The sequence below is a fragment of the Micromonospora sp. NPDC004551 genome (assembly GCF_040609975.1).
GTDB lineage: Bacteria > Actinomycetota > Actinomycetes > Mycobacteriales > Micromonosporaceae > Micromonospora.
Genome location: NZ_JBEXLM010000023.1, coordinates 56967 through 113238 on the forward strand (window position 1 = coordinate 56967; position 56272 = coordinate 113238).

At 72.9% G+C, this 56272-nt stretch carries 54 protein-coding genes and 1 pseudogene (2 of these 55 only partly in view); 16 read left to right on the plus strand and 39 right to left on the minus strand.

What is annotated here, in order from left to right; genetic code table 11:
• From efeU to ABZW14_RS24430, 13 genes are all read right to left on the minus strand, one after another.
• On the minus strand, positions 1–769 hold the 5' portion of the coding sequence (gene efeU / locus ABZW14_RS24370; protein ID WP_355350618.1) for an iron uptake transporter permease EfeU. 110 nt of this gene lie to the left of the window's left edge; the window shows 769 of its 879 coding nt (coding positions 1–769); it begins with the start codon at positions 767–769; the stop codon falls past the left edge of the window.
• A 212-nt stretch (positions 770–981) separates the two neighbouring features.
• Entirely contained in the window at positions 982–2481 is a 1500-nt protein-coding gene (gene ahcY / locus ABZW14_RS24375) for an adenosylhomocysteinase (protein WP_355350620.1), read from the minus strand.
• A gap of 298 nt (positions 2482–2779) precedes the next feature.
• Positions 2780–3931, minus strand: a complete 1152-nt coding sequence (gene manA / locus ABZW14_RS24380) for a mannose-6-phosphate isomerase, class I (protein WP_355350622.1) — start codon at positions 3929–3931, stop codon at positions 2780–2782.
• Between the two features lie 2 nt (positions 3932–3933).
• Positions 3934–4947 carry a cation diffusion facilitator family transporter gene (locus ABZW14_RS24385; RefSeq protein WP_355350624.1) on the minus strand — a complete coding sequence of 338 codons (1014 nt, stop codon included), beginning with the start codon at positions 4945–4947 and terminating at the stop codon, positions 3934–3936.
• 28 nt (positions 4948–4975) lie between these two features.
• On the minus strand, positions 4976–6172 hold the full coding sequence (locus ABZW14_RS24390) for an SIS domain-containing protein (protein WP_355350626.1): 1197 nt from the start codon (positions 6170–6172) through the stop codon (positions 4976–4978).
• Positions 6169–6381 (minus strand): Trm112 family protein, encoded by a 213-nt coding sequence (locus tag ABZW14_RS24395; RefSeq protein WP_355350628.1) that lies wholly within the window; start codon positions 6379–6381, stop codon positions 6169–6171. Before ABZW14_RS24395 ends, ABZW14_RS24390 begins: the two co-directional genes overlap by 4 nt.
• Before the next feature lie 430 nt (positions 6382–6811).
• Complete coding sequence (locus ABZW14_RS24400) at positions 6812–7795, minus strand: hypothetical protein (protein ID WP_355350630.1); 984 nt, start codon at positions 7793–7795, stop codon at positions 6812–6814.
• Between the two features lie 355 nt (positions 7796–8150).
• Positions 8151–8879, minus strand: a complete 729-nt coding sequence (gene nfi / locus ABZW14_RS24405; RefSeq protein WP_355350632.1) for a deoxyribonuclease V — start codon at positions 8877–8879, stop codon at positions 8151–8153.
• Complete coding sequence (locus ABZW14_RS24410) at positions 8876–9154, minus strand: hypothetical protein (RefSeq protein ID WP_355350634.1); 279 nt, start codon at positions 9152–9154, stop codon at positions 8876–8878. Before ABZW14_RS24410 ends, nfi begins: the two co-directional genes overlap by 4 nt.
• A gap of 75 nt (positions 9155–9229) precedes the next feature.
• The gene (locus tag ABZW14_RS24415; RefSeq protein ID WP_355350636.1) at positions 9230–9676 is read right to left on the minus strand and encodes a hypothetical protein; all 447 of its coding nucleotides are present in this window, start codon (positions 9674–9676) and stop codon (positions 9230–9232) included.
• Positions 9673–13968 carry a toxin glutamine deamidase domain-containing protein gene (locus ABZW14_RS24420; protein WP_355350737.1) on the minus strand — a complete coding sequence of 1432 codons (4296 nt, stop codon included), beginning with the start codon at positions 13966–13968 and terminating at the stop codon, positions 9673–9675. Before ABZW14_RS24420 ends, ABZW14_RS24415 begins: the two co-directional genes overlap by 4 nt.
• A 24-nt stretch (positions 13969–13992) precedes the next feature.
• Positions 13993–14349 carry a hypothetical protein gene (locus ABZW14_RS24425; protein ID WP_355350638.1) on the minus strand — a complete coding sequence of 119 codons (357 nt, stop codon included), beginning with the start codon at positions 14347–14349 and terminating at the stop codon, positions 13993–13995.
• A gap of 5 nt (positions 14350–14354) precedes the next feature.
• Positions 14355–14774, minus strand: a complete 420-nt coding sequence (locus ABZW14_RS24430) for a YbaB/EbfC family nucleoid-associated protein (protein ID WP_355350640.1) — start codon at positions 14772–14774, stop codon at positions 14355–14357.
• Positions 14775–14847: 73 nt separating this feature from the next.
• Between ABZW14_RS24430 and ABZW14_RS24435 the strand changes: the two genes are divergently transcribed.
• A complete protein-coding gene (locus ABZW14_RS24435; protein ID WP_355350642.1) occupies positions 14848–16074 on the plus strand; it encodes an SUKH-3 domain-containing protein in 1227 nt (408 codons plus the stop codon).
• A gap of 6 nt (positions 16075–16080) precedes the next feature.
• Here ABZW14_RS24435 and ABZW14_RS24440 read toward each other — a convergent pair whose 3' ends face one another.
• The gene (locus tag ABZW14_RS24440; protein ID WP_355350644.1) at positions 16081–17520 is read right to left on the minus strand and encodes an aldehyde dehydrogenase family protein; all 1440 of its coding nucleotides are present in this window, start codon (positions 17518–17520) and stop codon (positions 16081–16083) included.
• Positions 17521–17661: 141 nt separating this feature from the next.
• Between ABZW14_RS24440 and ABZW14_RS24445 the strand changes: the two genes are divergently transcribed.
• Together ABZW14_RS24445 and gabT are read left to right on the plus strand one after the other, a co-directional pair.
• A complete protein-coding gene (locus ABZW14_RS24445; RefSeq protein WP_355350646.1) occupies positions 17662–19098 on the plus strand; it encodes a gamma-aminobutyraldehyde dehydrogenase in 1437 nt (478 codons plus the stop codon).
• A 3-nt stretch (positions 19099–19101) separates the two neighbouring features.
• On the plus strand, positions 19102–20370 hold the full coding sequence (gene gabT, locus ABZW14_RS24450) for a 4-aminobutyrate--2-oxoglutarate transaminase (protein ID WP_355350648.1): 1269 nt from the start codon (positions 19102–19104) through the stop codon (positions 20368–20370).
• Between the two features lie 103 nt (positions 20371–20473).
• On the opposite strand, the gene ABZW14_RS24455 is transcribed toward gabT, so the two are convergent.
• Complete coding sequence (locus tag ABZW14_RS24455) at positions 20474–20908, minus strand: hypothetical protein (protein WP_355350650.1); 435 nt, start codon at positions 20906–20908, stop codon at positions 20474–20476.
• Between the two features lie 99 nt (positions 20909–21007).
• On the opposite strand from ABZW14_RS24455, the gene ABZW14_RS24460 reads away from it, so the two are divergent.
• From ABZW14_RS24460 to ABZW14_RS24470, 3 genes are read left to right on the plus strand one after another with little or no spacing between them, the layout of a single operon-like run.
• Complete coding sequence (locus ABZW14_RS24460) at positions 21008–21424, plus strand: GntR family transcriptional regulator (protein WP_355350652.1); 417 nt, start codon at positions 21008–21010, stop codon at positions 21422–21424.
• 11 nt (positions 21425–21435) lie between these two features.
• The gene (locus ABZW14_RS24465) at positions 21436–22326 is read left to right on the plus strand and encodes an ABC transporter ATP-binding protein (protein WP_355350739.1); all 891 of its coding nucleotides are present in this window, start codon (positions 21436–21438) and stop codon (positions 22324–22326) included.
• The gene (locus ABZW14_RS24470) at positions 22323–23312 is read left to right on the plus strand and encodes an ABC transporter permease subunit (RefSeq protein WP_355350654.1); all 990 of its coding nucleotides are present in this window, start codon (positions 22323–22325) and stop codon (positions 23310–23312) included. The genes ABZW14_RS24465 and ABZW14_RS24470 overlap by 4 nt, the downstream gene beginning before the upstream one ends.
• 60 nt (positions 23313–23372) lie before the next feature.
• Here ABZW14_RS24470 and ABZW14_RS24475 read toward each other — a convergent pair whose 3' ends face one another.
• From ABZW14_RS24475 to ABZW14_RS24505, 7 genes are all read right to left on the minus strand, one after another.
• Positions 23373–24056 (minus strand): hypothetical protein, encoded by a 684-nt coding sequence (locus ABZW14_RS24475; RefSeq protein WP_355350656.1) that lies wholly within the window; start codon positions 24054–24056, stop codon positions 23373–23375.
• Positions 24057–24136: 80 nt separating this feature from the next.
• On the minus strand, positions 24137–24772 hold the full coding sequence (locus ABZW14_RS24480) for a M15 family metallopeptidase (RefSeq protein WP_355350658.1): 636 nt from the start codon (positions 24770–24772) through the stop codon (positions 24137–24139).
• Positions 24769–25902, minus strand: coding sequence for a D-alanine--D-alanine ligase family protein (locus ABZW14_RS24485; RefSeq protein ID WP_355350660.1), 1134 nt, complete (start codon positions 25900–25902; stop codon positions 24769–24771). The genes ABZW14_RS24480 and ABZW14_RS24485 overlap by 4 nt, the downstream gene beginning before the upstream one ends.
• Positions 25899–28037, minus strand: a complete 2139-nt coding sequence (locus ABZW14_RS24490; protein ID WP_355350662.1) for a pyridoxal-phosphate dependent enzyme — start codon at positions 28035–28037, stop codon at positions 25899–25901. The genes ABZW14_RS24485 and ABZW14_RS24490 overlap by 4 nt, the downstream gene beginning before the upstream one ends.
• Before the next feature lie 99 nt (positions 28038–28136).
• Positions 28137–29189, minus strand: coding sequence for a HAMP domain-containing sensor histidine kinase (locus tag ABZW14_RS24495; protein WP_355350664.1), 1053 nt, complete (start codon positions 29187–29189; stop codon positions 28137–28139).
• Positions 29186–29851: a response regulator transcription factor gene (locus tag ABZW14_RS24500; protein ID WP_355350666.1), complete on the minus strand. Its 666-nt coding sequence runs from the start codon at positions 29849–29851 to the stop codon at positions 29186–29188. Before ABZW14_RS24500 ends, ABZW14_RS24495 begins: the two co-directional genes overlap by 4 nt.
• A 181-nt stretch (positions 29852–30032) precedes the next feature.
• Entirely contained in the window at positions 30033–30893 is an 861-nt protein-coding gene (locus ABZW14_RS24505; protein ID WP_355350668.1) for a hypothetical protein, read from the minus strand.
• 129 nt (positions 30894–31022) lie between these two features.
• On the opposite strand from ABZW14_RS24505, the gene ABZW14_RS24510 reads away from it, so the two are divergent.
• From ABZW14_RS24510 to ABZW14_RS24525, 4 genes are all read left to right on the plus strand, one after another.
• Positions 31023–32306 (plus strand): GAF domain-containing protein, encoded by a 1284-nt coding sequence (locus ABZW14_RS24510; protein ID WP_355350670.1) that lies wholly within the window; start codon positions 31023–31025, stop codon positions 32304–32306.
• Positions 32307–32345: 39 nt separating this feature from the next.
• Positions 32346–33851 (plus strand): aldehyde dehydrogenase, encoded by a 1506-nt coding sequence (gene adh / locus ABZW14_RS24515; RefSeq protein ID WP_355350672.1) that lies wholly within the window; start codon positions 32346–32348, stop codon positions 33849–33851.
• Entirely contained in the window at positions 33851–34198 is a 348-nt protein-coding gene (locus ABZW14_RS24520; protein WP_355350674.1) for a DUF779 domain-containing protein, read from the plus strand. The genes adh and ABZW14_RS24520 overlap by 1 nt, the downstream gene beginning before the upstream one ends.
• A gap of 100 nt (positions 34199–34298) precedes the next feature.
• Entirely contained in the window at positions 34299–34742 is a 444-nt protein-coding gene (locus ABZW14_RS24525; RefSeq protein ID WP_355350676.1) for a hypothetical protein, read from the plus strand.
• A gap of 3 nt (positions 34743–34745) precedes the next feature.
• Here the strand turns inward: ABZW14_RS24525 and ABZW14_RS24530 are convergent, their stop codons facing one another.
• From ABZW14_RS24530 to ABZW14_RS24575, 10 genes and pseudogenes are all read right to left on the minus strand, one after another.
• Positions 34746–35057: a helix-turn-helix domain-containing protein gene (locus ABZW14_RS24530; RefSeq protein ID WP_355350678.1), complete on the minus strand. Its 312-nt coding sequence runs from the start codon at positions 35055–35057 to the stop codon at positions 34746–34748.
• On the minus strand, positions 35054–35212 hold the full coding sequence (locus tag ABZW14_RS24535; protein ID WP_355350680.1) for a type II toxin-antitoxin system RelE/ParE family toxin: 159 nt from the start codon (positions 35210–35212) through the stop codon (positions 35054–35056). The genes ABZW14_RS24530 and ABZW14_RS24535 overlap by 4 nt, the downstream gene beginning before the upstream one ends.
• Positions 35213–35268: 56 nt before the next feature.
• Positions 35269–35445 (minus strand): annotated as a pseudogene (locus ABZW14_RS24540) (hypothetical protein); the annotation flags it as partial.
• A gap of 37 nt (positions 35446–35482) precedes the next feature.
• A complete protein-coding gene (speB, locus tag ABZW14_RS24545) occupies positions 35483–36496 on the minus strand; it encodes an agmatinase (protein ID WP_355350682.1) in 1014 nt (337 codons plus the stop codon).
• Entirely contained in the window at positions 36493–37695 is a 1203-nt protein-coding gene (locus ABZW14_RS24550) for a saccharopine dehydrogenase C-terminal domain-containing protein (protein ID WP_355350683.1), read from the minus strand. Before ABZW14_RS24550 ends, speB begins: the two co-directional genes overlap by 4 nt.
• Positions 37695–39116, minus strand: a complete 1422-nt coding sequence (locus tag ABZW14_RS24555) for an FAD-dependent oxidoreductase (protein ID WP_355350685.1) — start codon at positions 39114–39116, stop codon at positions 37695–37697. Before ABZW14_RS24555 ends, ABZW14_RS24550 begins: the two co-directional genes overlap by 1 nt.
• A complete protein-coding gene (locus ABZW14_RS24560; protein ID WP_355350687.1) occupies positions 39113–39955 on the minus strand; it encodes an ABC transporter permease in 843 nt (280 codons plus the stop codon). The genes ABZW14_RS24555 and ABZW14_RS24560 overlap by 4 nt, the downstream gene beginning before the upstream one ends.
• The gene (locus ABZW14_RS24565; RefSeq protein ID WP_355350689.1) at positions 39952–40863 is read right to left on the minus strand and encodes an ABC transporter permease; all 912 of its coding nucleotides are present in this window, start codon (positions 40861–40863) and stop codon (positions 39952–39954) included. The genes ABZW14_RS24560 and ABZW14_RS24565 overlap by 4 nt, the downstream gene beginning before the upstream one ends.
• Positions 40860–42029 carry an ABC transporter ATP-binding protein gene (locus ABZW14_RS24570; protein WP_355350691.1) on the minus strand — a complete coding sequence of 390 codons (1170 nt, stop codon included), beginning with the start codon at positions 42027–42029 and terminating at the stop codon, positions 40860–40862. The genes ABZW14_RS24565 and ABZW14_RS24570 overlap by 4 nt, the downstream gene beginning before the upstream one ends.
• 5 nt (positions 42030–42034) lie before the next feature.
• Positions 42035–43219 carry a spermidine/putrescine ABC transporter substrate-binding protein gene (locus ABZW14_RS24575; RefSeq protein WP_355350693.1) on the minus strand — a complete coding sequence of 395 codons (1185 nt, stop codon included), beginning with the start codon at positions 43217–43219 and terminating at the stop codon, positions 42035–42037.
• A 208-nt stretch (positions 43220–43427) separates the two neighbouring features.
• Here ABZW14_RS24575 and ABZW14_RS24580 point away from each other — a divergent pair, with 208 nt between their 5' ends.
• The 4 genes from ABZW14_RS24580 (at position 43428) to ABZW14_RS24595 (ending at position 47530) form a co-directional block, all read left to right on the plus strand.
• The gene (locus tag ABZW14_RS24580) at positions 43428–43940 is read left to right on the plus strand and encodes an Lrp/AsnC family transcriptional regulator (protein WP_154230074.1); all 513 of its coding nucleotides are present in this window, start codon (positions 43428–43430) and stop codon (positions 43938–43940) included.
• Between the two features lie 148 nt (positions 43941–44088).
• The gene (locus ABZW14_RS24585; RefSeq protein ID WP_355350695.1) at positions 44089–45435 is read left to right on the plus strand and encodes an aspartate aminotransferase family protein; all 1347 of its coding nucleotides are present in this window, start codon (positions 44089–44091) and stop codon (positions 45433–45435) included.
• Positions 45420–46154, plus strand: a complete 735-nt coding sequence (locus ABZW14_RS24590; protein ID WP_355350697.1) for a pyridoxamine 5'-phosphate oxidase family protein — start codon at positions 45420–45422, stop codon at positions 46152–46154. The genes ABZW14_RS24585 and ABZW14_RS24590 overlap by 16 nt, the downstream gene beginning before the upstream one ends.
• On the plus strand, positions 46154–47530 hold the full coding sequence (locus ABZW14_RS24595) for an FAD-dependent oxidoreductase (protein ID WP_355350698.1): 1377 nt from the start codon (positions 46154–46156) through the stop codon (positions 47528–47530). Before ABZW14_RS24590 ends, ABZW14_RS24595 begins: the two co-directional genes overlap by 1 nt.
• Positions 47531–47646: 116 nt before the next feature.
• Here the strand turns inward: ABZW14_RS24595 and ABZW14_RS24600 are convergent, their stop codons facing one another.
• The gene (locus ABZW14_RS24600) at positions 47647–48015 is read right to left on the minus strand and encodes a DUF3499 domain-containing protein (protein WP_355350700.1); all 369 of its coding nucleotides are present in this window, start codon (positions 48013–48015) and stop codon (positions 47647–47649) included.
• Between the two features lie 154 nt (positions 48016–48169).
• Here ABZW14_RS24600 and ABZW14_RS24605 point away from each other — a divergent pair, with 154 nt between their 5' ends.
• Positions 48170–48619: a metallopeptidase family protein gene (locus ABZW14_RS24605; protein ID WP_091260118.1), complete on the plus strand. Its 450-nt coding sequence runs from the start codon at positions 48170–48172 to the stop codon at positions 48617–48619.
• Between the two features lie 113 nt (positions 48620–48732).
• Here ABZW14_RS24605 and ABZW14_RS24610 read toward each other — a convergent pair whose 3' ends face one another.
• The 6 genes from ABZW14_RS24610 to ABZW14_RS24635 all read right to left on the minus strand — a co-directional run bounded on the left by ABZW14_RS24610 (position 48733) and on the right by ABZW14_RS24635 (position 55284).
• Positions 48733–48993 (minus strand): WhiB family transcriptional regulator, encoded by a 261-nt coding sequence (locus ABZW14_RS24610; RefSeq protein ID WP_013284161.1) that lies wholly within the window; start codon positions 48991–48993, stop codon positions 48733–48735.
• A 494-nt stretch (positions 48994–49487) separates the two neighbouring features.
• Positions 49488–49829: a phospholipase gene (locus ABZW14_RS24615; RefSeq protein ID WP_355350702.1), complete on the minus strand. Its 342-nt coding sequence runs from the start codon at positions 49827–49829 to the stop codon at positions 49488–49490.
• Between the two features lie 14 nt (positions 49830–49843).
• Positions 49844–51241: a DUF4331 domain-containing protein gene (locus tag ABZW14_RS24620; RefSeq protein WP_355350704.1), complete on the minus strand. Its 1398-nt coding sequence runs from the start codon at positions 51239–51241 to the stop codon at positions 49844–49846.
• An 89-nt stretch (positions 51242–51330) separates the two neighbouring features.
• Positions 51331–51609 carry a hypothetical protein gene (locus ABZW14_RS24625; RefSeq protein WP_355325005.1) on the minus strand — a complete coding sequence of 93 codons (279 nt, stop codon included), beginning with the start codon at positions 51607–51609 and terminating at the stop codon, positions 51331–51333.
• 154 nt (positions 51610–51763) lie between these two features.
• A complete protein-coding gene (locus ABZW14_RS24630; RefSeq protein WP_355350706.1) occupies positions 51764–54271 on the minus strand; it encodes a bifunctional FO biosynthesis protein CofGH in 2508 nt (835 codons plus the stop codon).
• A 77-nt stretch (positions 54272–54348) separates the two neighbouring features.
• The gene (locus ABZW14_RS24635) at positions 54349–55284 is read right to left on the minus strand and encodes a hypothetical protein (RefSeq protein WP_355350708.1); all 936 of its coding nucleotides are present in this window, start codon (positions 55282–55284) and stop codon (positions 54349–54351) included.
• A gap of 99 nt (positions 55285–55383) precedes the next feature.
• Here ABZW14_RS24635 and cofD point away from each other — a divergent pair, with 99 nt between their 5' ends.
• Positions 55384–56272, plus strand: the 5' portion of a protein-coding gene (gene cofD, locus ABZW14_RS24640) for a 2-phospho-L-lactate transferase (RefSeq protein WP_355350710.1). It continues 113 nt past the right edge of the window; the window shows 889 of its 1002 coding nt (coding positions 1–889); its start codon is at positions 55384–55386; the stop codon falls past the right edge of the window.

Here is a 56272-nt window from a genome sequence, read left to right on the forward strand (position 1 = left end):
CGTACGCCACCCAGGCGACCATCTCCAGCACGCTCGGCGTAGGCGTGATGTTGAACATGCCGCTGAGCAGGGCCGCGTACCAGGTGCTCGGGTCGAGCGCCCCGGAGATGTCGAAGGCGTGCTGGTTCAGGCCGGGCAGCACACCGGCCTCCTGGAAGTCGTGCACGCCGTACTTGAAGATGCCGGCGGCGACGAGGATCAGCAACGCGCCGGTCCAGGTGAAGAACTTGCTGAGGTTGAGCTTGACGGCGCTGCGGTAGAGCAGGAAGCCGAGCACCACGGCGGTGAGGATGCCACCGACGAGGGCGAACATCGCGTCGCGGACGGTGTCGCCGGCCGTGCTCTTCGCGGCGGAGTAGAAGATCAGTGCGGTCTCCAGGCCCTCCCGGATCACCGCGAGGAACGCCATGCCGGCCACCGCGAACGCGCCGACCGCGAGCGCCTCGGTGAGCTTGCCCCGCAACTCCCCGGCGATGCTCCGGGCCGCCTTTCGCATCCAGAAGATCATCCAGGTGACGAAGACTACGGCGGCCACCGAGGTGACGGCGTCGAAGAGTTCCCGCGACTCCGAGGTCTGGAGCAGCGAGGTCGAGGTGTACTCGATCAGCCAGCCGAACAGCACCGACAGCGCGATGGCGGCGCCGACCCCGAGCCACACCTGCGGCAGCCGGTTGCGGCGATTCGACTTCACCAGGAAGGCGACGAGGATGCTGACCACCAGGGTCGCTTCCAGGCCCTCCCGCAGGCCGATCAGGTACGTGGCGAACATCGGTACTCCGTAGTCGGTAAGGCACGCCTCAGTTAACTTAGGGCAGCCATACCTTCCTCCTGATCGGGGCGGCCGTCAAGTCGTTCATGGCCATGTCACCCGAACCGTCCGCAGCCCGACACGCGCAGGCCACCGCCACTTCCGCCCGCGTACGCGAAGGGGACCGGGACGGCCGCGTGGCGGCCGGCACCGGTCCCCTCCGGGCGTGGGACTCAGTAGCGGTAGTGCTCCGGCTTGAACGGGCCCTCCTGGGAGACGCCCAGGTAGGCGGCCTGCTCCCTGGTGAGGGTGCTCAGCTTCGCGCCGAGCGCGTCCAGGTGCAGCCGGGCGACCTTCTCGTCCAGGTGCTTGGGGAGCACGTACACGCCGACCGGGTACTCGTCGGTCTTGGTGTAGAGCTCGATCTGGGCGATGGTCTGGTTGGCGAACGAGTTCGACATCACGAAGCTCGGGTGGCCGGTGGCGTTGCCCAGGTTCAGCAGCCGACCCTCGGACAGCACGATGATGGCGTGGCCGTCCTCGAAGCGCCACACGTCGACCTGCGGCTTGATGTTCTCCCGCGTCACGTCGGAGCGCTTCGCCAGACCGGCCATGTCGATCTCGTTGTCGAAGTGGCCGATGTTGCCCACGATGGCCTGGTGCTTCATCCGGGCCATCTGCTCGTGGGTGATGACGTTGAAGCAGCCGGTCGCCGTGATGAAGATGTCCGCCTGCTCGACCACGTCGTCCAGGGTGGCCACCTGGTAGCCGTCCATCGCCGCCTGGAGGGCGCAGATCGGGTCCACCTCGGTCACCACGACCCGGGCGCCCTGGCCGCGCAGCGACTCGGCGCAGCCCTTGCCCACGTCGCCGTAGCCCATGACGACGGCCATCTTGCCGCCGATCAGCACGTCGGTGGCCCGGTTGATGCCGTCGATGAGCGAGTGGCGGCAGCCGTACTTGTTGTCGAACTTGCTCTTGGTCACCGAGTCGTTGACGTTGATGGCCGGGAAGAGCAGCGTGCCGGCGCGGTGCATCTCGTAGAGCCGGTGCACGCCGGTGGTGGTCTCCTCGGTCACGCCCTTGATGCCGGCGGCGATCCGGGTCCAGCGCTGGCCGTCCTCGGCGAGCGAGCGGTGCAGCAGCTGGAGGATGACCGCGTACTCCTCGGAGTCGGCGGACTCGACCGGCGGCACGACGCCGGCCTTCTCGAACTCGGCGCCCTTGTGCACGAGCAGGGTGGCGTCGCCGCCGTCGTCGAGGATCATGTTCGGGCCCTGCCCGTCGGGCCAGGTGAGCACCTGCTCGGTGCACCACCAGTACTCCTCCAGGCTCTCGCCCTTCCAGGCGTAGACCGGCACGCCGGCCGGGGCCTCGGGGGTGCCCTCCGGGCCGACGACGATCGCGGCCGCGGCGTGGTCCTGGGTGGAGAAGATGTTGCAGGACGCCCAGCGGACCTGCGCGCCGAGCGCGACAAGGGTCTCGATCAGGACGGCGGTCTGGATGGTCATGTGCAGCGAGCCGGTGATGCGGGCGCCGGCGAGCGGCTGGGCCTCGGCGAACTCGCGGCGGATCGCCATCAGCCCGGGCATCTCGTGCTCGGCGAGCCGGATCTCCTTGCGCCCGAACGCGGCGAGCGACAGATCCGCCACCTTGTAGTCGCCCTCGGCGAGGGTGCTCGGCCGGGCTCCGGACGACGCGCCGCTGGGGACCGCCGGGAGGGTGCTGGTCATGGAAGCTCCTGTCGAAGGAAGTGCTGCGCAGCCTTCCACCTTACGCGCGTGGGCCTCCGCTCCCGTGCCCGGTTGGCCGACGAGCGGTGGTCCGGTCGGCGGACAGCGCACGGGGCGGTCGGTCGTGAACGGACTCTCCGCTCACGGCCCGGCCGCCCCGTGCATCCCCCCGGTTTGGTTCCCCCGCGCGTTACCGGACCTTCGTCGCGACAACGCTGCGTACCCATAGAGTCACACCACGTCATGGCCGCGTCAAGCTATTACGGGAAAGTCGGACTTGAGAGTTGCGCCGGTGGGTTCAGCGCGCCCCGGCGGTGGCGACGAACGCCTCGCCGTCGCCGCCGAGCACCAGCGGACCGCCCGCCGCGGCGCCGATCGCCGCCTGACCGGCCGCCAGGGTGACCATCGCCACCCCGTCGTCCACGGTGAGCTCACCGGCGCGGCAGAGCACCACCCGCGGGCCGGGCAACGCCAGCCGCGCCTCCGGGCCCCCGGGCGTCACCTCCACCCGGTGCAGGGCGAAGTCCTCCACCGGCACCGGCCACGTCACCACCCCGGGCGCCACCGGCTCCGGCCGGACCACCGGCTCGTCGAGCACCTCGAAGCGCAGCACCCGCAGCAGCTCGTCCACGTCCACGCGCTTCGGGGTGAGCCCACCGCGCAGCACGTTGTCGCTCGCCGCCATGATCTCCACGCCCGTACCCCGCAGGTAGGCGTGCAGGTTGCCGGCCGGCATCCAGATCGCCTCGCCCGGCGCCAGCCGGACGTGGTGCAGCAGCAACGCCACCACCACGCCCGGATCCGCCGGGTAGTCGACCGCCAGCGCCCGAGCCAGCTCCGCGTCCGGCCCGGCGGCCTGCGCCGCCAGCACGTCCGCCACCAGCCCGGCGCGCTCCGCCGCCGGCCAGCTCAACAGCAGGCGTACGGCCTCCCGCAGCCCCTCCGGCCCGGTGCGCAGCGCCCCCACCACCGGCTCCAGCGCGGGTACGCCGAACGACGCGATCGCCGCCGCCGACTCGGCCGGGTCGCGGAACCCGCACAGCGCCTCGAACTCCGACAGCGCGACCAGCAGCTCCGGCTTGTGGTACGGGTCGACGTAGTTGACCCGGCCCGTGTCCGCGGCGTACCCGGCCCGGGCCTGCTCGGCGTCCGGATGAGCCTGGAGGCTCAGCGGGGCGTCCGCCGCCAGCACCTTCAGCAGGAACGGCAGCCGGGTGCCGAACCGGCCGACCAGGTGCTCGCCCAGCCAGTGCGCCGGCTCGGCGACCAGCAGGTCGGTGAGGTCGACCGCGCCGCCGGCCCGGTCCACCGTGGCCGGGGCGCCCGGGTGGGCACCCAGCCACAGCTCGGCCTCCGGCCCGGCGCTCGGCACCGCACGCCCCTGCAACTCGGCGATCGCGGTGCGGGAACCCCAGGCGTAGTCCCGGATCCGGCCCTGCAACAGCTCCACGGTCAGCTCCCGGAACGTCCGGCGGTCTCGTCGGGGCCGGTTTCTCCATCCGGCTGCGGGACGGCGGTGGGCGCGGCCTGTCCGGTGCCCGCCCGGTCCGCGGCCGCGCTGTAGATGTCCGGCTCCAGGTAGATGACCCGGGCGATCGGCACCGCGGCGCGGATCCGCGCCTCGACGGCGTTGATGCCCCGGGCCACCTCCTCGGCGGTCTCGCAGGCCGGCACCCCGATCTTCGCGGCCACCATCAGCTCCTCCGGGCCCAGGTAGAGCGTCTTCATGTGGATGATGCGCTCGACCTCCGGCCCCTCGGTCACGGCCCGCTCGATTTTCGCCAGATCGTGGCGTTCCGCGCCCTCACCGAGCAGCAGGCTCTTGGTCTCGATGGCCAGCGTGACCGCGATGACCACCAGCAGCACGCCGATCATCCCGGTGCCGGCCGCGTCCCAGATGCCGTTGCCCGTGGCCAGCGTCATCCCCACGCCGAACAGCGCGAAAACCAGGCCGACCAGCGCGCCGAAGTCCTCCAGCAGCACCACCGGCAGCTCCGGAGCCTTGGCCCGGCGGATGAAACGCACCCAGGACTGGCTGCCCCGGATGTGGTTGGACTCCTTGATGGCCGTCCGGAACGAGAAGCCCTCCATGACGATCGCGATCACCAGGACCGCCACCGGGACCCACTGCCAGCTGGTGATCGGCTCCGGATGCTGAGCCTTGTGGTACGCCTCGTACAGCGCGAAGAGGCCACCGAGGCTGAACAGCACGATCGCCACGATGAACGCGTAGATGTAGCGCTCCCGGCCGTAGCCGAACGGGTGTTCCGGGGTGGCCTCGCGCTTGGCCCGCCGGCCGCCGAGCAGCAGCAGGCCCTGGTTGCCCGAGTCGGCGACCGAGTGGATCGACTCGGCCAGCATCGACGAGGAGCCGGTCAGCAGGAACGCGATGAACTTGGTGACGGCGATGCCGACGTTGGCCGCCAGGGCCGCGACGATCGCCCGGGTCCCACCGTTTGCGCTCATGCCTCTCCCCGCCCGATGCCGCACGTGCTCACTGGTTCGCCAGCTCCTTCATCTCGGTGATGGCCGGCACGGCCATCGGATCCAGTCCGTGTGCCAGGGCGAGGTAGACCGAGGCGAAGTCCGGAACCGCCATCAGCGAGGCGAGCCGCTCCAGCGCGGAACCGCCCTCCGCGGTCACCACGTCGCAGCGCACCCCGCGCCGCTCGGCGAGGGTCTGCACCGCGTCCGCACGGCGCTCCTCAACGGCCAGCGGCTCGTCGGTGTCGTCCTCGGCGTTCAGGCCGCCGTCGCGCAGCAGCACCAGCCGCAGCCGGGTGGCGTCGCCGTCGGTCTCCTCCGGGTCGGCGAAGATGTCCCGCTCCCCCTCGACCAGGCCGCCGAAGACGCCGTCGAGCAGGCCGACCCGCCCCCGGCCCGCCTCGCCCAGCGCCCCCGTGACCACCGGGTAGCGGGCGTTGGCAGAGAGCGTGTCACCGAAGCGGCGAGCCGCCACGGTGGCCAGCGGCGACGAGCCCCACACGATCGGGATCGAACCGGACAGGCCCAGGGCCAGCGACTTCGCCGGGTTGACGAAGGACTCGGCGGTGGGCCGGCACCGGTCGGCGTCGGCGTCCAGCCGGGCCGCGGTCTCGGCCAGGTCCGCCTCGTTCACCTTCACCAGCCCGAGCGTACGGGCGGCGAGCAGGACCGGCACGGTGAGCGCCCAGAGGCTCGCCCGGGCCGGCGCGCGCCGGGGCACCGGGATGAACGGCGCGCGGGCCCGCTCGGCCACCGACTGGAGCTGCGAGTCCGGGGCACCGACGGCGACCAGGCGGGCGCCCCGCCGGTGGGCGGCCTCGGCGGCGCCCAGCGCCTCGGGGCTGCGGCCGGAGGCGCTCACCGCGATGACCACGTCCGCCGCGCCGACCCACCCCGGCACACCGGCGCTGCGGTGCGGGATGACCGGCACGGGGCAGCGCGGCCCGGCCACCGTGGCCAGCACGTCGCCGGTCCGCCCGGCGGTGCCGATACCCGCGATGACCACCGCCCGAGGACGGCCCTCGTCGGCGAGCACGGTCAGGTTCGCCTCGGCGGCCAGCGCCGCCGACTCACGGACCTGGGCACCCGCGGCGGCGGTGAACCGCAGCATCCCGCCCGGGTCCTGCTCGGCCAGCCGGTCCGGATCGTCCAGCAGTGACTCGTCCGCGTGCCGGTGCCCGCTGACCCCGGCCGTACCCTCCATCATCGCGGCGACCCGGAGCCGCCGCGTGCGTCATCCGCCGCAGGGCCCCCGCGCGCCTCGTCGAGGAGCAGCACCGGGACGTCGTCCCGCACCTCGAAGATCCGACCGCACTCGGTGCAGGTCAGCGTCTGGGCCTGCGCGTCGTAGTCGAGCGGTGCGTGGTGCGTGTCCGGGCAGGCGAGGATCTCCAGCAACTGCGGGTCCAGGGCCACGGCGCGGCTCCTTCCACGTATGTGGTCTCACCGGTCGGCGGTGCCGTCCGGCGCACGCGATCTTATCGGCGAACCGGCGCGGGCACCGCGCCACATCTCGGCACCCGGCAACCGGCGTGCGGCGGCCATATCAGGTCGCCGTCACCCAGGGTCACCGTAACCCCCGGCAACGGCCGCGTTCCGGCTCAGCGGAGGAGCACCGTGATGGCGGCGCGAGTCCCGGCCGAGCGGGGCAGCAGGGGCGAGGCGGGCTCCGCGAGGCGGCGCGGGCTCCGGCCCAGCTCGGAGCGCGGGCGTGTCGACGCAGGTTCCGGCTCAGCGCGGCAGCACGGGTGCGCTGTGTCGGTTCCGGCTCAGCAGGGCAGCGTCAGCGTGGGGTCGCGGGTTCGGGCTCAGCGGGCGGCGTGGGTGTGGGGTCGCGGGTTCCGGTTCAGCGGGGCACGCGGGGCAGCACGGTGGTGGCGTCGCCACCCGCGGCGGCCGGTGGCTCGCCGTCCGGCCCGTCGGTCGTGGCCGCGGGGGCGCCGTAGACGTTCCCGGTCGGCCGCGGCGCCGGGGCGGGCGGCTGCTGCCCGTACACCTGACCGGCGGGCGCGCCCGAACGGTAGGTCGTACTGCTGCGCGGCAGCGGGACCGGCGGGTGGTCGGCGCCCGGCTGCCCGTCGGTCTTCTCCGCGCGGCTGCGGCGGACCAGCAGCACGATCAGCGCGACGCCGACGAGCACCAGTGCGATGCCGAACCACATGATCGGGGAACCTCCGGAGGACGAGTCGTCGGCCGCGGTGCCGGCGGCCGGGTCGAGCGCGGCGGCCACCGCCGAGGTGGTGTCGGCCTCGACCGGCGTGGTCGCGACCGCGCTCGGGGTGGGCGTCGGCGACGGCTTGCGAGACGGCGTCGGGCTGGGGCTGGCGGTGGGCTCCGCGCCCACCACGCGCGCCGAGGTGGCGGCCCGGCCGAGTTGGCGGCCGTTCGCGGCGCTCGCCTCGCCGGCCACGGTCAACCGCCCGCCGGCCGTGCCGGCCAGGAAGGCCACCCGGTAGCGGACCGTGATCCCCTTGCCCTTGCACAGGGCCGCGTTGGCGGGCGAGGTCTGTGCCGTGGCGACCGCGCCGCCACCACCCGACACCGGCACGGGCACCCATCGGCCGCCGGTGGCCACCTGCACCTGGACCTGGTCCGCCCGCAGCCCGTCGAGGCGCAGCCCCAACGCGGTGCGGAGCAGCACGCAGCCGTCCGTACGCTTGCGCACCTCGATCGCCACCGTGCCCGCCGAGGCACCCGCGGTGAAGCGGCTGGCCGAGCGCACCTCCACCCGGTCGTCGGCGGCCAGCGCCGGGGACGCCGCGGCGGCCAGCAGGCCGCCCAGCATCGCGCCGACCGTGGCCCACCGCGCCGCGTGCCGCCTCACCGACATCTCCACCTCACCGTTTCCGCCCCGGACGGGATCCGCGGGTCAGGTTACTACCGGGCCCGAGGGGCACCCGCCCATCGAGCGCCCCGCATGTGTGCAGCGACACCCTGCAGCACCCGCTCCATCCTCGACGCGACCCGCCCCTCCCGCATGATCACTTCCGCTGGGCCGGTCCGGGTCGGACCGGGTCGACGCCGCCCGCAGGCCCGCAGGCCGGGTCGCTGCCGCCCGGCCGGTGGGCCGAGCGATGACGCCGCGAGATCTTGGAGACTCACCGTTCGCTGCGAACGGTAAGTCTCCAAGATTCACATCGGCGTACGCGCAAGATCGACGCCAACACCGTGCAGCGGCTGGCTGGTCAAGCGCTCGCGGCCGGGCCGCCGTTGTCGTCCGGTGCAGCGGCTGCGCGGGCGGCGGAAAGGGCCCGGCGGCAGAGCCGGTCGGCCGTCCGCGTGGTCTCCGGCAGCCGGAACCGGGGCGTCAGGGCCAGCGCCCGGTCGACCGCGTTGTCCAGACTCATCCGGTGCCCGACGCTGACGAAGACCGGCTTCACCCCGTCCCGGGTCCGCAACACCCGGCCCACCACCTCGCCGCCGTCCCGCAGCGGCGTCCAGGCGCCCCGCTCCACCGCCGGCTCGTCCCAGACGCCGACCAGCGGCGTCTTCCCCACCCCGATCGCCGGCAGCCCGGTGACCAGCCCGAGATGGCAGGCCAGCCCGAACCGGCGCGGATGCGCCAACCCGTGCCCGTCGCAGACCAGCAGGTCGGGCCGGACAGCTAACCGCTCCAGGGCCGCCAGCAATGCCGGCAGCTCACGAAAGGCGAACAACCCGGGCACGTAGTCGAACGCCGGCCGGCCCACACTCACCGCCTCGTCCACCACGTCGAGGGTGGCCGCGTCCAGCACCGTGACGGCCGCCGCGAGCCGGTCACCGCTCTCGGCGTAGGCGACGTCCAGCCCGGCGACCGTCGCGGGCGCGGTCGGCCCCGGGCCGACCAGGTCGACCAGTGGCCGCAACTCCTCCTGTACGCGCAGCGCCTCCGCCACGTCGGTCGGCTGCCGGTACGGGACTCCCCCGCCCGTCACGGCCTACCGCCGTCCCGGTCGGCGGCGCGGCGGACGTCCAGCCCGACGCCGTGGCCCAGCCCGCTGCTCTGGTGCGGTCCCCAATCGGCGTCAGGGTCGGATTGCGCGGTCTCGTTGCGGGCGGCGGTCTTGGTGAGGGCGATCCCGAAGGCCAGGCCGATGGCGGTTCCGAAGGCCACCCCGCCCGCGCCGCCGATGGTGAGCAGGCCGATCACCAGGCCGGTCAGCAGGCCCGCGATCCAGAAGGCCACCTGACGCCCCGACGAACCCGTCATCCGGTCACCGTAACTGTCCGGCGCGACTCGCTCCCCGACGCGGCCGTCGATCATTCGCCGCGTAGGTCAGTGGCATCAGGAGACGGCCGTGGCGATGGTCGGGTCGGCGCCGGGATCGCCGGCCTGCTGAAGCTGCTCCTCGAACATCACGAAGGTCCGCCGACGAATCCCGGTGATGAGTGCAGCCTCCTGGGTTGTGTAAGCACGTCCTTCCGCAATGGCCACATCTTCGATGGCCATCACCGTCTCGTAGAGCGCAAAGACCGGCCCATCGCCCTTGGTGTAGCGCCCCCGCTCCTCTTCCACCCGCTGAACGAACCGATCAGCCGAGCGGACGAAGATGTCGCCTCCCATGGCGAAGAGGATCTCATCAATGAGGTCATTCGCCGGCCGCCAGCCGCCGGTCTCCCTGTGCAACCGCCATGCAGCGAGCCCTCCCTCGGGCGTCGGCACAATTTTCACCGGCGTGTCGTAATAGTCGTAGTACCCGGTGCGAGTCAAGCCGTCCGTCGTCTCCGTCATTCCCATCCGCCACTCAAGGTCGACTGGAGCGCAGCCCAGAAGTGCTCACGCTGGCGCTGAACGATGCCTCTGCGGATCGCCGACTCCGCCGCAGCCAGGATACGTCCCTGTTCGCGGGGTACCGCGCCGAGATCGCGCCACACCTCGAACAGCGAGTGCTCCCACTCCGTAACCTGGTCGAGGGCGGCCAGTTGCAGCCGGAACTCCGCGATATGCCCCGCCGAAGTCCGCACCAGGAATTGAATGTCCCGATAACCGCTGTCCTGTGGCTCGCGGAACCGGTCTTCGAACCTCACCACCTGCATCTGCAAATTCGATTTGAGGTGCGCCAGCCCTAAGTAGAGATCGTCAAGGGTTCGATAGGAGACGCGGCCGGCTGCGAGGTCCCGAAGACGAGAAGCGTTCCCGCCGTGCTTCGCCACCTTGTCTTCTGCCCGCGTACGCTCTTTGGGTCCGGGTCGTGGCTGATACTCGGCCCCACTCGATGACATGCCGGCCAGCTCACGGCCGAGCGAGTCAAGCTCCTGCTGCGCCGTCTCGGCGGCCTCGTACAGATGGTCCAGATACTGCCCTCGATATGCCAGGTCGCCGGACCGCGCTTCATCGAACCCTGGTTGCAAGGCCACAGGCCGCTCGCCGTCGAAGTGAGCACTCACCGCGACCTGCTCCTGGGTGAGCGGTGTGGGCTCGACAGGCGGTGTCGGTGTTGTCGCGACAACGGCGGCACCCCGCTGCGCGATGTCGTCCAGCACCTCGCCCAGGACGTCGATTGCCTTCTCATGGGTGGCCAGGTGGTGGAGGGTGACCGGGCGGGCCGTCAGCGAGTTGGCGAGTTCCGGCGTCGACAGGATCATCCGGACCAGGTCGGGCCGTTGCGCGAGCTGCCGTACCAGGGTCTCGGCAAGCAGTTCCTCACGTCGGGGTGGCGCCTCCCACGTGTGGTCGAGCATCTGCCGGACGCGCGGGTCGGCAAGCAGTTGCGTCAGGTCGCCGGCCGCCGCCGCATCCAACTCCGGCACCAGTCGCTGCAGCGTCGGCCCGTCAACGTGTTGCGCCAGCTCGACCGGCGTCACCCCGGCGGCGAACACCTCGTCCAGGCTTCCGCTCGCGGCCAGCGCATCCCGGACGTACAGGCCCGCGGCGATCCGGTCGGCGTGCGCATCGCGGTGCGCATTGCGCAGCTGGACCGCCTCCGGCTCCGCGTCCGGAGCGCTGCCGGGGACCGAGGTGCCGTCCGGCCGGTGAAAGGTGGTGGACTCGCCGAGCAGGTGGACGTGGTTGAAGTCCGGGGAATCTCCCTCGTCCGCAGGCGGTGGCGGGGCAGGTGGTCGGGGTGGCGACGGTGGTTCCACCGGGTCGGGCAAAACGGTGTAGTCACCCGGCGGCCGACCGGCGAGTGGCATCGGCCGGCCGTCGGGGCCGAGAACCAGCGCGTCGAGGCCCATGACGTTGTGGGGACTCCGCATGCCGCTGTGGGTGTAGAGCGGGCTTCCGCTCACCCTGCCCATCTGCGGGTCGAGGTAGAGGATGGTGCCGTTCTGGTTCAGCGCCACCCAGGCGTGCGAGCCGCCGCCCTCCAGGCCGGTGATGAGGAAGGCGTAGCTCCCATGGCCGCCGGCGGACAACTGCGCGTGCAGGTCGCGGTAACCGTCCTCGATCACGTCACGCGTCTCGTGGTCCGGGGCGCCCGGCACGGCAGCGGGGCAGAGGTTCTGGAACCGCCCGCCGGTGGTCTCCTCGACCCGGCGAGGTCCGTCCGCCTCGCCGTCCACCGGTCTGTGCACGTCCCCTAGGAGGTAGCCGTCGAAGGTACGCGGCGCGGACACCCGCGGCCTGCCGTGCATCCAGGTCTCGAAGAGCGACAGCGTGCAGTCCAGGCAGTTGATCCCTCGGGTGGCGTCCGCGGCGGGACCACCGTCGTTCGCCAACCGGAACCACCCGCCCTCGCGGGGATCGGGGGTCCGCACCACACTGCCGTCGGGGTTACGCGGCATCTGCCGCTCCAGGTCGGTCTGGTGCAGCGCGAGGGGTGGCCGGAGCCCGCCCCGCCTGCCGTACCGGCGGGAGCGGTCGATCGGCGGTGGATGGCCGTGGCCGGTGAGCGCCGAGTGGTCGGCCGTCTCCACAGCACCCGGCGCGAGGTCGGCGACATCGTCATTGATCCGGTAGAAGTCGAGGTCGTCCTCGACCATCACCTCGGTGGGCACCACCGATCCAGCGATGACCCGCCGCGCCTCCTCGCGCAGTTCGAGGGCCTCGACGCTGGCTTCGTGTGCCTCCCGATGCCACCGGGCGGCAGCCAGGTCCCGGCCGTCTCGGCGGAGCTCGGTGGCCTGTGCTGCCCAGTCGCTGGCCCGCTCCTCGTGGTAGTCGGCGCGCTCCCGAAGCCAGTCCGCCCTCTGCTGGCGCCGGCTCTCCTCGTACCACTCCCGCTGCGACCGGAGATAGCCGTGGTATCGGCGTCTATCGAGCGCCTCTCGCTCGGAGGCAAGCCGCGCGGCCCGTTCCGGGGGTGTCGCCCGGCGCGGCGGCAGTGGATCAAAGGGACCGGGCAGCGCGGGCGGGGGGTCGGACACGGGACGCTGGGGGGCCAGCGCCTCAAGTAGAGGGAAACGAGGATTCGGTGCGGGTCGAGGGTCGGGTCCGGCGGCCGACCTCCCCGGCGTCGGGTCATGGGTGGGGGCGACGTGCGGGTGCGTCGCCGGAGCAGCCACCGGTCCGGCATGCCTGGTCACGGCGCCCACCGGTGCGTGGTCCGGCGGTGCGGACATCGACCCCTGCGACTGGGAAGCAACGGCGGCAGGCAGGCCTGCCACGCTCGGCGCGGCCGCCGCCTGCACCGGCGCCATCTGGTTCGATGTCGCGATGTCGGGCAGCCCGGCGACCCGGACCGGACCGGACTTCACATCGGCGGTATCGGCGTAGGGTGCCTCGACAGCCACGGACGAGAGCGTCGGGCTGACGGTTGCCTCCACCGTCGCTGGACGCGGCGTCACCTCCGCGTTCGATCGGCCCGTCGCCACCTCCACCTCCACCGGATGAACTGGCGGAGTGTCGATACCCGGCCCGGCATGCTCCGCGTCGACGGACGGGAGGTGCACCGGGGCCGGCCCATCGCCGACGTGCGACGCCGGAGGGGCCGGAAGAGGATCGACGGCCCCACCGTGCGGCGCCGGTCCGGAATCCCCGAGAAGCGGGGCCGGATCCGGCATCCGGGGGGAGGGGATCGGGCCGGCCGCACCGCCGGACGGCGGTAGCCCCAGGTCCACCGGCTGCGTGGGAAGGCCGGCCAGCTTCTCGTCGAGCCGATGGTGCAGGGCGCTGTCGGCCTGCCCGGTGGCCGAACCGCTGGCGCCGGAGGCCGCGGCCCGCGCGAGGTCCTCCAGCGACAGGTCCTGACCAGTGGCGAGCCCCGCCGCGCTCTCGGCCAGGGTCTCCCCGGCCATCTCCCGCCCGAACCGCTCGCCGACCTGGGCGAACCGCCCGTGCGCGTGCCGCCCGAGGCCGGCCAGCGGCGCCGCTGCGCCGCCCGCGAAGCCACCGAGCCCCGACTTGCCCACATCGGTGAGGTCCAGGCCGTCCCGCCGACCGGTGGAGTTCTGGTACGCCTGGGTCGCCAGGCTGGTGCCCGCCTCCTGCCCCGCCTCGACCAGCCCGCCCAGCACGGCCCGTCGGGCGAGCCCGCGAGCCCCGCTCTTGACGACCTCCTTGGCGGCCCGCTCGCCGGCCTCCTTCAACCCTTCCTTGACGGCCTTGCGGGCCAGTTGAGCAACGAGACGTCTGAAGATCTGCTGCACGGCGACCCGGCTGGCCGTGATGGCGGCGCCGGCCGCCGGCGAGGCGGCGCCCAGGGTCAGCACGGTGGCCACCGCGAGCGAGAGCAGTTCGACGACCAGGATGCCCAGCTCGATCCAGGCTTCGAGCTTGGCGCCCTCGATGTCGCAGCCGCACGAGTCGACCAGCTTGCCCAGCTCGCCGGTCGCGGCCACGAGCACGTGCAGCGGGGCGTCCTCGCCGTCGGCGACCTTGCCCCACGCGATGTCGAACGCCTGCGCCACCAGGCCGACGCCGCCGTATCCACCGCGGACCTCGCCGGCGGCGGTGACGGCGTCGTTCCGCGGGCCGGCCAGGACGTCAGCGACCCCGTACCACTGGTCGGCCAGGTCCCAGACGGCGCGTTCGTTCCCCTCCGGCCACTCGACACCGACCACCCAGTCCAGTGCCTCGTAGATCCAGCCGGGCACGTCCCAGGGGCAGTAGTCGAGCGGATGCGGGATCGGGCTGGGCAGCATGCTCACGCGCGGATCCTCCGGTGGTCAGCGCCAGGGCCGGTGCGGGTTGTGCTGCTGGTGCGGGATCTCGCCAAGCTGGCGGGCGTTGGTCAGGTCGGTCTCGACCGTGGCGACGACGGAACGCACCACGTCGGCGCCCAGCCCTTCGAGCGAACGGCCGAGGATCCCCCAGGCCCGCAGGAGGGTCTCCGCGAAGCCCTGGTAGTGCTTGTCGAAGGCGGCACCGATGTCGTCCCGACCCCACGGCCGCTGCGCGCCGGCCGCCGCGATCGGGTCGCCCGACGCCCGCCGGGAGCCGGTGACGGCCTCCCCGGCCAGGACCAGGTCGGCGCCGCCGCGCCGGGCCCGGTCCGGGTCCAGCCAGATCTCCCCGTCGGCCATGGCCGTCACTCGCCGCGTGACAGAACCGCGTCGGACCGGCCCAGCAGGGCGCCGAAATCATGGGTACGCAGGAACTCCACCGACGGCGAGCCGGGCGGCAGGTAGCCGGCGACCAGTTCGCGGGTCGCGGTGACCGCGGCGCCGGATGCCCGCCGCACGGTATCGGTGATCTTGCGACTCAGCGCCTTGGCGTCGCGGTCGTGGAACACCGAGGGCGCGACCTCGACACTGATCAGCTCACCGCGGGCACCGACAACCGCCGTGACCTGCCCGTCGTCGGAGCGCTCGGTCACCTGCAGCTCGGCCAGCCTGGCCTGGAGTTCGTCCAAACCGGACCGAAGTCGCTGGTACTGGCCGTACACCTCATCGAACCGCGCACGCAGCGCGCGGTTCGCGTCCCGGTCCGCGCTCTCGGCCACCGCCACTCCCTTCGTCACCGTCAGTAGGGCCGACCATACCGGGCGCCACGGAATCCGTGGGGTCCGGTAACTTCAGGCTGTGATCGAACGACAGCAGGCCGAACAGCTCGCCGCCGTCTGGGCCCGACGGGATTCCGAACGGCTGGGCTTCCCGTGCACGCCGGTGGTCGAGGAGTTCGATCTGGGCTACCTGGTCATGTCCACTGTGGCCACCGCTGCCCGCGCCGTGCCCGGTGACCTGCCGACCACGGTCATCGACAAGGAGACCGGCGAGGTGTCGACCTGGCCGCGGGTGCCGGCCACCGTCGTCGAGCAGATGTTCCGGCAGCGCCGGCCGACCGCGCCACGCGCGCCGCGCACGGTCGACCCGGCTGACCAACTGCTCCGGGAGATCACCCGGTTGCCCACGCCCGGCACCGCGGCGCATCTCACTCTCGACGGTCGCACATTCGTCGCGCAGGGCGCCAAGGGCGACGCCGAGATGCACCACCACCCGCTGGTCCGGTCCTATCTGGACGACCTACGACCGGGTCACCTGGTCCGGGGCGGCGAGCGGCACGCCGAGATGATCGTCGTCTCCGACGTCCTTCATGAGCACGACCATGAACGCGCGGCCTCCTCCTCGCTGGACCTCGAAGAGGCCAGATCGGTTCTCGGTGAGGCTCGAATGGAGTTCTTCCGCATCCGGGAACCGGGCGACCCGGCAGGCGGCCCGGGCGAACTACGCTGCGACTCCTGCATCCGGTTCCTGGTGCACTTCAACCTCCTCCCCTGGTCCGCACTGGCCTATGCCGAGGAGTGGCATGTGGAGCCGCAGAGCGACCCCGAGCCGGGCCGTTTTCCCGTCGAGGTAGCGAGCGCGCTCGTAGTCGCAGGCTGGCGCCCTCACTTCGGCGACGAGGTGTCAGCCGCCGCCTCCATCCGAAAGGTCACGGAGGTCAGCGGGAGGCGCAGCGCACATCACGCCTTTCCGGCCGCCGCGGAGGCCATCACCGCTTTTCCTGGCCTGGTGAGCGCGCGGCAAGGACCGGGGGAAGCGGTCTGGATCTCCCGCTTCGAGATCCGCCCCCGCAAGATGGCCCACAGTGCCGACACGCTCGCGGATTTCGGCGCGGTGCTCGGCGTCCGGCTGTTCCCGCTCGGCAGCGAGCGCCAGGAGAGCATCCTCGCCGTCGACGAGCTCGGCCGGATCTTCGCCCTCGATCAGGCCGGCGAGTGGTTCCTCGGCCCGGACATCGACGCCGCACTCACCACCCTGCTGCTCGGTCGCGCCCCCGCGCGCGTCCGCGACGACGGCACCTGGTGAGCACCGCTACAGCTTCACCCCGGTCAGCACCATGACCCGCGGCTCGGTGTAGTCGTCCATGGCGCTGCGCAGCCCCTCCCGGCCCACGCCCGAGCCCTTCACCCCGCCGTACGGCATCTGGTCGGCCCGGTACGACGGCACGTCCCCGACGATCACCCCGCCGACCTCCAGCGTCCGGGCCGCGAGGAAGGCGGTCTGCAGGTTGTGGGTGAACACGCCGGCCTGCAACCCGTACGCCGAGTCGTTGACCGCGGCGAACGCGGCCTCGGCGTCGGTGACCGGGGCGACCACCAGCACGGGCCCGAACACCTCCTCGGTGCTGACCTTGGCCGACGACGGCACCCCGCTGAGGACGGTCGGCGGGTAGGTGGCGCCGTCGCGCCGCCCGCCGACCTCGATGGTGGCGCCGGCGGCGACCGCCTCGTCGACCCACGCCTCGACGCGTTCCGCCGCCTCGACGGAGACCAGCGGTCCCACGTCGGTCAGGTCGGAGGCCGGGTCGCCGGTGCGCAGTTCCTCGACGGCCGCGACGAGCCGGGGCAGGAAGCCGTCGTAGAGCCATTCGTGCACGTACACCCGCTGCACCGCGATGCAGGACTGCCCGGCCTGGTAGTTGGAGAAGGTGGCGATGCGGTGCGCGGCGAAGGTGAGGTCCCCGTCCGACGCCCAGTCCTCGCAGATCACCGCGGCGGCGTTGCCGCCGAGTTCGAGGGTGACGTGCTTGTCGGGGGCGGCCCGGCGGATGGCCGCGCCGACCGGCCCGGATCCGGTGAACGACACGACGGGCAGCCGGGGGTCGGCGACCAGGTCGGCGGCGCGGTCGTTGGGCAGCGGCAGCACCGAGAACATCCCCTCGGGCAGGTCGGTCTCGGCCAGGATCTCGCCGAGCAGCAGCGCGGAGAGCGGGGTGGCCGGGGCCGGCTTGACCACGACGGGGGCGCCGACCGCGATGGCCGGGGCGACCTTGTGCGCGACCAGGTTCAGCGGGAAGTTGAACGGCGTGATCCCCAGGACGGGGCCGCGCGGCACCCGCCGCACCAGCGCGATCCGCCCGGTGGCCGCCGGGTCGGTGTCGAGGCGTTGCAGTTCGCCGGAGAAGCGCCGGGCCTCCTCGGCGGCCCACCGGAAGGTGGAGACGGCGCGGCCCACCTCGGCCTTCGCCCATTTCACCGGCTTGCCGTTCTCGGCGGTGATCAGCGCGGCGACCTCGTCGGCGCGGTCGGCCAGCCGCCGGGAGACGTGGTCGAGGGCCGTCGCGCGGACGTGCGCGGGCAGGGCCGCGGCCGCCGCGGCCACCTCGGCGGCTGCCGCGACGGCGGCTTCGACCTGGTCGGGCGTGGCGAGGGTGGTACGCCCCACCTCCCGGCCGTCGTACGGGTGAATGACGGTCAGCTCACCCTCGCCGTGGGCGGGGCGGCCGGCGACATAGAAGGCTCTCGGCTCCACGCTCGGCAGCGTAGACCACGTAAGGCCGCGCGGAAACAGTTGCTCAAACCCTTGTCTGCCTCGGATTCAGTAGCCAAGATGGCAGTCAGATTGCGATAACCTCCGCTGACCTTCCCCCCGGCCACCCTTCGGAGACATCTGATGAGCGATCAGCAGCAGCTGCGCAACTTCGTCAACGGCGAGTACGTCGACCCGGTGGACGGCGGCTTCGCCGACCTGATCGACCCGTGCACCGGCGAGGTCTTCGCCCAGGCGCCGGTCTCCGGGGCGGCGGACGTGGACGCGGCCATGAAGGCGGCCGCCGCCGCGTTCGAGACCTGGCGGGACGCCACCCCGGGCGAGCGGCAGAAGGCCCTGCTGAAGCTCGCCGACGCGGTGGAGGCCCGGGCGGCCGAGTTGGTCGACGCCGAGGTCCGCAACACCGGCAAGCCGCGCCAGCTCACGGCGGACGAGGAGCTGCCGCCGGCGGTGGACCAGTTCCGGTTCTTCGCGGGCGCCGCCCGCCTGCTGGAGGGGCGGTCGGCCGGCGAGTACATGGCCGGGCACACCTCGTACGTGCGGCGCGAGCCGATCGGCGTCTGCGCCCAGGTCACGCCCTGGAACTACCCACTCATGATGGCGGTCTGGAAGATCGCTCCGGCGCTGGCGGCCGGCAACACGGTCGTGCTCAAGCCGTCGGACACCACCCCGGTGTCGACGCTGTTGCTGGCCGAGATCGCGTCCGAGTTCCTCCCGCCGGGCGTGTTCAACGTGGTCTGCGGCAACCGGGACACCGGCCGTGCGCTGGTGTCGCACCCGACCCCGCAGTTCGTGTCGATCACGGGGTCGACCCGGGCCGGCATGGAGGTCGCCGCGGCGGCCGCGCCGGACCTCAAGCGGACCCACCTGGAGCTGGGCGGCAAGGCCCCGGTCGTGATCTTCGACGACGCGGACGTGGCGGCGGCGGCTGAGGCCATCGCGGTGGGCGGGTACTTCAACGCCGGCCAGGACTGCACGGCCGCCACCCGGGTGCTGGCCGGGCCGGGCATCCACGACGACTTCGTGGCCGCCCTCGCGGAGCAGGCCCGCAACACGAAGACCGGCGCGCCGGACGACGAGGACGTGCTCTACGGCCCGCTGAACAACGCCAACCAGCTCGCCCGGGTGCGGGGCTTCGTGGACCGGCTGCCGGACCACGCGAAGGTCGACACCGGCGGCTCGCAGGTCGGCGAGCGCGGCTACTTCTACGCCCCGACCGTGGTGTCCGGGGTCCGGCAGGCCGACGAGATCATCCAGGACGAGGTGTTCGGCCCGGTCATCACCGTGCAGCGCTTCTCCGACGAGGACGAGGCGGTGCGCTGGGCCAACGGCGTGGACTACGGCCTCTCGGCCTCGGTATGGACGAAGGACCACGGCCGGGCCATGCGGATGACCCGCCGGCTGGACTTCGGCTGCGTCTGGGTGAACACCCACATCCCGTTCGTCTCGGAGATGCCGCACGGCGGCTTCAAGCACTCCGGGCACGGCAAGGACCTCTCGGTCTACAGCCTGGAGGACTACACCCGGATCAAGCACGTCATGCACAACATCGAGGGCTGACCCATGTCCAGCGAGGAACTGCACAAGCGCCGCGGGGCGGCCGTGGCCCGGGGCGTCGGCAGCACGATCACCTCCTACGTCGACCACGCGGGCGGCGGGACGATCACCGACGTCGAGGGGCGGGAGTGGATCGACTTCGCGGCCGGAATCGCGGTCGCCAACGTGGGCAACTCGGCGCCGCGGGTGGTCGAGGCGGTCCGGGCGCAGGCCGAGCGCTTCACCCACACCTGCTTCATGGTGGCGCCCTACGAGTCGTACGTGGCCGTCTGTGAGCAGCTCAACGCGCTGACCCCGGGCGACTTCGAGAAGCGCTCGGCGCTGTTCAACTCGGGCGCCGAGGCGGTGGAGAACGCCGTGAAGATCGCCCGGCACGCCACCGGGCGGCCGGCCGTGGTGGTCTTCGACCACGCGTACCACGGCCGGACCAACCTGACCATGGCGCTGACCGCGAAGAACATGCCGTACAAGCACCGGTTCGGGCCGTTCGCCGGTGAGGTCTACCGGGTGCCGATGTCGTATCCGTTGCGCGACGGCGGCCTCGACGGGGCGACCGCGGCGGCGCGGGCCGTGGAGATGGTGGAGAAGCAGGTCGGCGCCGAGAACGTGGCGGCGCTGCTGATCGAGCCGATCCAGGGTGAGGGCGGTTTCGTGGTGCCGGCGGAGGGGTTCCTCCCGGCACTGCGCGAGTGGGCGACCGCCGCTGGGGTGGTGTTCGTCGCCGACGAGATCCAGACCGGGTTCTGCCGGACCGGCGACTGGTTCGCCTGCCAGCACGAGGGCGTGGAGCCGGACCTGATCACTCTGGCCAAGGGCATCGCCGGCGGGCTGCCGCTCGCCGCGGTCACCGGCCGGGCCGAGCTGATGGACGCCGTGCACGTCGGCGGCCTCGGCGGGACGTACGGCGGCAACCCGATCGCCTGCGCCGCCGCGCTCGCGGCCATCGAGACCATGCACGAGCTGGACCTGGCCGCCGCGGCCCGGCGGATCGGCACGGTCATGGTCGACCGGCTGCGCGCGATCGCCGACCGCGACCCGCGCGTCGCGGAGGTACGCGGCCGGGGCGCCATGCTCGCCGTGGAGATCGTCCAGCCGGGCACGCTGACCCCGGACCCGGCCGCCACGGCGGCGATCTCGGCGGCCTGCCACGCGGCCGGGCTGCTCACCCTCACCTGCGGCACCTACGGCAACGTGCTGCGGTTCCTGCCGCCGCTCGTCATCTCCGACGACGAGCTGGCCCGTGGCCTGGACATCCTGGACGCGGCCTTCGGCTGATCGACGGTCAGCCGGTGTACGTGGAACACCATGGGTCCCGATCCCCCCAGGAGCGACCCATGGTGTTCCACCCCGGCAGCGGTGTGGTCACCCGCTGCCCTGATCAGAGGCAGATCCAGCAGTACGCCTGGACGTCGCCGGCAACGGCCCGGCGGGCCACGCGCCGCAACTCCCCCACGATCTCGGCGACGAGCTGCTCGTCCGGCTCGCCCACCCATTCCTCGGCGCCCCGCCACACCGCCGCGACGTCGTCGATCCGCTCGTCCGGCAGCGCCGCGAGCTCGCTCACGAACGCCGGCTTGAGCCGGAGCAGGTAGGGGCCCTCGTCGTCGTTGCCGTCGACGCGCGCCTCGTCGGTGGACAGCCGCTCGGCCACGTCGAGGTCGCCGTGGCGGATCGCCGCCCACAGCGCGCCGACCAGCACCGTCGGCTCGAGGAACTTGCACCGGAGCGGGGCCAGGTCATCGCCGGGCCCCCTGTCGGCGGCGGCCAGCGCCTGCTCGGTGCTCGCCGCGAAGTATTCGGTCAGGATGCCCACGGCCGAGACGGTACGGCCGCCCTCCGACACGCCGAACCCTCCACAGGGGCCCATCCTGTCCTATAGTCTTACTGTCGTAGGACAATAGAAGGGCGTCTCGTGATCGAGTTCGTACTGGACGGCCGGTCCAAGGTGAACACCTATGTGCAGCTGATCCAGCAGGTCAAACAGGCCCTGCGGGTGGGGCTGCTGACGCCTGGCGACCAGTTGCCGAAGGTCCGCGACGTCGCACAGTCGCTGGCCATCAACCCGAACACGGTGCTGAAGGCGTACCGCGAGCTGGAGATCGAAGGTCTGGTCGAGGGACGCCCCGGCGTCGGCACCTTCGTCCGCCGGACCATCGCCGGCTCGTCGCTGGCCGATCAGGCCGAGCTTCGCGAGGAGCTGGTGGCCTGGCTGCACCGCGCCCGCGCCGCGGGGCTCACCCCGGAAGACGTCACCGCCCTGGTCGAGACCACCATGCGGGCCGCGCTCGCCGCAGGCACGACGCGCGCCGAACCCGCCTCAGCAGGATGAGAGGACAGCTGATGGAGATCGCGCTGGAGGCCGAGCAGCTCGGCAAACGCTACGGAAGAACCTGGGCGCTGCGGGACTGCTCGCTGCGCCTGCCCGCCGGGCGGATCGCCGCCCTCGTCGGCCCCAACGGCGCCGGTAAGAGCACTCTGCTGCACCTCTCGGTCGGCCTGCTGCGGCCGGACGCCGGTGCGGTACGGATCTTCGGCGAGGCGTCGTACGCCAACCCGTCGGTGCTGCCCGAGATCGGCTTCGTCGCCCAGGACACCCCGCTCTACCGGGACTTCACCGCGGTCGAGCTGGTGGAGCTGGGCCGCCGGATGAACAAGCGCTGGGACGCGGCGCTCGCCCGCAACCGGCTGGCCCAGCTCGGCATCCCGCCGAAGCTTCCCGTCGGCAAGCTGTCCGGCGGCCAGCGGGCGCAGGTCGCGCTGGCGCTCGCACTCGCGAAGCGACCCCGGCTGCTGCTCCTCGACGAACCGGTCGCCAGCCTCGATCCGCTGGCGCGCCGGGAGTTCCTGCAGTCGCTCATGGGCAGCGTCGCCGAGTCCGAGACGACCGTGCTGCTCTCCTCGCACCTGCTGGCCGACCTGGAACGGGTCTGCGACTACCTGGTCGTGCTGCAGGCCGCCCGGGTGCACCTGGCGGGCGCGGTCGACGACCTGGTCGCCGCGCACCGGCAGCTGGTCGGGCCACGGCACGACGGCGAACCGATCGAGGGGGTCGACGCCGTGGTGCGCGCGAGCCACACCGCCCGGCAGTCGACGCTGCTGGTCCGCACGAACGGCGAGATCCTCGCTCCCGAGTGGACGGTGCACGACGTGACGCTGGAGGACCTCGTGCTGGCGTACCTCGCCGAGGGCGAGACCACCACGAGCCACGCGGCCTGGGAGGTGCCGGCATGATCTGGCTGGCCTGGCGGCAGCACCGCAAGCAGCTGCTCTTCACCCTCCTCGGCCTCGCCGCTCTGGTGGCCCTGATGCTCCCGATCGGCCTCTCGATGCGGCACAGCTTCACCGAGCTCGGCCTGCCGGACTGCGTCGATCAGCTGTCGCAATCGCAGCTCAACCCGATCAGCGCGAACGGCTGTGAATCGGCGTTCCGCCAGTTCACCAACCGGTACGCCAGCCTGAACCTGGTGGCGGTCCTGCTCGTCGTCCTGCCGGTGCTCGTCGGCCTGTTCTGGGGCGCCCCGCTGGTCGCCCGCGAGGTGGAGCACGGCACGCACCGGTTCGCCTGGACGCAGGGCGTCGGCCGGACGCGCTGGGCCCTGGTGAAGTTCGGCCTGGTCGTCGCGGTCACGGTGATCCTGGCGATCGGCTACGGGCTGGGCATGGCCTGGTGGGTCAGCCCGCTGACCCAGGCCGCGCACGAGGGCCGCCTCGGCTTCATCGTGTTCGACCTGCAGGGCATCGCCCCGATCGGCTACACCCTCTTCGCGGTGGCGCTCGGCATCTTCGCCGGCACCCTCTGGCGCCGGATGCTGCCCGCCATGGGCGTCACCCTTGCCGCGTTCATCGGGGTCCGGGCGGCGGTGGCGATCCTGGCCAGACCCCACTACCAGGCCGCCCGCACCCGCACCTTCCCGATCGAGGGGGCCGAACCGCTGCAGGAGTCCCGGGGCAACTGGGTCCTCGCCAGCGGAGTGCGCAACCCCGACGGGAAGATGGTGGCGGCCGACACCCGCATCATGTGCCCGCCGGGCGGCCAGGGCCCGGACGGCCACCGCTGCGGGGAGGAACTCGGCGTGAGACCCGGCGCCTACAACTGGGAGCTCTACCAGCCGGCGGACCGGTTCTGGCCGTTCCAGTGGATCGAGACCGGCATCTTCGTCGCCCTCGCCGCCCTCCTGCTCTACCTCGCCGTACGCCGGCTCCGCCGGATCGCCTGAGCGGCCCGGCCGGGTGGAACGCCAGGGGCACAGGGGCCCTGGCGTTCCACCCGGGAACGATCAGCGCAGCAGTTCCACCGTGTTCCGCCGGACCAGGTTCTTGCCCGGCTCCCGGATCAGGTCCATGGCGGAGGCGTTGAGCAGCACGCAACTCCCGGACGGCCCGGTGACCGTCACCGTCGCCGCCTTGCCGTTGTCCAGGTTGGTCACCCGCAGCCGGGTGCCCACCGGGAACCGCCCGCTGGTGGCCGCCGGCGCGCCGCCCTCGGCCGAGAAGGTGATCGCGCCGATGCAGACACTCGCGGGCACGCCGCCGGGCTGGGCGTTGCCCGGCCGGGCCTCGCCGGCCGGGACGCCACGACCCGGCCGGGCCGCGCCGGTCGCCGCGGCGCCGCCGTCGAGGCGCTCGACGAGGTTGCGGCGGATCACGTTCCTGCCCGGCTCGCGCACCAGGTCCATGGCCGCCGCGTTCAGCAGCACGCAACTCCCGGACGGCCCGGTCACCGTCACGGTCGCCACCTTGCCGTTGTCCAGGTTGGTCACCCGCAGCCGGGTACCCACCGGGAACCGGTCGCTGGTGGCCGCCGGCGCCCCGCCCTCCGCCGAGAAGGTCACCGACCCCGCACAGGCCGACTGCCCGGCCGGGGTGGTCTCCGCGAACCCCATCCCCGTGCCCACCGCGACGACCGCCGAGGCGGCCAGTGCCACGGTCGCCGCCAGCACGTGCTTGCGCTGCACCTTCACGTTGTCTCTCCCGTCGTCGGTGGTCTCGTACGACGCCTGGTACGGACGGGAGGGCCGGACCGTTCAGCCGGAACCGCGGATCACAACGGACCGTAACGGGTGTGCGGCGCTCCGGTGAGCAGCGCCCAGTACCGGTCGCCGTAGGACCAGTGCCACCACTCGGTCGGGTAGTTCACCAGCCCGGCCCCGCTCAGCGCGCCCACCAGGATCTGGCGGTTCCGCCAGGCGCTCACCGGGATGTGCCGGGCCGCCGTGAAGCACGCGTCGGCGCTCTCCTCCGGGGTCGCGTCGAGGGCCGTGCCCATCTCCACCTCGATCCCGTCGGCGTCACACAGGGTGAGGTCGACCGCGCCGCCGGTGCTGTGCGGCGCCACCTCGACCGGCGAGACGAACTTCGTGGTCTCCCGGTGCAGCCGCTCCGGTGACCAGTCCGGGTAACGCCGGCTCAGCTCGTCCCGGTAGCCGGTGAAGATGTCGAGCTGCGCCCGGTACGGCCGGTACCCCTCGACGACCAGCAGGCGCAGGCCGTCCGGCAGCGCGCGCTGCGCGGCCAGCAACCGGTCCGCGACCCCGCGGCGCACCCGGGCGTACGCCCCGGCGGGGTCGGCCGCCCGGCCGTCCAGTCGCAGCTCGGGCACTTCCCGCAGGTCGATCAGCGGATCGCCGTCGTCCCGGCTCGACACCGCGGCGACTCGGGGATCGGAGAGCAGGATCATGCCGCACCGCCCTCGGTGCGTACGCCGGGCCGGGCCGCGTGCCGGGTGAAGGCGAGCGCGACCAGCCGGTCCACCACCTCGGGGTAGTCGACGCCGGACTCGGCCCACACCTTCGGGTACATCGAGTGCGCCGTGAAACCGGGCAGGGTGTTCAGCTCGTTGACGAACAGGTCGCCGGTGGTCTGGTCGTAGAGGAAGTCCACCCGGGCCAGGCCCCAGCCGCCGATCGCCGTGAACGCCCGCACGGACAGGTCCCGGATCCGCTCGGTGACCTCGTCGGGCAGCGGCGCCGGAACGATCATCGGGTCGGCGTCGCCGAAGTACTTCTGCCGGTAGTCGAACCAGCCACCAGCGACCCGGACCTCGCCGACCGCCGACGCCTCCGGGTGCCAGCCGCCGAGCACGCCGCACTCCAGCTCCCGGCCGGTCACGCCCTGCTCGACCAGCACCACGTGGTCGTGCCGGAGCGCCTCCTCGACCGCGGCCGCGAGGTCGTCGCCCTCGGCCACCCGGGAGATCCCGATGGAGGAGCCCATCCGGGCCGGCTTCACGAACAGCGGCCGCCGCAGCCCGACGACCAGCTTCTCCGGGTCCTCCGCGGCCCGCCAGGTCGGCGCGTCGAACCAGACGTGCGGAGTGATCGGCACCCCCTCGGCCCGCAGCGCCCGCTTCATCGCCACCTTGTCCATCCCGACGGCGGAGGCGAGGATGCCGCACCCGACGTACGGCACGCCGAGCGATTCCAGCAGCCCCTGCACCACGCCGTCCTCCCCGTACGGGCCGTGCAGCACCGGGAAGACCACGTCCAGCTCGGCGTGCACCGTGCCGGGCGCGTCGGCCGCGGTGACCGCCACCGTGCCGGCCCGCGCCCCGGCCCGCAGCTCCACGGCCGATCCGGTCACCGGCAGCCGATCGTCGATGGCCCGGCCCCCGCCCACGTCGGCGAGGCGCTCGGCCAGCACCGCTTCCGGCACCAGCCGCAGCCCGCCCGCGCGGGTGATCCCGAGCGCGACCACCCGATGACCCCGCTCGGCCAGGGCCCGGGCCACGCCCAGCGCCGAGGCGCAGGAGACCTCGTGCTCCGCCGACGGGCCACCGAACAGGACACCGATCCGCACCGCAGCCCTCACGCCGCCACCCCTTCCATCCGAGCCGGGTCGGCGACGGGTCCGCCCGCCAGCCGGGCCACCAGCTCCGCTTCGACATTGCCGCCGGTCAGCACCACGCCGACCGTCCGGTACCTCCCCAGCCGCCCGCCCTCGGTGCCACCCGACGGCCCCAGCTCGGGACCACCCGCCAGCCGCAACGCGCCGGCCAGCCCGGCCGCGCCGGACGGCTCGACGAGCACCTTCAGCTCCAGCAGGAGCAGCCGGAACGCCTCGGCGATCGCGTCGTCGTCGACCCGCACGACGTCCCGGACGCCGGCCCGCGCGATCGCGAACGGCAGGTCGCCGACGCAGCTCGGGCGGAGCCCGTCGGCGATCGTGGGCGCCGGCACGACCGGGGTCGGCCGGCCGGCGGCGAGGCTGCGGGCCAGCGAGTCGCAGCCGACCGGCTCGACGCCGTACACCTCGATGGGGGTGCCGGCGGCGGCCAGGCAGGCCCCGGCGACGCCGCCGCCCCCGCCCACCGGCACCACCAGTGCGTCCAGCGGGGTGCCCACGCGTTCCGCCTCCTCGATCAGCTCCAGGCTGGCGCTGCCCTGCCCGGCCACCACGTCCGGGTGGTCGTAGGCGTCGACCAGCGGGTGGCGGTCGACGTCGGCGAGCTGCCGGGCGGCGGCCAGCCGCTCCTCGACGGTGGTGCCGGCGAGGACGACCCTGGCCCCGGCCGCCCGGGCCCTGGCCACCTTCACGGGCGCGGCGTCGACCGGCAGCACCACGGTCGCGGCCAGCCCGTGCCGACGGGCGGCGAGGGCCACCGCCACGGCGTGGTTGCCGGTGCTCTGCGCGACCACCCCGGTGTGGCCGGCCGCAGCGAGCCGGCCCACGGCCAGCATGGCGCCGCGCATCTTGTAGGAGCCGCCGGTCTGGAGGTTCTCGGCCTTGAGCAGGATCCGGGCGCCGGCGAGCCGGTCGATCGCCGGGCTGTTCAGCACGGGGGTACGCACCACCCGGCCGGACAGCCACCAGGCGGCCTCCTCGACGCGGGCCCGGTCCGGCAGGGCCGGGGCAGGGCTGCGGGACATGGTCTCTCCTTCTCGGTTGTGGTCGGTGCCGGCGCGGCGCGGCAGGTCGAACAGCCAGTACGCGCGGGCCGCCGTGAGTCCGCGGTGGACGGCGAGACTGAGCGCCAGCACGAGGGCGGTGAGCAGGACCGGGTAGCCGGCCACCAGCAGCACCCGTGCCGGCCGGTTCAGGTCGGCGACCGGTCCGGCGAGGAGCCGGTGCAGCAGCGCGAGCACCGGCATGTGGATCACGTAGGTCGGCAGCGTCCGGCGGCCGAGCCGGGCGAGCGCCCCGCCGACGACCCGGAGCCGGGCCGCCCGGGCCGCGGCGGCGACGCCGAACGCCACCGCGACGACCGACACCAGCAGCCATACGCCGGGCCGGCTCTCGGCCCCGGCCAGGGCCATGGCGGCCAGCGCCACGGCGTACGCCGCGCCGGTCGCGGCCAGGCGGCGCCTGTTCACGCCGGCCGCCCAGCGCTGGAGGTACGGCCGCAGGTGCACGCCGGCCAGGAAGAACACCAGGTTCTGGTAGACCTGCCCGCGGTTGCCCGGGCTGTCCAGCAGACCGGTGACCGCCACGGCGGAGAGCGCGCCCGAGGCCACGAGCAGCACCGCCGGGTGGACCCGGCGCAGCGCCTTGGCCAGCGCGAAGTAGAGCGCCAGCGCGTACAGGTACCAGAGGTTCGAGGGCGTGACGGTGAGCTGGGCCAGCAGGCCGCCGAGGCTGGTGGCCCGGTCCGTGGGGAAGCCCGGCGCGAGGGCCAGCAGGGCGGTGTGGACGAGCAGCCAGATGGCGTACAGGTAGAGGTTGCGGGCGATCCGGGGGCGGCCGGCCACCCGCCACGGGCGGGCGACGGCGTTCGCCGCGAAGATCCCGGAGAGCGTGAAGAAGAGCGGCATCCGCAGCGGCAGCAGTTGCTCGCCGAGCAGCCCCCAGGCCCCGGGCACCGGCCGGTCGACCCGCCAGTCGATCCGCAGGTAGTGCTTCACGATGACGTGCCAGAGCACCACGAGGATGATGCAGGCGCCCTTGGCCACGTCGGCCCAGACCACCCGGCCGGCCGATGTCGCGGCCTGATCGGTACGGGTCGGCACGGCGGTCTCCTCTCCCGGCGTCGTACGCCGTCGGTCGTTTTCGGGCAGGGGGCATCGCGGGAGGCCGCATTCGCGGCTCCCGAGTTTCCGGGGGGTGGGTCAGCGCACGGCGGGTAGCTGGACGTCGACCCGCAGGCCGCCGTCCTCGCCCGGGCGGGCGGCGATGATGCCGTCGTGCGCCTGGGTGATCGAGCGGGCGATGGCCAGGCCGAGCCCGGCCCCGCCGCCCTGGTTGGTCCGGTCCCGGGCCAGGCGCCGGAAGGGTTCGAAGAGGCCGGCGACCGCCTCGCCCGGGACGGTCTGACCGGTGTTGGTGACGGTCAGCGCCGGGTCCCCGTCGACGGTGACGGCGAGCCGGCCGCCGGGCCGGTTGTACTTGATCCCGTTCTCCACGAGGTTGCCGACCAGGCGCTCCAGCAGCACCCGCTCGCCCGGCACGACGCGGGGCGCCAGCCGGCTCTCCACGGTCACCCCGGCCTCGGCCGCCCGGTCGGCGTACGCGGCCAGGACGGTGGTGACGATCTCGTCGAGGCGCTGCGGGGTGGAGGAGCGCAGCCCCTGGTCGCTCTCGCTGAGCGCGAGCAGGCCCTCGATGAGCCGCTCGTTGCGCTCGTTGGTGGCCAGCAGCTGGGCGGTGAGCAGGTCCAGCTGCTCGGCGGTGAGCGGCTGGGCCATCCCGACCTCGATGAGCGTCCGCTGCACGGCGAGGGGCGTACGCAGCTCGTGCGAGGCGTTCGCGGCGAACCGCCGCTGCCCCTCGTAGCCGGCCGTGACCCGGTCCAGCATGTCGTCGATGGCGCGGGCCAGCCGGGCCAGCTCGTCGCGGCCGCCGCGGCGGATCCGGTGCCCGAGGTTCTGCGGCCCGAGGTCGGCGATCGGGTCGGCGAGGTCGCGCACCGGGCGCAGGCACCAGCGGGCCGCGGCCCAGACCGCGAGCACGCCGGCCAACAGCACCAGCAACTCGATCAGCCCGGGCAGCACCGGGATGAGCGGCCGGACGGGCTCGCACACCGCGCCGACCGTCTGCAGGTCGCAGAAGGCCTGGGCCCGCCACCACACTCCGGCGAGCAGCTGCTTGCCGAGGCCGGGCAGCCAGTAGCCGCCGAGCAGGGCGAGCGCCCCGACCAGCAGGACGCGGCGGCGGGGGCTCACGCCGGCCCGCCGATCCGGTAGCCGGCCTTCGGCACGGTGTGGATGACCGAGGGCTGGCCGAGCTTCTTGCGCAGCGTCATGACGGTGACCCGGACGGCGTTGGTGAACGGGTCGGCGAACTCGTCCCAGGCCTGTTCGAGCAGCTCCTCGGCGCTGACCACCCCGCCGCCGGCGCGCATGAGCACGTGCAGGACGGCGAACTCCTTGGGGCTCAGGCCGAGCGGCCGCCCGTCCCGGGTGACCGTGTGCCGGGCCACGTCGAGCACCACCCCGTGCCGCTCCAGCACCGGCGGCACGGCCGGGGCGGACCGCCGGCCCAGCGCCTGCACCCGGGCCACCAGCTCGGCGAAGGCGAACGGCTTGGTCAGGTAGTCGTCCGCGCCCAGCCCGAGACCGTCCACCCGGTCCCGGATGCCGGCGGCGGCGGTGAGCAGCAGCACGCGGGTGCCGGCGGCGGACCCGGCGAGGCTGCGGCACACCTCGTCGCCGGTGGCGCCGGGCATGTCCCGGTCCAGCACGGCCACGTCGTACCGGTTGACCCCGATCCGCTCCAGCGCGCCGTCGCCGTCGTAGCAGACGTCGACCGCCATCGAGAACCGGCGCAGCCCCTCGGCCACCGTGTCCGCCAGCAACCGCTCGTCGTCCGCCACCAACACCCGCACCGCTGTCCGCTCCCCCGTGCTCCGGATCCGTCCCGCATACGGTCCCAGGCAGGAGATAAGGGTTCCGTAAGCGCCGCCGGAGCAATCCTCCACGTCGGGCGGCACCCACAGGTCCCCGTCGCGCCGTCTGGGGCGTTCGTCCGGGCCCGCGAAGGCATCCGTGGCCGGGGAGTGAGCCGGATCACCGCGGGCGACGGATCCCGAGGGTGCTCTGCGCCGGCAGCCGGCCGGTGGCCACCACGGCCTGGGTGAGCGGAGCGACGAGCTGGGCGAACCGGCCGGCCGCCGGCCCGAGCGCGCGCCACGGCGCCGCGGCCAGCTCGTCGGTCCGCCGCTCCACCTCGTCACGCAGCCGGCGGCCGGCCTCGGTGGCCACCCCGTCGCCGTCGACCAGGCCCCGGGCGGCCAGCCGGTCCTGGGCGGCGGCCCACTCCTCGGCGGTCCACCGGCGGCTCGCGAAGACCTCCACGGGGGCGGCGCCGACGGCGGCGAAGGAGACCAGCGACTCGGCCGGGTCCAGCCCGGCGGTACGCAGCGCCGCGATGTGCCCGTCGCCCCGGTGCTCGCGCAGGATCGTGGCGGCCTGCCACAGCGCCAGGTGCGGCGCGTCCGGCCAGGGCAGGTCGGCGTTGGCGGCGGCGAGGGGGCGCCCGCCCAGGTCGGCGGCACGCACCGCGCGGCGGGCCAGGGCCGCGGCCTCGGCCAGTTCGGCCGACTCGACCCGGTCGCCGAGCAGGGCGCGCAGCGCCCGGTCCACTCCGGACAGCCGGGCGGCGAGCACCTTGGCCGGGTCGGCGGTGGCCCAGACGGCCGGCACGTACTCGGCGACCATCCGCGGGCTGAAGCTGTAGTAGGTGGCGGCGACCAGGTGGGGCCCGGCCGCGCCGAGCGGGGCGCTGCGCAGCGCGAAGTAGCCGGGCCAGCGCTCCCCGGTGGGCAGGCCGAGCGCGGCGACCTCCTCGGTCAGCTCGGGCGCGTAGTAGACCAGCGCGTGCACGGGCTCGATGAGCTGCCACATCTGCCGGACCATCGCCAGTTCCATCTCGACCTCCCGATCGCATCTTGTCGCTGTCAAGTTTGCGGATGCCCGCGAAACTTGTCAACGACAAGTTCGGGAGCGGCTTGGCGATCGGCGGTGAGCTGGGTCACCATGGGCGCGAGGAGGTCGCCCATGGCTGACCCGTGGCTCGCCCTGGAATTCGGTGCCGATCCGGCGGAGCGGATCGCGCAGGTCGGCGCCGCCCACGAAGCGTTCCTCACCGCCGGCACCACCGCCGGCCGGGTCCGCGACGTCGTCCGCCGGTCCTGGGAGCGGTCCGCGCTGCTCGACCCCGAGGCCACCGCCCCGGTCGACCTCACCGACGACGCGCTGGCCAGCTACCGGGCCGCCCACCCGCTGAACCGCGTGCTGCCCCTCTTCCGCGACCTGCTCGGCGGCATCGCCCTCGACGGCGCGCACCTCATGGCGGTCTGCGACGCGGACGGGCGGCTGCTCTGGGTGGAGGGGCATCCGGGTGTGCTCCGGCACGCCGAGCGGATGAACTTCGTCCCCGGCGCCCGCTGGGACGAGGCCCATGCCGGCACCAACGCGCCCGGCACCGCCCTGGCCGTCGACCACAGCGTGCAGATCTTCGCCACCGAGCACTTCGTCCGGCCGGTGCAGCGCTGGACCTGCGCCGCGGCCCCGATCCACGACCCCACCACCGGCCGGCTGCTCGGCGCGATCGACATCACCGGCGGGGACCACCTGGCCACCCCGCAGAGCCTGGCCCTGGTCCGGGCCACCGCCCGGGCCGCCGAGGCGTTCCTCGCCGGCGCCGCCCCCGCCGAACCCGACGTGCTGCACGTCGCCGCGCTCGGCCGGGACGAGGCGGAACTGCGCGTCGGGGGCCGGCGCATCCGGCTCGGCCGGCGGCACAGCGAACTGCTCGTGCTGCTCCTCGACCACCCCGAGGGGCGCACCGGGGAACAACTCGGCCTCGACCTCTACGGCGACGACCGGTTGCACCCGGTCACCCTGCGCGCCGAACTGTCCCGGCTGCGCCGGGCGCTCGGCGAGGAACTGCTCGACTCCCGCCCGTACCGGCTGCGGCCGGCCGTGCGCGCCGACTTCCGTACCGTCACCGAACTGCTCGAACGCGGCGACGCGGCGGGGGCGCTGCGGGCGTACCGCGGGCCCCTGCTGCCCGGGTCGGACGCGCCGGGAGTGGCGCGACTGCGCCAGCTGGTCGACGGCCAGCTCCGCGCGGCCGTGCTGGCCGCCGCGGACCCGGCGCTGCTCACCGCCTGGACCGCGACGCCCGCCGGCGCCGACGACCTCACCGCCTGGCAGGCCCTGGCCCGGGCGTTGCCGCCGGGCGCGCCGCGCCGGCCCCTCGCCCTGGCCCGGGCCCGCCAGCTCGCCGAGGAGTACGACCTGCCGCGCGCAACGTTGCTGCAACGTCGCGGAAACTAACGTCGCCGCCGTCCACCCCTACGGACGGCGGAGGTACCCATGACGCGCTACGACGCCCCCACCCACTGGCAGTCCCGTTACGACCACTTCATCGGCGGCGAGTACGTGAAGCCGCACGGCGGCCGGTACTTCGAGAACCCCACCCCGGTGACCGGGCAGACCTTCTGCGAGGTGGCCCGGGGTACCGCCGAGGACGTGGAGAAGGCACTCGACGCCGCACACGGCGCGGCCGACGCCTGGGGCCGCACCTCGGTCGCCGAACGGTCGCTGATCCTCAACAAGATCGCCGACCGGATGCAGGACAACCTGGAATCCCTCGCCATCGCCGAGACCTGGGAGAACGGCAAGCCGGTACGCGAGACCCTGGCCGCCGACATCCCCCTCGCCATCGACCACTTCCGCTACTTCGCGGGGGCGATCCGGGCCCAGGAAGGCTCCCTCGGCGAGCTCGACGACGACACCGTGGCCTACCACTTCCACGAGCCGCTCGGCGTGGTCGGGCAGATCATCCCGTGGAACTTCCCGATCCTCATGGCGGTCTGGAAGCTCGCCCCGGCGCTGGCCGCCGGCAACGCCGTGGTGCTCAAGCCGGCCGAGCAGACCCCGGCCTCGATCCACCACCTGCTCTCGCTGGTCGCCGACCTGCTCCCGCCGGGCGTGGTCAACGTGGTCAACGGCTTCGGCGTCGAGGCGGGCAAGCCGCTGGCCTCCTCGCCCCGCGTGGCGAAGGTGGCGTTCACCGGCGAGACCACCACCGGGCGGCTGATCATGCAGTACGCCAGCGAGAACATCAAACCCGTCACCCTGGAGCTGGGCGGCAAGAGCCCGAACATCTTCTTCGACGACGTCAGCGCCGCTTCCGACGACTTCCGGGACAAGGCCCTCGAAGGCTTCACCATGTTCGCGCTCAACCAGGGCGAGGTCTGCACCTGCCCGTCCCGGGCGCTGATCCAGCAGGGCCACTACTCCGACTTCCTGGCCGCCGCCGTCTCCCGCACCCAGCAGGTCAAGCAGGGGCATCCGCTGGACACCGACACGATGATCGGGGCGCAGGCGTCCAACGACCAGCTGGAGAAGATCCTGTCCTACCTGGACATCGGCCGGCAGGAGGGCGCGAAGGTGCTCACCGGCGGCGAGCGGGCCGACCTGGGCGGCGAGCTGTCCGGCGGGTACTACGTGCAGCCCACGATCTTCGAGGGCGACAACTCGATGCGGATCTTCCAGGAGGAGATCTTCGGCCCGGTGGTCTCGGTGACCTCCTTCGCCGACCTGGACGACGCCGTGAAGATCGCCAACGACACCCTGTACGGGCTCGGCGCGGGCGTCTGGACCCGGGACATCAACACCGCGTACCGGGCCGGGCGGGCGATCCAGGCCGGACGGGTCTGGACGAACTGCTACCACGCCTACCCGGCCCACGCCGCGTTCGGCGGGTACAAGCAGTCCGGCATCGGCCGGGAGAACCACAAGATGATGCTGGAGCACTACCAGCAGACCAAGAACCTGCTGGTCAGCTACTCCCCCAAGAAGCTCGGCTTCTTCTGATGGGTGACCCCGTCACCCTGACGCCCGCGGCGGCCGGCCTGATCCGGTCGCTGCGGGCGGCCCACGGGCCGATCATGTTCCACCAGTCCGGCGGCTGCTGCGACGGCAGCGCCCCCATGTGCTACCCGGCCGGCGAGTTCCGCACCGGCGCCTCGGACGTGCTGCTCGCCTCGCTGGAGGTCGACGGCGTGCCCGAGCCGGTCGAGTTCTGGATGTCCACCGCCCAGTGGGAGCTGTGGAAACACACCAGGCTCACGGTCGACGTGGTGCCCGGCCGGGGCAGCGGCTTCTCCCTGGAGGCCCCCGAGGGCGTCCGCTTCCTCATCCGCTCCCACCTGGCCCGCTGACTGTCCGAGATCTTCCAGCTCCCTGGCGCCGCGCCGGTGGGATGCTGACGCCGGTCCACATCGGAGCAGCATCCCACCACCGCCAGACAGGAGCCCGCGCATGCGCCCGGTCCGACAGCCTCTGCTCGCAGCCGGCCTCGCCACGCTCGCCACCGCCGCCACGCTCGGCCTCGCGCCGGGCGCCGCCGTCGCCGCCCCGGCCCCGAGGATCTCCGTCAACTGGTTCGGCGCCGCCGACGCCCGGGCACACACGGCCACGATCGGCGGCCGGTACGCCTGCGGTGCCGAGCGGGGCCTCGCGTACATCGAGGTCCACCTCGCCCAGCGCGTCCACCGGGGTTCGGTCACCGGCTTCGGGTTCGGCGTGATCGGGGCGTGCACCGACGACCGCACCGCCGGCGCCTGGACCGCGACCATCCCCGCCGACAAGGGCGCCTTCCGTGGCGGGCCCGCCACGGCCACGGCCCGCCTCGTCGTCGAACCCAACTCGCTCACGGAGACCACCGAACCGCTCCGCCTCGTCCCGCGCTGCCTCCGCCGCTGATGGTCAGGCGATCTGACGGAGGTCGTCCCCGTAGTCGAAGATGATGCGCAGCTTCGCGCCGAGCGCAGTCGCGTAGCGACTCAAGGTCGCCACCTCGTTCACGTCGAGGTCGCCGTTCTCGATCTGGCTGACCCGGCCCGGCGTGACCCCCATGAGCTCGGCGACCTGCCGCTGGGTGAGCCCCAGCCGCTTGCGCTCCTCCGCCAGGTGGAAGGCGCTCACCCAGGCCTCGGTCCGGGCCCGCTCAGCCTCATAGGCCGTGTCGTCGCCGCCGAGTTCGGCACGGACCTCATCCCAGTCGTAGAACTCCGTCACGACTCCCCCCTTCGCTCGCGCTCATTCTCGAGCCAAGCCTTGTACGCAACCTCCGCCACCGGGATGTTCTGCTGATACCACCGGCTCCAGTTGCCCGCCTTGTTGCCCGCCACGAGGAGCACCGCCTGCGACCAGGGGTCGAAGACGAACAGCACGCGGATCGCGACGTCGCGCCCCGATCGGGGCGCAGTTCCTTGAGGTTGCTGATGCTGCTGCCGCGGAGCGTGTCGACCAAGGGGCGGCCCAGACCGGGTCCGACCTCGGCCAACTTGTCCACAGCGACCCGCACGCTCTCGTACGACGCGGGATCACGCCGCCGCAGGTCGCGCAACCACTGGCGGACGTCACCGGTGACCCGGACCGACCACCGTCCCCCGTCAGCGCTCATGGGTCAACTATAGCTTGAGCTAAACATAATGGGAGGGTCAGCGGGCGTCGAGGAGGGGTTGGGTCGGGTTCCAGGGCTCGCCGCCGGCGGCGTCGCGGCGGCGGCGGGCGATGGCCGACAGCGCCTCCAGCACCACCCGGTTGCCCAGGTACGCGGTGATGTCGGCGTGGTCGTACGGCGGGGCGACCTCGACCACGTCCACGCCGACCACGGGCAGCTCGTAGCAGACGCGGCGCACCGCGTCGAGGAGCTGGCGCGAGGTGAACCCGCCCGGCTCGGGGGTGCCGGTGCCGGGAGCCATCCCGGGGTCGACCACGTCCACGTCGACGGAGAGGAAGACGCCCTCGCACTCGTCGGTGGCGATGGCGAACGCCTCCGAGAGGCACTCGTCCAGCCCGCGCGCCACCACCTCGGTCATCTCGTAGGAGCGCATCCGCTGGGCGGCCATCCACGACAGCGTCTCCGGCCCCGGCCAGTAGCCGCGCAGGCCGATCTGGAGGAAACGGTCGCCGCGCACGGCGCCGGACTCGATGAGCCGGCGCATCGGCTGGCCGTGTCCGTGCAGCGAGCCGAACTCGATGTCACCGGTGTCGGCGTGCGCGTCGAAGTGCACGAGGGACACCCGGCCGAGCCCGTGGTGCCGGGCCACCCCGGTGGCGTCCGGCAGGGCGATCGAGTGGTCGCCGCCCAGCACGATGGGGATGGCTCCCGCGGCGGCCACGGTGTGCACGGCGGTCTCCAGCGCGGCCAGCGAGCGCTCGATGTCGCCGGAGAACATCTCGACGTCACCGGCGTCGTAGACGCACAGGTCCCGCAGCCCGTCGACCCGCAGGGCCAGGGAGGGGCGGGAGCCGTCGTGCGGCAGGTAGCAGGCCTGACGGATGGCGGACGGGCCGAACCGGGTGCCCGGCCGGTGGGAGGTGCCCCCGTCGAAGGGCGCGCCGACGATCACCACGTCGGCGTCGGCGTACGTCACCGGCTCCTCCAGCGTGCACGGCGGCACGCCGAGGAACGTCACGTCGGGGCCGAACATCGGGCCGTAGCGAGTCATCGCTCCTCCATTCCCCAGGGTGAGCCGTAGCCGGTCAGCAGGTCCAGGAAGGGCACCGGGGGCAGGGCCTCGGGTCCCAGCACGCCGGTGCCGGACCAGGCACCGGTGGCCAGCAGTTCCAGCGCTACGACCGGGTTGACCGCGGTCTGCCAGACCACCGCCTGGTGGCCGTACTCGGCCATCGACCACTCGTTGTCGACGACGTGGTAGAGGTACACCCGCCGCGGCCGGCCGTCCACGCCGGTGCCGGTCACGTAGGTGCCGGCGCAGGTCTTGCCGCGCATCCGGTCGCCGAGCGTGGCCGGGTCGGGCAGGCAGGCCGCCACGACGTCGCGGGGCGAGACCGAAGCGCCGCGCACCGGCACGGGGCGCGTCGAGTCGAGGCCCAGCTTGTGCAGGGTCTTCAGCACCTCGATGAACTCGTCGCCGAGGCCGTACTTGAAGGTGACCCGCTTCGCCTTCACCCAGCGCGGGATGAGCAGCACCTCCTCGTGCTCCACGTTGACGCACTCGACCGGGCCGATCCCCTCGGGGAACTCGAACACCTCCGGCTCGGAGAACGGCGGGGTGGTGAACCAGCCCCGGTCGGCCTCCCAGACCACCGGCGGGTTCAGGCACTCCTCGATCGTGGTCCAGATGGAGAACGAGGGGGCGAAGTCGTAGCCGTCGACGGTGAGGTTCGCGCCGTCGCGTACCCCGATCTCGTCGATCTCGGCGAAGAGCTCGTCGGCGGCGTAGCGGGCGAAGACGTCGGAGAGGCCGGGTTCGACGCCGATGCCGCAGAGCGCCAGCCGGCCGGCCTCCGCCCAGGCGGAGGCGGCGGCGAACTGCTCGTCGCCGAGCTTCACCCCGGTCTGCGCGTGCGGCGCATCGGGGTGCGGCCGGGACAGCGACATGGCCATGTCCAGGTAGTCGGCGCCGGCGGCGAACGCGCCGTCGAAGATCGGCATGACGAAGCGCGGGTCGACCGCGTTCAGCACGTGGGTGATCCGGTGTTCCCGGCACAGCGCGGCGACCGCGTCGGCCGAGGAGGCGTCGACGGTCGCGGCGACGAACCGGTCGCCGTGGCCGGCCACCGCCCGCGCGGCGCGGGCGGGGTCGTGGTCGGCGACCACCATGGTCTCGAAGAAGGAACGGCGGGCGGCGATGGATACGGCGGCGGAGCCGACGCCACCGGCGCCGACGAGGAGGATACGCATCAGGAGTCGAACCCCAGTCCAAGACGGTCGAGAGTACGGAGCCAGAGGTTGCGCCGCCCCTCCCGCGCGTCGGCGCGGGCGAGCGACCAGCGGGTGAGATGGATGCCGGTGGCCCGGATCGGCTCCGGCGGGAACGGCAGCGGCTTGCGGCGGACCAGGTCGAGCCGGGTCAGCGGGGTCTCCTCCCCGCCGAGCAGGTCGAGCATCACCCGGGCGCCGAACCGGGTCGCCCCGACGCCGAGCCCGGTGAACCCGGCCGCGTACGCCAGGCGCCCCTCGTAGGCGGTGCCGAAGAACGCGCAGAACCGGGTGCAGGTGTCGATGACGCCGCCCCACCGGTGGCTGAAGCGCAACCCCTCAAGCTGGGGAAACGTCGTGAAGAAGTGCGACGCCAGGGCCGTGAAGGTGGCCTCGCGCTGCTCCAGTTCGGGGGCCATCCGGTTGCCGTAGTGGTAGACCGCGTCGTAGCCGCCGAACAGGATCCGGCCGTCGGCGGTGATCCGGTAGTAGTGGAACTGGTTGCCGGTGTCGGCCAGTCCCTGCCGGTTGCGCCAGCCGACGGCCTCCCGCTGAGCGGCCGTCAGCGGCTCGCTCATCAGCGCGTAGTCGTAGACCGGCACGAGCCAGGCGCGCAGCCGGCGCAGCAGCGGCGGGAACGCGTTGGTGGCCAGCACCACCTGCCGGGCCCGGACCGCGCCGGGCACGGCGTCCGGGCCGCCGGCCGTGGCCGCGCGCAGCGCCCCGCCGTCGCGGGCCAGCCCGGTGACCCGGGTGTGCTCATGGATGCGTACGCCGAGGTCGAGGGCGGCGCGGCGCAGCCCCCACGCCAGCTTCGCCGGGTCGAGCAGCGCCACCCGGTCCCGGTCCCACATCCCGCCCAGGTACGTCGGCGAGGCCACCTCGGCGCGCACCTCGTCCCGGTCGAGCAGCCGCACGTCGTGGCCGTACCGGCGGGCCAGCTCGGTGTCCTCCGCCAGCCCGGTGAGCTGGTACGGCTCGACGGCCACCGCCAGCTCGCCGGTGCGCTCGAAGTCGCAGTCGATGCCGTACTTGCCGACGGTGCCGGCGATGTCGTCCAGGTTCTCCCGGCCGAGCCGTTCCAGCTCGGCGATCTCGCCGGGCCACCGCTCGGCCCCGTTGGCGAGGCCGTGGGTGAGCGAGGCGGCGCAGAACCCGCCGTTGCGCCCGGACGCCGCCCAGCCGCAGGTGCCGGCGTCGACCAGGAGCACGTCCCGGTCGGGGTCGGCCTCCTTGGCGAGCAACGCCGTCCAGAGCCCGGAGTACCCGCCGCCGACCACCAGCAGGTCGGCGTCGTGCGGGCCGGCCAGCGGCGGCAGCGGGTCCGGCCGCTCCGGCCGGTCGAGCCAGTACGGGACGGGCGCGGCGTCAGCCAGCGCCCGGCCGGTATGCGGGAGTTTCATGACGCGCTCTTGGGAGCCCCGACGGCCGCGACGGGGGCCGCGAGAGCGGCGCGCCGGGCCCGCCGGCCGCGCAGCGAGCTGGCCCCGACCAGCAGCAACGCGATCGCGAACATCGCCGTGCCGATAACGTTGACCTGCGGCGGGATGCCCCGCTGGGCGGCACCCCAGACGTACATGGGGAAGGTGACCGTCGTGCCGGCGTTGAAGTTCGTGATGATGAAGTCGTCGAAGCTCAGCGAGAAGGCCAGCAGCGCGGCGGCCACGATGCCGGGCAGCACCAGCGGCAGCGTGATCCGCCGGAAGGTCTGCCACTCGCTGGCGTACAGGTCCATGGCGGCCTCCTCCAGCCGCCGGTCCATGCCGGCGAGCCGGGCCTTCACGGTGACCACCACGAACGACACGCAGAACATCACGTGCGCGATGACGATGGTCCAGAAGCCCTGGGGCACCCCGGCGGCCACGAAGAGGGCGAGCAGCGAGGTGCCCATCACCAGCTCCGGGGTGGCCATCGGCAGGAAGATCAGGCCGTTGATGCCGGACCGCCCGCGGAAGCCGTGCCGGACCAGGGCGAACGCCATGAGCGTGCCGAGGATGGTGGAGACCACGGTGGCGATGAGGCCGATCTCCATGCTGCGTACCACCGCGTCGCACATGTCGGAGGTGGCGCAGGGTTGGGCCCAGTTGTCCAGGGTGAACTCGTTGAAGTCGTAGGACAGGCGGCTGGACGGCCGGTTGAAGGAGAGACCGGCGACCACGAGGATCGGCAGCGAGAGGTAGCCGAGGACGAGCAGCGCGACGCCCATCACCCAGCGGTCGGCGAGCCAACGCTTCAGTTTCACAGCACCTCCTCCGTGCCGGCCTTGCGCAGGTAGACGAAGACGATCGCCAGGATCGCGGCCATGAGCAGGAACGACAGCGCGGCGCCCTGCGGGTAGTCGAGCCGGACCAGGAACGCCGAGTCGATGACGTTGCCGATCATGTATTCGTTCGGGGTGCCGAGCAGCTCGGCGTTGATGTAGTCACCGGTGGCCGGGATGAAGAAGAGCAACGTGCCGGCGATCAGCCCGGGCATCGACAGCGGCAGGGTGACCCGCCGGAAGGCGCGCAGCGGGCTCGCGTACAGGTCGCTCGCCGCCTCCAGCAGCCGCGGGTCGAGCCGCTCCAGGCTCGCGTACAGCGGCAGCACCAGGAACGGCAGGAAGTTGTACGTCAGGCCGAGCACCACCGCGAACGGGGTGGCCAGCAGCCGGCCGTCGGCCCCGAGCAGGTGCACGTCCCGCAGCAGGCCGACGAGCCAGCCGTTGTCGGACAGGATGGTCTTCCAGGCCAGGGTGCGGACCAGGAAGCTGGTGAACATCGGCGCGACCACGGCGACCAGCAGCAGGTTCTTCCACCGGCCGGCCTTCTGCGCGATCGCGTACGCCAGCGGGTAGCCCATGAGCAGGGCCAGCACCAGCGCGATCGCCGAGTAGACGAACGAGCGGGCGAAGTGCGGCCAGTACGCCTGCAACGCGGTCCAGTAGTTGCCGACCTCCCCGGTCATCGCGTAGCCGGTGGCCAGGGACCCGCTCGGGTCGTAGAGGCTGGCGGCGGCGAGCTGGAGCAGCGGCAGGACGAAGAAGACCAGCAGCCAGGCGGCGCCGGGCAGCAGCAGCAGGTACGGCAGCAGCCGGTTCCGCCCCCGCGAGGGCCCTGGCGGCGCGGCGGGCTGCCCCGCCGAGGTCGGTACGTGGGCCAGCGCGCTCATGACAGCGCACCCACCGGCGGCTCGTCGAACAGCGGGCTGGTCTGGTCGTCCTCGCCGGCCTCCCGGGGCAGCAGGAAGGCGTGCCGCGGGTCCCAGTGCGCGGTCACCGTGGCGCCGACGGGCAGCCGCCCCCCGACCCCGCTGTTCGCGGCGAACGCGGACAGCTCGCTGCCCCACGCCGTGCGCACCAGGTACTGGGTGCTCACCCCGACGTACGAGGCGTCGCTGACCACCCCACCGACGTGCTGGTGGCCGGCGGGCACCTCGTCGGGGCCGCCGACCAGGTGCAGCTTCTCGGGACGTACCCCGAGGAAGACCGGCCCCTGGTCGGTGCGGGCCCGGTCGGCGGGCACCGAGAAGCGCGCGCCGTGCGCGGTCACCGGCACGTCGTCGCCGCTGCGGCCGACGGCCTCGCCGGCCAGCAGGTTGGACTGGCCCAGGAAGTTCGCCACGAACGCGGTGGCCGGGTACTCGTAGATGTCGGCGGGTGCGCCGAGCTGCTCGATCCGGCCGGCGTTCATCACCGCGACCGTGTCGGCCATGGTCATGGCCTCCTCCTGGTCGTGGGTGACGTGTACGAAGGTGATGCCGACCTCGGTCTGGATGCGCTTCAGCTCGATCTGCATCTGCCGGCGCAGCTTGAGGTCGAGCGCGCCGAGCGGCTCGTCCAGCAGCAGCACCTGCGGGTGGTTGATGAGCGCCCGGGCCAGCGCCACGCGCTGCTGCTGGCCGCCGGAGAGCTGGGCCGGCTTGCGCCGGCCGTACCCTTCGAGCTGCACCAGGGCGAGCATCCGCTCGACCTGGTCGGTCACCTTGCGGATGCCGCGCCGCCGCAGCCCGAAGGCCACGTTCTCGTGGATGTCGAGGTGCGGGAAGAGCGCGTAGCTCTGGAACACGGTGTTCACCGGCCGCTTGTACGGCCGCAGCCCGGCGATGTCCCGGTCACCGAGCAGCACCTGCCCGCTGGTCGGTTCCTCCAGCCCGGCGATCATCCGCAGGGTGGTGGTCTTGCCGCAGCCGGACGCCCCGAGCAAAGCGAAGAACGAGCCCTGCGGGATGGTGAGGCTGAGGTCGTCCACCGCGGTGAAGATCCCGAACCGCTTGGTCAGGTTGGCCAGGCGCAGATCGCCGGCCGGTGTCTCGCGCTCCTGCGCCTTCGTGCTCATGTCTCTCACGCCCCGATGACCTGCTGGAACTTGGTCTCGTACTCCTTCTCCTGCTTCTCGTCCAGGGCCATGAACACCTTGGACTTCGACAGCATCGCGTCATCCGGGAAGATGAGCGGGTTGGCGGCCAGGTCGGGATCGATCTTCTCCATCTCGGCCTGCGCGCCCTTGACCGGACAGATGTAGTTGACGTACGCGGCGAGCTTCGCGGCGACGGCCGGGTCGTAGTAGTAGTTGATCAGCTCTTCGGCGTTGGCCTTGTGGGTGGCCTTGTTCGGCACCAGCATGTTGTCCGACCAGAGCATCACGCCGGACTCGGGCACCACGAACTTGATCTTCTCGTCCTCGAAGCCGAGCTGGATGACGTCGCCGGACCAGCCGATACAGGCGGCGATGTCGCCCTTGGCCAGGTCGGGGGCGTAGTCGTTGCCGGTGAACTTGCGGATCTGCTTGGAGTCCACGGCCTTCTTGAGCTTGTTCAGCGCGTCGTCGAACTGCGCCGGGGTGAAGTTGGCCGGGTCGTGACCGTTGGACTGGAGCAGCAGGCCCATGGTGTCCCGCATCTCCGACAGCGCGGTCACCTTGCCCTTCAGGTCGGGGCGGGTCAGCAACTCGTCGACCGTGCGGATCTCCTTGGCCACCTTGGCGTTGTAGGCGAGCCCGGCCAGGCCGGACTGCCACGGGATGGCGAGCTGGCTGTCCTTGTCGAAGGAGCGGCCGCGCAGCGAGGGCAGCAGGTTCGCCTCGACGTTGGGCAGCTTCGCCTTGTCGAGCTTCTGGATCCAGCCGAGCCGGATCATCCGGGCCGCCATCCAGTCGGTGAGGACCATGATGTCGCGGCCGGTGGTCTGACAGCCGGCGAGCTGGTTCTGCACCTTGCCGAAGAACTCGTTGTTGTCGTTGACGTCCTCGGTGTACGTCACCTGGATCCCGGACTTCGCGATGAACGCGTCCAGCGTGGGTCGCTTGGACTCGTCCTTCTCGTCCACGTCCATGTATTGCGGCCAGTTCGAGAAGGCCAGCTTCTTCTCGGTGGCGGAAAGATCGTCGCTCTTGCAACCGGCCTCGGTCTGCTGTGCGCCCTTGGTGCCGCAGCCGGCCAGCGTGCCCGCGGTGGCGAGCAGGGCGGCCGAGCCCAGGGTCCCGGTGAGCAGACCGCGCCGGGTGACGTGCCGGAGGGGACTACGCATGTGACGACTCCTCGGGGGGTCATCGTCGGCGGCGGGACGGGGGTGGCGCGCCGGCGGGAGGGTCAATGGCGATGGACGACTGATCCTGACATGAGGTGACGTGCCTTACAAGGGATTCCGTTGTGGGAATAGCCAAGGACCACGAAATACGCCAGACTGCGCCGGGGCACTACGCTCAGCACGAGGATTCGGACATGGGGAGCGGACGATGGCCAACCGGCAACTGGAGAACGGCAACGGCAGCCGTCGCGTGACCGTGCGTGAAGGCGCCAGCCACGCTCTGCTCGATGATGTGGCGAAGCAGATCATCGAACAACTCCAGGAGGACGGGCGGCGCCCGTACGCGACCATCGGCAAGGCGGTCGGCCTCTCCGAGGCGGCGGTGCGGCAGCGGGTGCAGCGCCTGCTCGACGCCGGGGTCATGCAGATCGTGGCCGTGACCGATCCCCTCCAGCTCGGCTTCCCCCGCCAGGCCATGATCGGCCTGCGCACCGACGGCGACCTGGAGAGCGTGGCCGACCGGCTGGCCGAGTTCGAGGAGATCGACTACGTGGTGATCACCGCCGGCTCGTTCGACCTGCTGGCCGAGGTGGTCTGCCGCAACGACGAGCACCTGCTGGAGATCCTCCAGAAGCTGCGCGGCGTGTCCGGCGTGGTCTCCACCGAGGCGTTCGTCTACCTCAAGCTGCGCAAGCAGACCTACAGCTGGGGCACCGCCTGATACGGATTCCGTTGCGGTGACATACGTCGCTCGCTGAATCCGTTGTCGTTGACGCCTGACACTTGCCTTATCGCCATTGACTGTGGGATAACCGTGGGCAGAGCGGCCGGTGTCACCCCTGACCGGCCCGAGACCCGATGGGGCTGACATGGCCAACGCCACCGACCACCTCTGGATGCACTTCACCCGGATGGCCAGCTACTCCGCCGGCGAGGTTCCGACGATCGTGCGCGGCGAGGGCGCGTACGTCTGGGACTCGCAGGGCCGCCGCTACCTGGACGGACTCGCCGGGCTCTTCGTCGTCAACGCCGGCCACGGCCGGACCGAGCTCGCCGAGGCGGCCGCCAAGCAGGCCGGCGAGCTGGCCTACTTCCCACTGTGGTCGTACGCCCACCCGAAAGCCGTCGAGCTGGCCGAGAAGGTCGCGGCACTGGCCCCCGGAGACCTGAACCGGGTCTTCTTCACCACCGGCGGCTCCGAGGCCGTCGAGGCGGCGTGGAAGCTGGCCCGGGCCTACTTCAAGCGCACCGGCCAGCCCAACAAGCACAAGGTGGTCAGCCGCTACATCGCCTACCACGGCACCTCGATGGGCGCGCTGTCGATCACCGGCCTGCCCGGCATCAAGAGCGACTTCGAGCCGCTCGTCCCCGGCGGCATCAAGGTGCCGAACACCAACTTCTACCGGGCCCCGGAGCACGGCGACGACCCCGAGGCGTTCGGCCGCTGGGCCGCCGAGGAGATCGGCCGCGCCATCGAGCGGGAGGGGCCGGACACCGTCGCGGCGGTCTTCCTGGAGCCGGTGCAGAACTCCGGCGGCTGCTTCCCGCCGCCGCCCGGCTACTTCCAGCGGGTGCGGGAGATCTGCGACGCGTACGACGTGCTGCTGGTCAGCGACGAGGTGATCTGCTCCTGGGGCCGGCTCGGCGAGTACTTCGGCGCCGTCCGCTACGGCTACCAGCCCGACATCATCACCACGGCCAAGGGCATCACGTCCGGCTACGCCCCGCTCGGCGCGATGATCGCCAGCGAGCGGCTCATGGAGCCGTTCCTCACCGAGACCGGCATGTTCGCGCACGGGGTGACCTTCGGCGGCCACCCGGTCTCCTGCGCGGTGGCCCTGGCCAACCTGGAGGTCTTCGCCCGCGAGGACCTGGTCGGCCACGTCCGCGCCAACGAGGCCGCCTTCCGGTCCACCCTGGAGAAGCTCAACGACCTGCCGATCGTCGGCGACGTCCGGGGCGACGGCTACTTCTACGGCATCGAACTGGTCAAGGACAAGGCCACCCGGGAGACGTTCGACGAGGCCGAGTCGGAGCGGCTGCTGCGCGGCTTCCTCTCCACCGCGCTCTTCCAGGCCGGGCTCTACTGCCGCGCCGACGACCGGGGCGACCCCGTGGTACAGCTCGCGCCCCCGCTGATCGCCCAGCAGCAGCAGTTCGACGAGATCGAGCAGATCCTGCGCGCCGTGCTGACCGAGGCATGGTCGCGCCTCTGACCGGCGGCCCGGACGGGGCCGGCTCCCGGGACACCGGGGGCCGGCCCCGCGCCGTCGGAACCGCCGGACCCGGGGACCGGATCCCCGCGCCGACCGCCGTCGGGGGCACCGACCGGACCCGGGTACGCCGGTTGCCCGACCTCGCCGTCCACGACCGCGCCACGCTGCACGCCGTGCTCGACGCCGGCCGGGTCGCCCACCTGGCCGTCGCCGACGGCGGCCAGCCGTACGCGCTGCCCGTGGCCTACGCGCGGGACGGGGAGCGGGTGCTGGTGCACGGCTCCACCGGCAGCCGACTGTTCCGGCACCTCGCCGCCGGCGCACCGGCCTGCCTCACCGTCACCCTGCTCGACGGGCTCGTGCTGGCCCGCAGCGCCTTCGAGTCCTCGATGAACTACCGCTGCGCCATGGTGCTCGGCACCCTCACCGCGCTCACCGGCGAGGCGAAACAGGCCGCGCTGCACCGCCTCTCCGAGCACCTGCTCCCCGGCCGCTGGGCGGAGATCCGGCCGCCCACGGCGAAGGAGCTGGCCGCCACGCTGGTGCTAGCCCTGCCGCTGGACGAGTGCTCCGTGAAGGTCAGCGCCGGCCCGCCCGACGACCCCGAGGACGACCTCGACCGGCCGGTCTGGGCCGGGGTGGTGCCGGTCGTCGAGACGTTCGGGGTCCCGCAGCCCGACCCGAAGCTGCGCCACGACCTGCCCCCACCGGAGTGGTGATGCGCTACCAGGACCTGTCGTACTGGCTGTCCAGCGTGGACGAGCCGCTGACCCCGCGCCCCGGCCTGCCGGGCGACACCGATGCCGACGTGGTGATCGTGGGCGCCGGCTACACCGGGCTGTGGACGGCGTACTACCTCGCCGCCGCCGACCCGGCCCTGCGGATCGTCGTGCTGGAGAAGGAGATCGCGGGCTACGGCGCCTCCGGTCGCAACGGCGGCTGGTGCTCGGCCCTCTTCCCCACCTCCCTGCCCGCGCTGGCCCGCCGGCACGGCCGGGACCGGGCGCTGGCCATGCAGCAGGCCATGCACGAGACCGTCCGCGAGGTCGGCCGGGTGATCGCGGCCGAGGGGATCGACTGCGACTGGCGGGCCGGCGGCACGGTGGTGCTGGCCCGCACCGAGGTGCAGCTCGGCCGGGCCCGGGCCGCCGTCGCGGAGGCCCGCGAGCACGGACTCGCCGACGCCGACCTCGTGCTGCTCGACGCCGCCGAGGCCGCCGCCCGCTGCCACGCCGAGGGGGTACGCGGCGGCACGTACACCCCGCACTGCGCGGCCGTACACCCGGCGAAGCTGGTCCGCGGCCTGGCCACGGCGGTGGAGCGCCGGGGCGTACGCGTCTTCGAGCGGACCCCGGTGACCGCGCTGCGGCCCGGGACTGCGGTGACCCCGGCCGGCGTGGTGCGCGCGCCCGTGGTGGTCCGGGCGACGGAGGGCTTCACCCCGGCTCTGCCCGGCCAGCGGCGGGCCGTGGCGCCGGTCTACTCGCTCATGGTGGCCACCGAGCCGCTGCCCGAGGCGACCTGGGCGCAGATCGGGCTGGCCGAGCGGGAGACCTTCTCCGACTACCGGCACGTCATCATCTACGGCCAGCGCACCGCCGACGGCCGACTCGCCTTCGGCGGGCGGGGCGCCCCCTACCACTACGGCTCCCGGATCCGCCCCGACTTCGACCGGGAGCCGCGCGTCTTCGCGGCGCTGCGCCGAGTGCTCGGCGAACTGTTCCCGGTGCTCGGGCCGGAGGTGCCGGTGACGCACACCTGGGGCGGGCCGCTCGGCGTGGCCCGGGACTGGGCCGCCTCGGTGGGCCTGGACCGCTCGACCGGACTCGCCTGGGCGGGCGGCTACGTCGGCGACGGCGTCGGCACCAGCAACCTGGCCGGCCGCACCCTGGCCGACCTCATCCGCGGCGAGCAGACGGATCTGACCGCCCTGCCCTGGGTCAACCACCGCTCCCCCAGATGGGAGCCGGAGCCCCTGCGCTGGCTGGCGGTCAACGCCGGCCTCAAGGTCATGTTCTCCGCCGACGAGGCAGAACAGCGCACGAACCGCCCGTCCCGCCGAGCGAAGGCCTTCTCCCACCTCCTGGGCCACTGACCCGCCAGCCTCTGGCCATCGTTGATCAAGAGGTTTGCGTCAGCACGGCGCGAGATCTTGACGCAAACCTCTTGATCAACGCCGAGGGCCGGGGCCGGACCGGGCGTGGGGGTGGGTCAGTGGTTGGGGGGGATGACGCGGAGGTGGCCTCGGCGGCCCTGTTGGTGGGTCTGCGGGGCCGGGTTCTCGTCCGACGGGGGGCGTGGGGGTGCCGGGCGGGCGGCCTCGCGGACCGCCTCGGCCAGGGCGACCAGGTCGTCGGTGGTGGGCGGCGGGGGCTCGAACTCGCCCTCGTGGCGCACCACGTCCCAGCCCCGGGGCGCGGTGAGGTTGCGCGCGTGCGGCTCGCACAGGTCGTACGTGTGCGGCTCGGCGAACGCGGCGAGGGGGCCCACCACGGCCGTGGACTCGTTGTAGACATAGGTCAATGTGGCGACCGCTTGCCGGGGGCAGCCGTTACGGGAGCAGCGCCGTGGTGACCTCACGGCGGCAGGGTATCTCCATTACCGGGTGCGGCGCACCGCTTCGCGTTGCGACACGCCCGTCATGGTGATCACAATTCGTCCGATCGGCGCGTCGGCGCGCCCGGCCGGCGGCGTGACGGCGGGGGACCCCGGCGCGGGGGCTACCCTGTGCGTCATGACGAGCCCGGAAAACCGCCGCCCCGGCTCCGGCCGGCGCACCCACCGCGACCGCCACGGGCGGGGGCTGCGGGGGCGGCTGGTGCCGGCCACCGTGCCCCTGGCCCGGACCAAGGCCGAGGTCTTCGACGACCTGGTGCTCGACACGGTGGAGACTCTCGAACGCCGCTTCGCGAAGGAACTGGCCGGGGTCGAGTTCGCCGTCGAGGACGTCCCACCGGACCTGAACGTCTACGACTCGGACGTGCTGGAGGACGGCGAGGTCCCGCTCGCCCGGCTGCTGCCGGGGCGCCCCGGCCGGCAGGAGGTGCCGCCGCGGATCGTGCTCTACCGGCGGCCGCTGGAGTTCCGGGCCATGGACCGCGAGGACCTCGCGGACCTCGTCCACGACGTGATCATCGAGCAGGTGGCGAACCTGCTCGGAGTCGATCCCGACGAACTGGCCTGAGCCGCCGCCGGGCCGACCGCCACGCGTCGCCGCCGGTCCCGGCCGGCCCCCGCCGGCCGGGTCACCGGCCCCGGACCCCGGGCGGCCCCCACCGCCCCGGTCCGGTACGTGCGTCAGGCGGCGACCCGCCGCTTGAGCTTGCGCCGCTCCCGCTCGGAGAGCCCACCCCAGATCCCGAACCGCTCGTCGTGACCGAGGGCGTATTCGAGACATTCCGTCTTCACTTCACACCGCGAGCAGATGCGCTTCGCCTCGCGGGTCGAGCCGCCCTTCTCGGGAAAGAACGCCTCCGGGTCGGTCTGCGAGCAGAGCGCCCGCTCCTGCCACTCCGGCGCGTTTCCGAGCAGGTCGGCCACCTCGAGCTGGCCGTCCATCCGTTGCCTCCTTGTCGCGCACCGGCGTCATCGCCGCTGCAACCCCCCACGCGAAAGGCGTGCTTGTTCGTCCGGTCACAATTTGTTGCGTTCCGCGCGAACAACCCCATTCAAATTACACGCGTGTAATGCGTGCGCCGTCAAGCCAAACTTGATAATGGAGTCGCCCTCCCGACACGTTCCGGGCGGCCGTCGTGGCCACCCGACCCTCGCAACCTGCCCTATCGATTCAGACCCCGGACGAGTAACGCCTTCCCCGGCGAGTTGCTCGAAGTTTTCTGCCGTGGCGCACCGGTGTGGACACCGCCGGCGGCCCCCCGGTGGAGGCTTCCGGTGGACCGCACCCGGACGGTCGTCGTGACGCCGTCCAAGATCAGCATTTGGTGGGGGCAAGGTTAACCCGACGCGAGCGGTACCGCCCGTCGAGGCCCGGAACGCCGACCGCGCCCCGCCCAGGATGTGGACGAGGCGCGACGGTGCGGCGGCCCGGGCGGTCAGTCGGCGCCCCGGGGTGAGCTGGCCGGCCAGACGAATTCGGCGATCGCGCCGCCGGTGACGGAAATCGCCCCGGCGGGGGTGACGCCGTCCCACCAAACGGTATAGAGGCCGGCGGCCAGGTCCGGGTAGACGGCGGTGTGGACGACGCCGTCGCGGACGTGCCGTTCGCGTACGGCCGAGTGGGTCCGGGGTCCGTCCCGGTCGGCGCGGCTGATCTCGATCTCCCGGCCGTGCAGCTCGCGTCCGGTGTGGATGATCAGGGCGCCGGAGTCGCCGCCCAGATCGAGCACGACGCTGCCGCTGTGCGACGGGCCGAGGGTGTGGTGCTGGTCGGGCACGGGTCCTCCCCCGCTCAGGACTTCTTCGCCGGCGGGTTGGCGAACCCGTCGTACGGCGTGCCGAGGAACGGGAAGTCGCCGAGGAAGGGCGCGGTCACGTCGGCGGCGCTGAGCCCCGGGGTGACCGCGGCCGCCGCCGCGTCCGGCTTGAACGTCCGGTCCACCAACGGCACGGTCAGTCCGGCGATCGCCCGCAGCGCGATGGTCACCACGTCGTCACCGACGCGGCGGCCGTTCGGGAAGCCCGCCAGGTCGCCGCCGAGCACCCCGAACCGGTCCGGTCTGCGGCTGGGCTTGATCGCCGTGTTCAGCCGCAGCATGTCGGCCTGCAGGTCGCCCGTGGTGTTGGCGAAGCCGTCGATCAGCCCGGCCGGCACGCCGGTGAGCAGGATCGCCACCAGGTCGGCCCGCGGCTTCTTCGACCTGTTCAGCGCCTCCAGGTTGGGAAACACGCCCGGGTAGAGCGCGGGCAGCAGCGCGGCCAGCTCGGGATGCTCGACGAACTGGGCGAACCGCTTGTCCTCCGTGGGCGGCAGCGTGTTCCACAGGTCCTTCCTGGACATCGGCACGACGACCTCGTTGAACAGCGGGTTGCCCAGCCGGGAGACCTGGGTGAAGGGGCCGGCGGCGGTGTCCGCGGCCACCCGGTCGCCGAGCACCCGGACCTGCTGCCGCGAGGCGGTCGTCCACACACCGATCGTGGAGGCGCGGTCGGCGTAGCCGTAGCGGCCGGCCTTGCGCCGGACCTTGGCGAGCGGCACCTGCACGGCGATGCTGTGCACGTTCAGCCGGTCCAGCGCGTTGACCGGCTCGCCCTCGGTCCTGAACAGCTTCTTCCCGGCCACGTGCAGCTGCTGGAAGGGCCGCAGCGTACCGAGGTCGAAGACCGCACCCAGGTCGACGAAGAAGCCGTCGGCCCGCTGACCGGCGAAGACCTTCTCCCCGGTCGACAGCCGGAACGTCGCCTGCCGCACCAGGTCGGCGTACTTCGGGGTCGACAGCGGCCCGACGTTGCACGGCGGGCAGGGCAGCTTGTGCGCCAGCACGTGCTCGCGGCCGTCGGCCACCCGGGTCAGCCGGTAGAACTGCCGCCGGTTCCAGTTCCTGCTGTCCAGCGACTCGATCGGCCCGGTGTTGTAAAGAAAGCTGTTCGGATTCGTGATCTCGGTGGTGAATTCGAAACGATAGGTGACATCCGGATAACCGTCGCCGTCGTTGTCGACGTGAATCTCGTACCGGACGTCGTCGCCGAACTCGAAGAAGTTGGGGCCGCCGGAGGGAAGCTGCACCGGAACGTAGTTGGCGATCAAGGTGACCGTGTCGGGCTGGCTCGGGCTGACGAACGCGTACAGGTCGGAGCTGTCGGCGACCGGATCCTTGGCTATCTCCGGGGCCTCACGGTGAGAGGACATGGCGGACCACACCTTCGTCGGGTAACGGAAGTCGGGGACCGGCGCCGGAGCCCGCGCCGGGCGGGGCCGCGCCGGTGGCGCGGAGGCGGTCAGCGCCGGGCGGCGCGGACCAGACGGTCGGCCAGGCCGCGGTCGCGTACCTGGATCCGGGTCGTGCCGACGAAGACGTCCAGCGCGCCGGAGGCCGCGTCGCGGAGGTGGACCACGATCGGCTCGTCACGCCGGCCCGCCGAGGGGGCGTTCTGCGCGGCGGACAGGCCCGGCACGGTGAGGGCGGCGGCGCCCAGGGTGGCGCTCGCGGCGGCGGTCAACGTCTGCCGGCGGGTCAGTCGCGGCCAGGGCCGCCGCTTCGGCTCATCAGTGGTCATGGGCAACCTTTCCGGGCCGGCGCCGCAGCGCCCACGGTGGACCCGGGAACCGGACGCCGCCGGGTGCCCCGGGCCTGGGGTCACCGGCGGCGGTCCTCGCCGAAACCGCCGCCGGCATCCACTGGTACGGCCGGCGGCAGGGAAAGGTTCGACGCTACGCGCCGACGTGACCGTACGCGGTCGTCCGCTTGCGGAACGGCCGGCCCGCCGCCGCCGCGATGGCCCGGAGCTGCTCCTCGGTACGGGCCGAGCCGTTGCCCGAACCGGCCATGCGGGAGATGGTCTCCTCCATGAGGGTGCCGCCCAGGTCGTTGCAGCCACCCTGGAGCATGGCGACCGTGCCGGCGTCGCCGAGCTTCACCCAGGAACACTGGATGTTGCCGATCCGGCCGTGCAGCAGCAGCCGTGCCATCGCGTGCACGACCCGGTTCTCCCGCCAGGTGGGGCCGGGCCGGGCGATGCCGGCCAGGTAGATCGGCGCGTTGGTGTGCACGAAGGGCAGCGCCACGAACTCGGTGAAGCCGCCCGTGCGGTCCTGCACGCCGGCCAGCACCCGGAAGTGGGCCAGCCACTGGCCGGGGTGGTCGACGTGGCCGTACATCATGGTGGAGCTCGACCGGATGCCCAGCTCGTGGGCCGTGGCGACCACCTCGACCCAGGCGGCGGCCGGCAGCTTGCCCTTGGTGAGCACCCAGCGCACGTCGTCGTCGAGGATCTCCGCGGCGGTGCCCGGGATGGTGTCCAGGCCGGCCTCGCGCAGCTGGAGCAGCCACTCCTTCACCGGCACGCCCGCCTTCGCGGCGGCGGTGACGATCTCCATCGGGGAGAAGGCGTGCACGTGCATCCCCGGCACCCGCGCCTTGATCGCCCGGACGATGTCGGCGTAGCCGGTCACCGGCAGCTTCGGGTCGATGCCACCCTGGAGGCAGACCTCGGTGGCGCCGGCCGCCCACGCCTCCTCGGCCCGGTCGGCGACCTGCTCAAGAGAGAGCCGGAACGCGTCGGCGTCGCTCTCCCGCTGGGCGAAGGCGCAGAACCGGCAGCCCACGTAGCAGACGTTGGTGAAGTTGATGTTGCGGTTGACCACGTAGGTGACGTCGTCGCCGACCGCGTCCCGGCGGACGTCGTCGGCGATCCGGCACAGCTCGTCCAGCGCCGGGCCGTCCGCGCCGAACAGCGCCAGCGCCTTCGCCTCGTGGGCCGCCTCCAGCAGCGCGGCCGGGTCGTCGGCGGCCAGCCGCAGCCCGGCGCGCAGGTCGGGGTCGCTCGTCACGGCGGCCGGGACGACCACCTTCGCGGCCACCTCCGACCAGTCGCCGTAGACGTCGTCGAAGTCGCCCCGCCGGTCCCCGGTCCGCCCGGTGGTGTCGATGGTGACGTGCAGGTCGGTCCGCCCGCCGAACACCTCCTCCGGCTCCTGCCAGGGCCGGCCCACCGGGCGGGCCGCCTCGACGGCCAGCCCGGTCTCCGGGTCGGCCAGGGCGGTGACGTGCGGCAGCAGGCGCGGGTCGAGCCACGGGTCGCCGGCCCGGACGTACTCGGGGTAGACGGTCAGCCGCTCGCGCAGGGTGAAGCCGGCCTGCCCGGTGCGCCGGGCCAGCTCGTCGAGCTGCGGCCAGGGGCGCTCCGGGTTGACGTGGTCCGGCGTGACCGGCGAGACGCCGCCCCAGTCGTCGATGCCGGCACGCAGCAGCAGGTCGTACTCGCCCTCGATGAGGTTCGGCGGGGCCTGGATCCGGGCCTTCGGGCCGAGCAGCACCCGGGCCACCGCCACCGTGGCGGCCAGATCGTGCAGCTCCGCGTCGGGCATGCCGCGCATCGCGGTGTCCGGCTTGGCGCGGAAGTTCTGCACGATCACCTCCTGGAGGTGGCCGTACTCCCGGTGGGTCCGGCGGATGGCGAAGAGCGCGTCGACCCGCTCGGCCAGGGTCTCCCCGATGCCGATCAGCAGCCCGGTGGTGAACGGCACGCCGACGCGGCCGGCGTCGTCGAGCACCCGGAGCCGTACCGCGGGCTCCTTGTCCGGCGAGCCGTAGTGCGGGCCGCCCGGCTCGGACCAGAGCCGGGTCGCCGTGGTCTCCAGCATCATGCCCATGCTCGGCGCGACCGGCTTGAGCCGTTGCAGCTCCGACCAGGACAGCACGCCCGGGTTGAGATGCGGCAGCAGGCCGGTCTCCTCCAGCACCGCCACGGCGCAGGCGCGCAGGTAGTCGAGGGTGGAGTCGTAGCCCCGCTCGTCCAGCCACCGCCGGGCCGCCGGCCAGCGCTCCTCGGGCCGGTCCCCGAGGGTGAACAGCGCCTCCTTGCAGCCCTGCGCAGCGCCCTCCCGGGCGATGGCGAGGACCTCGTCCCGCTCCAGGTAGGCGGCGGGCAGCCGGTGCGGCACCGTGGCGAAGGTGCAGTAGTGGCAGCGGTCCCGGCAGAGCCGGGTCAGCGGGATGAACACCTTCTTGGAGAAGGTGACGACGCCCGGCCGGCCGGCCTCCCGCAACCCGGCGTCGCGGATCTCGCCGGCGATCCGGAGCAGTTCGTCCAGCGCCGCGCCGCGCGCGGTCAGCAGTGCGCTCGCCTCGGCCACGTCCAGCGCCCGGCCCGTGGCGGCCCGCCCCAGCGCCCGCCGGACACTCGCCTCGGTCGGCACGGGCTCGCTGCGATCAACCATCCGCCCAGCCTATGCGCTGGCCGGTACGACGCCGCCCGCCCCCGGCCAGGAGGCGAGGACGGGCGGCATCGGAAGGCTCAGCGCGGGAAGTTCGGGTCCTCCCGGTCGAAGCGCTGGGTGCGGTCGCCGTCGGGCGGGAGCGGCTGGCCCGGGTCGGCCGGCTGGCGCGGGATCGCCTGGGTCGGGTCCGCCGACGGCGGCTGCCCGAACGGCGGCGCCGGGTGCGGGGCGCCGCCGTAGGGAGGCGCGGACTGCGGGCCCTGCTGCGGGGCACCGAAGGGCGGGCTCGACTGCGGGGCACCGAAGGGCGGGCTCGACTGCGGGGCGTGCGGCGGGGCGGCGTTGAACGGCGGCGCCGACTGCGGCGGGCCGTACGGGCCGGGCTGCGGGTAGCCGCCCGGCTGCGCGGGCACGCCGGGGTACCCGCCCGGAGCGGGATAGCCCCCGGGCTGGCCGGGCACCGGGCCCGGCTGCTGCGGCCAGCCGGGCTGCGCCTGGCCGTAGACACCGGGCTGGGGCTTGGGCTTCGCGACGTAGTAGAGGGTGCGCCAGATCTTGAACACCACGAACGCGGCGACCGCGAAGACGGCCAGCCAGGCCACCCGGGTGAGCAGGCCGAGGAAGGCGTCCAGCACCTCGCCGTCGGTCAGCCGGCCGACCACCCAGATCAGGAAGGTCAGCGCGCCGAACGCCGCGCCGACCGCGTACTCGACAAGCGCGACCTGGGTGATCAGTTTCGCCTTCGGCAGCACCGGGCGAACGTGGGTGGCGAGCAGCACGGCCAGCACCGGGAGGACGGTCGACTCCAGGCCGACGAAGGCGAAGAACGTGCTGCCGGCCCGGCCGGTGAACGTGCTGTAGTCGTCGACCGGCACCAGCAGGCGCAGCAGGCCGACGAAGAGCAGCACGGCGTTCGCGCCGAGCAGGACGAGCGCGGCCAGTTCGCGCAGCGGCTTGGTCAACTGGCTGGCCTGCGTGGTGTCGCCGGACGCGGGCTCGGCGGGGCTGGTCACGGACTCCCCCTCGGGACGAAAACGGACAGTTGCCGACGTGAGCGTAGTCTCTCCGGCCACCGGGCGATCGACGGCGGCGCGTGCGGAAGGATGGACGTCATGCGCATCGTGGTTCTGACCGGCGGTATCGGGGGCGCCCGGTTCCTGCTCGGCGTCCGGGCGTACGCCCGGGAAGTGGGGGCCGAGGTGACGGCCGTGGTCAACGTCGGCGACGATCTGCTGCTGCACGGGCTGAAGGTCTGTCCCGACCTGGACAGCGTGATGTACACGCTGGGTGGCGGCGCCGACCCGGAGCGGGGCTGGGGCCGGGTGGGCGAGACCTGGACGGTCAAGTCCGAGCTGGCCGCCTACGGCGCCGAGCCGTCCTGGTTCGGCCTGGGCGACAAGGATCTCGCCACCCACCTGGTGCGCACCACCATGCTCAACGCCGGCTACCCGCTGTCCCAGGTCACCGAGGCGCTGGCCACCCGCTGGCAGCCCGGCGTACGCCTGCTGCCGGCCACCGACGACCGCCTGGAGACGCACGTCGTCGTGAGCGGGAGGAGTGAGCTTGCGAGCCCCGCAGTCGCGAACAGTGCCGGCGCAGCGGACCTCGACGGCGGCCAGCGGGCGATCCACTTCCAGGAGTGGTGGGTGCGCCACCGGGCGGACCTGCCGACGCACCGGTTCGTCTTCGTGGGGGCGGAGGCGGCGAAGCCGGCGCCCGGGGTGCTGGAGGCGATCGGTGCCGCCGACGTGGTGCTCGTGGCGCCCAGCAACCCGGTGGTGAGCGTCGCCCCGATCCTGGCCGTGCCGGGGCTGCGCGACGCGATCGTCGACGGGCCGGCCCCGGTCGTCGGGGTGTCCCCGATCATCGGCGGCGCGCCGGTCCGCGGCATGGCCGACCGCTGCCTGTCCGTGCTCGGCGTCGAGTGCAGCGCGGCCGGCGTGGGCGGCCTCTACGGCGGCCGGTCGGCGGGCGGCCTGCTCGACGGCTGGCTGGTCGCGC

Excerpts from the sequence above, each read along its gene's own strand:
- ABZW14_RS24570 (WP_355350691.1), bottom strand. The coding sequence starts at position 42,029 with ATGAGCACGAAGGCGCAGGAGCGCGAGACACCGGCCGGCGATCTGCGC.
- ABZW14_RS24505 (WP_355350668.1), bottom strand. The coding sequence starts at position 30,893 with ATGGAACTGGCGATGGTCCGGCAGATGTGGCAGCTCATCGAGCCCGTG.
- ABZW14_RS24605 (WP_091260118.1), top strand. The coding sequence starts at position 48,170 with ATGACGAGCCCGGAAAACCGCCGCCCCGGCTCCGGCCGGCGCACCCAC.
- ABZW14_RS24620 (WP_355350704.1), bottom strand. The coding sequence starts at position 51,241 with ATGTCCTCTCACCGTGAGGCCCCGGAGATAGCCAAGGATCCGGTCGCC.
- ABZW14_RS24580 (WP_154230074.1), top strand. The coding sequence starts at position 43,428 with ATGGCCAACCGGCAACTGGAGAACGGCAACGGCAGCCGTCGCGTGACC.
- ABZW14_RS24445 (WP_355350646.1), top strand. The coding sequence starts at position 17,662 with ATGAGCGATCAGCAGCAGCTGCGCAACTTCGTCAACGGCGAGTACGTC.
- ABZW14_RS24480 (WP_355350658.1), bottom strand. The coding sequence starts at position 24,772 with ATGATCCTGCTCTCCGATCCCCGAGTCGCCGCGGTGTCGAGCCGGGAC.
- ABZW14_RS24565 (WP_355350689.1), bottom strand. The coding sequence starts at position 40,863 with ATGAGCGCGCTGGCCCACGTACCGACCTCGGCGGGGCAGCCCGCCGCG.
- speB (WP_355350682.1), bottom strand. The coding sequence starts at position 36,496 with ATGACTCGCTACGGCCCGATGTTCGGCCCCGACGTGACGTTCCTCGGC.
- ABZW14_RS24610 (WP_013284161.1), bottom strand. The coding sequence starts at position 48,993 with ATGGACGGCCAGCTCGAGGTGGCCGACCTGCTCGGAAACGCGCCGGAG.
- ahcY (WP_355350620.1), bottom strand. The coding sequence starts at position 2,481 with ATGACCAGCACCCTCCCGGCGGTCCCCAGCGGCGCGTCGTCCGGAGCC.
- ABZW14_RS24585 (WP_355350695.1), top strand. The coding sequence starts at position 44,089 with ATGGCCAACGCCACCGACCACCTCTGGATGCACTTCACCCGGATGGCC.
- ABZW14_RS24525 (WP_355350676.1), top strand. The coding sequence starts at position 34,299 with ATGCGCCCGGTCCGACAGCCTCTGCTCGCAGCCGGCCTCGCCACGCTC.
- ABZW14_RS24595 (WP_355350698.1), top strand. The coding sequence starts at position 46,154 with ATGCGCTACCAGGACCTGTCGTACTGGCTGTCCAGCGTGGACGAGCCG.
- ABZW14_RS24510 (WP_355350670.1), top strand. The coding sequence starts at position 31,023 with ATGGCTGACCCGTGGCTCGCCCTGGAATTCGGTGCCGATCCGGCGGAG.
- ABZW14_RS24630 (WP_355350706.1), bottom strand. The coding sequence starts at position 54,271 with ATGGTTGATCGCAGCGAGCCCGTGCCGACCGAGGCGAGTGTCCGGCGG.
- ABZW14_RS24520 (WP_355350674.1), top strand. The coding sequence starts at position 33,851 with ATGGGTGACCCCGTCACCCTGACGCCCGCGGCGGCCGGCCTGATCCGG.
- ABZW14_RS24465 (WP_355350739.1), top strand. The coding sequence starts at position 21,436 with ATGGAGATCGCGCTGGAGGCCGAGCAGCTCGGCAAACGCTACGGAAGA.
- adh (WP_355350672.1), top strand. The coding sequence starts at position 32,346 with ATGACGCGCTACGACGCCCCCACCCACTGGCAGTCCCGTTACGACCAC.
- gabT (WP_355350648.1), top strand. The coding sequence starts at position 19,102 with ATGTCCAGCGAGGAACTGCACAAGCGCCGCGGGGCGGCCGTGGCCCGG.
- ABZW14_RS24590 (WP_355350697.1), top strand. The coding sequence starts at position 45,420 with ATGGTCGCGCCTCTGACCGGCGGCCCGGACGGGGCCGGCTCCCGGGAC.
- ABZW14_RS24420 (WP_355350737.1), bottom strand. The coding sequence starts at position 13,968 with ATGCTGCCCAGCCCGATCCCGCATCCGCTCGACTACTGCCCCTGGGAC.
- ABZW14_RS24415 (WP_355350636.1), bottom strand. The coding sequence starts at position 9,676 with ATGACGGAGACGACGGACGGCTTGACTCGCACCGGGTACTACGACTAT.
- ABZW14_RS24390 (WP_355350626.1), bottom strand. The coding sequence starts at position 6,172 with ATGATGGAGGGTACGGCCGGGGTCAGCGGGCACCGGCACGCGGACGAG.
- ABZW14_RS24470 (WP_355350654.1), top strand. The coding sequence starts at position 22,323 with ATGATCTGGCTGGCCTGGCGGCAGCACCGCAAGCAGCTGCTCTTCACC.
- ABZW14_RS24575 (WP_355350693.1), bottom strand. The coding sequence starts at position 43,219 with ATGCGTAGTCCCCTCCGGCACGTCACCCGGCGCGGTCTGCTCACCGGG.
- ABZW14_RS24400 (WP_355350630.1), bottom strand. The coding sequence starts at position 7,795 with ATGTCGGTGAGGCGGCACGCGGCGCGGTGGGCCACGGTCGGCGCGATG.
- ABZW14_RS24385 (WP_355350624.1), bottom strand. The coding sequence starts at position 4,947 with ATGAGCGCAAACGGTGGGACCCGGGCGATCGTCGCGGCCCTGGCGGCC.
- ABZW14_RS24550 (WP_355350683.1), bottom strand. The coding sequence starts at position 37,695 with ATGCGTATCCTCCTCGTCGGCGCCGGTGGCGTCGGCTCCGCCGCCGTA.
- ABZW14_RS24625 (WP_355325005.1), bottom strand. The coding sequence starts at position 51,609 with ATGACCACTGATGAGCCGAAGCGGCGGCCCTGGCCGCGACTGACCCGC.
- ABZW14_RS24410 (WP_355350634.1), bottom strand. The coding sequence starts at position 9,154 with ATGACGGGTTCGTCGGGGCGTCAGGTGGCCTTCTGGATCGCGGGCCTG.
- ABZW14_RS24425 (WP_355350638.1), bottom strand. The coding sequence starts at position 14,349 with ATGGCCGACGGGGAGATCTGGCTGGACCCGGACCGGGCCCGGCGCGGC.
- ABZW14_RS24555 (WP_355350685.1), bottom strand. The coding sequence starts at position 39,116 with ATGAAACTCCCGCATACCGGCCGGGCGCTGGCTGACGCCGCGCCCGTC.